Genomic DNA, 44,078 nt, shown 5'->3' on the forward strand with positions numbered 1-44,078 from the left:
GTTTCACGTGAAACGGCGCCCAGGATTTGGCGCACCAACCGCCCCATCCGTCATGATGGTCACCTGGCATTCGCCAGCTTTTCCACCCGGCTGCCGGACTTCCGCGCCGTGTGGTTTCACGTGAAACGCTCGCGGACGGAGAACATGGCCGGGGAGTTGCCCGACAACGCGAAGCTCGTCTTCGGTGAGCACGTCGACCGTGCTGCCGAGTTCGTCAGGCTCCTGGAGGAGCACGGCGTCGAGCGTGGACTGATCGGTCCTCGCGAGGTCGACAAGATTTGGGATCGTCACGTGCTCAACTCGGCCGTGATCGAGGAGCTGTTCAGTCAGAACGAGCGGGTGGTGGACGTCGGGTCCGGCGCCGGGTTGCCGGGGGTACCCCTCGCCATCGCTCGGCCGGATCTTCGCATCACTCTTCTCGAACCCATGGCGCGTCGTGTCGCCTGGCTCGAGGAGGTGACGGAGCGGCTCGACCTCGCCAACGTGACCGTCCTGCGTGGGCGTGCGGAGGAGGGGCCGATCCGGGCTCAGCTGAAGAACTGCGACTCGGTGACGGCGCGGGCGGTGGCTCCGCTGGAGAAGCTGACGAAGTGGTGCCTGCCGCTCCTCAAGGGTGGCGGGCGGATGGTGGCGCTCAAGGGTGAGCGTGCGCAGGAAGAGCTCGACCGCGATGGCGAGGCGGTGCGGAAGGCCGGGGGCGGCAACGCTCAGGTCGTCGTGGTCGGGGCCGATGTCCTCGAAGTTCCCACGACGGTGCTCATCGTCGAACGCCAGACGCGGAGGGATCGGTGAGCGTGTACCCGGAGTTCCAGTCCGCGGATGTTCCACGTGAAACGGCGCCGCCCAGGCACGCGACCCCCGACCATCCAACTCAGAACCGCCCAGCCCAGCACCCGCCCCAGAACCACCAGACCCAGAACCACCAGACCCAGAACCAGGCGGCCCGGAACCAGGTACCTCCGAGGCACGCGACCCCGAACCACGCACCCCCGAAGCGTGCGTCCCAACCCCAAGCCAAGCCGACCAACAACGGAGATGACAGCGCCGTGGTGTGGACCCCGATTGCAGAAGAGGCGGCTCGAGCGGCAAGCGTGCTGCACCCCGACGAGTCGCTCCTCCCCCGCCCTGCCCACCGCCGGGTGATCACCGTCGCCAACCAGAAGGGTGGCGTCGGCAAGACGACGAGCACGGTGAACCTCGCCGCGGCGCTCGCGATCCACGGGCTCAAGGTGCTCGTGATCGACCTCGACCCGCAGGGCAACGCCAGCACGGCGCTCGCGGTCGAGCACCGGAGTGGGACGCCGTCCGTCTACGAGGTGCTGATCGGTGAGATGTCCATCGCCGAGGCGGCTCAGGTCAGCCCGACGTCGCCGAACCTCTACTGCGTGCCCGCGACGATCGACCTCGCCGGCGCCGAGATCGAGCTGGTGTCGATGGTGGCGCGCGAGTCGCGGCTGAAGGAGGCGCTCTCCCCCGAGGCGCTCGACCAGCTGCAGCCCGACTACGTCTTCATCGACTGCCCGCCGAGCCTCGGGCTGCTGACCGTCAACGCGATGGTCGCCGCGCTGGAGGTGCTGATCCCCATCCAGTGCGAGTACTACGCGCTGGAGGGTCTGAGCCAGCTGCTGCGCAACATCGAGCTGGTGCAGCAGCACCTCAACCCGGACCTCTCGATCTCCACGATCCTCCTCACGATGTACGACGGCCGCACGAAGCTCGCGGACCAGGTGACGAGTGAGGTGCGCGGTCACTTCGGCGACGTGGCGCTGAGGACCGTGATCCCGCGCAGCGTGAAGGTCTCCGAGGCGCCGGGCTTCGGGCAGACGGTCTTGACCTACGATCCGGGTTCGAGGGGATCGATGAGCTACCTCGACGCAGCCAAGGAGATCGCGGTGCGCGGGGCGCGGAGGGAAGGCGCATGACGGAACAGCGCAAGGGTGGGCTCGGGCGCGGTCTCGCCGCACTCATCCCCCAGGGGCCGCCTGCCGGTGCGCCCGCTGCCGTCCGCACGGCCGCGGTGCCCGCCAGGTCGGCGGTGGCCCAGGCGGCCCAGGTGACGCAGCCGATGAACGAGGTCGCGGGAGCTGTCTACCGGGAGATCCCGGTGACCGCGATCAAGACGAACCCGAAGCAGCCGCGTCAGGTGTTCGACCCGGATGCGATCAACGAGCTCTCGTTCTCCATCAAGGAGTTCGGGCTCATGCAGCCGATCGTGGTGCGCGAGCTGACCGCCGACACCTACGAGCTCGTCATGGGCGAGCGGCGGTGGCGGGCCACGCAGCAGGCCGGGCTCAAGACGATCCCGGCGATCGTGCGGCAGACCGCGGACGACGTGATGCTGCGGGACGCGCTGCTGGAGAACATCCACCGCGTCCAGCTGAACCCGCTCGAAGAGGCGGCGGCCTACCAGCAGCTGCTGGAGGAGTTCGGTGTCACGCACGAGGAGCTGGCGGACCGCATCGGTCGCAGCCGGCCGGTCGTCACGAACACCATCCGGCTGCTGAAGCTCCCCCTCCCCGTCCAGCGCCGGGTCGCCGCGGGCGTGCTGAGCGCCGGGCACGCGCGGGCGCTCCTCGGGTTGGACGACGCCGGGACGCAGGAGGATCTCGCGGCACGGATCGTCGCGGAGGGCATGTCGGTCCGCGCGACCGAAGAGGCCGTCACGATCGCGAAGAACGAGAAGCCGAAAAAGGAGAAGACCGCCCCGCGCAAGCAGATCCACGCGCCGGGTCTGCAGGAGCTCGCCGAGCGCCTCTCCGACAACTTCGACACCCGCGTGAAGGTCGAGCTCGGGCAGCGGAAGGGCCGGATCGTGGTCGAGTTCGGGTCGGTTGACGATCTTGAACGCATCGTCGGCATGATCAGCCCGAACACGACAATTCGGACATCGGAGTAGGCCCATAGGATCACCCACGGGCCTTATGTCACGGTGACGATGACGCCCCGCAGCTGAAAAGCTACGGGGCGTCACCTATTTTCACGATCCGTTGGAGTGGTCGAAAACCGCTCAGCGAGCGACGGCGCGCTCGACCAAGCCGGCGTAGATCTCGCCCAGCGACTGCCCCGCCGCCTCGACGGCCATCGGCAGGAGCGACGTCTCGGTCAGCCCCGGCGACACGTTCACTTCGAGGAAGTAGACGGTGCCGTCGTCGGCCACCACCGCGTCGGTCCGCGACACGTCCCGCAGCCCGAGCAGCCGGTGCGCCGCCACCGCCAGCTCCCCGACCGCCTTGGCCGCGGTGGCGTCGAGCCGCGCCGGTGCGTGGAAGTCGGTCAGTCCGGCGGTGTACCGGGCGGTGTAGTCGTACACGCCGCTCTCCGGAACGATCTCGACAGCGGGCAGCGCCGTCGGACCGTCGGGTCCGTCGATCACCGTGACCGCCACCTCCACCCCGGAGATGAACTGCTCGGCCAGGACGGTGTCGCCGTACGCCAGGCACCCGACCATCGCCGGGGGCAGCTCCGCGGCGTCACGGACGACCTGGGCGCCCAGCGCCGACCCACCCTGGTCCGGCTTGAGCATCAACGGCAGCCCGAGCGTCGACACCATCGCGTCGAGCACGGGCCGCGCGCCCAGCTCCCGGAACGTCGCGTGCGGCAGTACGACCCACTCCGGCGTCGCGAGCCCGGCACGGGCCAGCTCGGCCTTGGCGGTCGGCTTGTCCCACGCCCGGCGGCACGCCCGCGAGTCGGTGCCGACGTACGGGACGCCGAACATCTCCAGGATCGCCTGCACCGACCCGTTCTCGCCCTCGCCGCCGTGCAGCGCGACGACGACGGCGTCCGGCCGGCTCTCCCGGAGCCGCGTCAGCAACGACGCGTCCGCGTCCCACTCCTCCACCGTGAGGCCGGCCGACCGCAGGGCGGCGGACAGCCGGCGACCCGAGCGGATCGAGACCTCGCGTTCGTGGGAGAGCCCACCGGACAGCACAGCGACCATGCGGTCAGCCACAGCACAACTCCAAGGATCAGGCGGTGTCAGGCGACGGGGTCTGCGGACCGGACAGCTGACGGCCCGGCGTCGCCCCGAACGTCTCGGCCAGCTGCATCTCTTCCTCGATGACGTTCGCCAGCCGGCGCACGCCCTCGCGGATTCGCTCCGGGGTCGGGTAGCAGTACGAGATGCGCAACTGCCGCGAACCGAACCCGTCCGCGTAGAACCCGGTGCCGGACGCGTAGGCCACGCGGGCCGTCACGGCACGGGGAAGCATCGCCTTCGTGTCGATGCCCTCCGGCACCGTCACCCAGACGTAGAAACCGCCGTCGGGGATGTTCCACGTGGAACCTTGCGGCATGTGCTGCTCCAGCGCCGAGATGGCGGCGTCACGCCGTTCCCGGTACGCCTCCCGGTACGTCTTGATCTGTCCCTTCCAGTCCTGGGTCGACAGGTACCGGGACACGACCATCTGGTTCAGCGTCGGCGGGCACAGCGTGGCCGACTCGGCGGCCAGCACCAGCTTCTCGCGGACCGCGTGCGGCGCGAGCACCCAGCCGACCCGCAGACCGGCGGCGAACGTCTTGGAGAACGACCCGAGGTACACGACGTTGTCCGGGTCCATCGACCGCAGCGCCGGGTAGGTCTGGCCGTCGAACCCGAGCAGCCCGTACGGGTTGTCCTCCACGACCAGCACCCCGTAGGTGCGGCAGATCTCCAGGATCTCGGCCCGCCGGGACACCGCCAGCGTCACACCGGCCGGGTTGTGGAAGTTCGGGATCGTGTAGAGGAACTTGACCCGCTGACCAGCGCGTTTGCAGGCTTCCAGCGCCTCGCGCAGCAGCGAGGGCACGAGCCCTTCCGCGTCCATGGCGACGTGGACGACCTGCGCCTGGTAGGCGGTGAACGACCCGAGGGCCCCCACGTACGACGGTCCCTCGGCGATCACCACGTCACCGGGGTCGCAGAAGATCCGGGTGACCATGTCGAGGCCCATCTGCGAGCCCACGGTCACGACGACGTCGTCCGGGTGGCCGTTGATGCCCTCCAGCGCCATCACGTCGCAGATCTGCTCGCGCAGCAGCGGAACGCCGTGCGCCGAGCCGTACTGCAAGGCCACCAGGCCCTCGGTGGCGACGAGCTGGCCGATCTCCGCGGACAGCGACTCCAGCGGCAGCGCGGCCAGGTGCGGCATGCCGCCGGCCAGCGAGACGACCTCGGGACGGGATGCCACCGCGAAGAGTGCCCGGATCTCCGATGCCGTCATCCCTGCCGTGCGCGCTGCGTAGCGGCGGAGGTGGGGGTCGAGGCTTCTGGGGCCCTGCTTGGCGGGCTGTCCGGGCACAGTCATGGGGACTCCTGAATGGGAATTGTCCCGAGCGAGTGTAACCGTCGTCCCGTTCAGGGCACGCGCCTTCCGGCTTCCGTCACATTCGCTTACCCTCGTATGGGTTCACTGTGTGTGTTGAGGGGTGGAGGTCGGGGTGTCCCGTCGCGTCGTGGGCGTCACGCTGGACAACCTGGAGCATCTCTCCAAGCACAGCAGGACGTGCGTTTTCTGGGAGCTGGCCCCTCACCTGCGCGAACAGGCCGAGGAGTACGGGGACACGGAGTTCGAGAAGGAAGCCTGGGTCTCCAGCGTCCTGCTCGAGTGGGGTTCCTGTGGCCGCATCATCTACTGCGACGGCATCCCCGCCGGTTCGGTCTTCTACGCACCACCGGCCGCCGTGCCGCGCAGTGCCGCCTTCCCCACCTCGCCGGTGAGCCCGGACGCGGTCCTGATGACGTCGCTCGACGTCCTCCCGGAGTTCCGCGGCGGCGGGCTGGCCCGTGTGCTCGTCCAGGCCGTGGCGAAGGACCTGACGCGTCGCGGTGTGAAGGCCATCGAGGCGTTCGGCGACATGCGCCCGGACGACGAGGGCGCGAGCTGCGTCACGCCCGCCGAGTTCCTCACGAGCGTCGGCTTCAAGACCGTGCGGCCGCACCCCCGCTGGCCCCGGTTGCGCATGGAGCTGCGCAGCTCCATCACGTGGAAGGAAGACGTCGAGGCCGCGCTGGAGCGCCTCCTCAACAGCGTCACCGTCTCCACCGCGGAACCGAGCTTCCGCCCCGTCTGACCCGCACGTCTCCCGCGTCCTTCCGGAAACGCGGGGCCCTACATTTCCTGTGAGGAAACGTAGGGCCCCGCGTTGCTTGAAAAGAGCCGGGGCGTCAGCCCTTGGACATCTCGTACCGCAGCAGGTCGTTGAACGTGAACGTGCCCGTCGGCTGGTCGTCCTTGCCGAGCAGGTACAGGCGCTTCACGGCCACGAGGATGCCCTCGGCCACGATGTCGCGGAAACCGGGCGTCGCCAGGCGGGCGCGGTCCTCGGCGTTGGTCAGGTAGCCGACCTCGACGCGGACGGCCGTGCAACGGGTGAGCCGCAGCAGGTCCCACGTCTTCGGGTGCGACCCGCAGTTCGACATCGTCGTGCGGGCGGTGACCTCGCGCTGGATGAACCCCGCGAGCGCCTCGCCGACCGTCGACGACGTGCCGTTGCCCGTGCCGTAGTGGAACGTCGCCACGCCCTGCGCGTGCGGCGACGAGTTGCCGTCGCTGTGCAGGGACAGGATCAGGTCGGCACCGGCCTCGTTCGCGAACCGGGCGCGCTCCGCCTCGTCCGGGCAGTTGTCCGGACCGCGGGTGAGCAGCGCCTCCATGCCGGTGGCGGCCATCTTGCCCTCGAGCCTGCGCGCGAGGTCCAGCATCAGGTCGGCCTCGGACAGGCCGTTGACCACGACACCGCGGTCCTGGCCGCCGTGACCGGGGTCGATGACGATGCGCTTGCCGGACAGCCTCGACCCGGCACCGCGCAGCCGCTCCTGCTCGCGCAGCAGCTGCGGACGGCCACCGCGCACCTTCGGCTGGAGCTGGCGCAACGCGCGCACCGTGTCCGGTCCGCACATGCCGTCGACGATGAGGCCGTAGTCGCGCTGGAAGTTCCTCAGCGCCTGCTCGGTCTGCTGGCCGAACACGCCGTTGGCGCGGCCGGCGTCGTACCCGAGCTCCAGCAGGCGTTCCTGCAACATCAGCACGTCGTCGCCGGTCGTCGGCTGCGACATCAGGAACGCGAGCGGGCGGTCCCCCAGCCGGAACGTCGCGTCGCGCAGCGCGCGGTAGGTCGCCGGGCCGACGATGCCGTCGATGATCAGCCCCCGCTGCTGCTGGAACGCGCGCACGGCGTGCTCGACCTGCTGGTCGAACACCGGCGGCGCCTGGGGGTCGGCCGACGGAAGGAGTCCGAGTTTGGTCAGGGTCGACCGGATCTCGGCAACATCACTTCCGACGTCCCCGCGGCGGAGCAGCTGCATGCACCCTCGCTCGACTAGGGCGCCGAACCTGGTCGGCGCGTCAGTTGGGAAGTCCTCATTGTGCCCTGCCGCTCTCAGTGATCGATGCAGGGCTACTCGCTGTCGTACCGGGATCACCCGCCCGGCATCTCGGACGAACGTGACCCGCCCGTCTTATCGATAGACGGGCGGGTCACGTTGCGCGTTGCACCCGACTTCTTCGCCGGGGTGACTTCTTTCGTCAGGCCAGGACGTCCTGCAGGTCCTTCAGCAGCGCGGCCTTGGGCTTCGCGCCGACGATCTGCTTCACCGGACGGCCGCCCTGGAACAGGATCAGCGTCGGCACGGACATGATCTGGTAGTCGCGGGCGATCGACGGGTTGGCGTCGATGTCGACCTTCGCGACCGTCAGCTTCTCGCTGTGCTCGGCCGCGATCTCCTCCAGCACCGGCGCGACCATCTTGCACGGGCCGCACCAGGTCGCCCAGAAGTCGACCAGGACGGGCTTCTCGCTGGTCAGCACGTCGTCCGCGAACGACTTGTCGGTCACCGTGACGGTGGGGCCTGCCATGTTGATCTCCCTAGAAGAGTCTCGCAGAAGGAACTTCAGTTGCTCTTGCCGTAGCCGCCACCGACGGCCTCGGCGGCGATCTCGGCCTGCTCGGTGCCGTGCTCGGCCAGCCACCGCTCCGCGTCGATCGCCGCGCTGCAGCCGGACCCGGCGGCGGTGATGGCCTGACGGTATTCGTGGTCCACGAGGTCGCCGGCGGCGAAGACGCCGTCGAGGTTCGTGTAGGAGGTCTTGCCCTTCGTCAGGACGTACCCGTTCTCGTCCAGGTCGACCTGGCCCTTCACCAGCGCCGAGCGCGGGTCGTGGCCGATCGCGAGGAAGAAACCGGTGACGGGCAGCTCGGACTCGGCGCCGGTCTGCGTGTCCTTGACCTTGATGGACGACACCGTGCCGTCACCGAGCACGTCGGTGACCTGGGTGTTCAGCTGCCACTTGATCTTGTCGTTGGAGCGGGCGCGCTCCAGCATGACCTTCGAGGCGCGGAACTCCTCGCGGCGGTGGATGATCGTCACCGACTTGGCGAAGCGGGTGAGGAACGTCGCCTCCTCCATCGCCGTGTCGCCGCCGCCGACCACCGCGATGTCGTGGTCGCGGAAGAAGAAGCCGTCGCACGTCGCGCAGGCCGACACACCGCGGCCGAGCAGCTCCTGCTCACCGGGGATGTTCAGGTAGCGGGCAGCGGCGCCCATCGCGAGGATGACCGCGCGCGCGGTGTACTCGACGCCGTTCGCGACGACCTTCTTGACCTCGCCGGTCAGGTCGACGGAGTCGACGTCCTCCGCGCGCAGCTCGGCGCCGAAGCGCTGGGCCTGCTCGCGCATCTGCTCCATGAGCTCGGGGCCCATGATGCCCTCGCGGAAGCCGGGGTAGTTCTCCACCTCGGTCGTCGTCATCAGGGCGCCGCCGTACTGCGAACCCTCGAAGACCAGGGGCTCCAGCTGCGCACGCGCGGCGTACACCGCCGCGGTGTAGCCCGCAGGCCCCGATCCGATGATGATCACGTTGCGCACGCTCACGGCCCCAGCAACTCCTCGATCTCGTCGTCTGACTGGCTCAACGGATCGTAGGTGCAGCTAATTCCGTGACATGAGCGACTACCTCGGCTTGATGGTCTCGTCCTCCAGGACGCCTTCCGGCTTGTCCGGCCCGCAGGTGTTCGGGTCCAGCACGACCAGCCGGTACTGACCCAGACCGGCGGGCAGGATCGCCATCACCGCGTCCCTGCCCTCGAGGTTGATCGGGCTGATGCCGAGCGGCTTGCCGGAGCTCGTGATGCCGCCGCCCTGCAGACAGCCGGCCAGGCGGTCGGGCGTCTCGAGCGGGCCGTAGTTCTGCGCCTTGAGCACCTCGCCGACCGCGGCGCCCAGCTCGGACTCCTTGACGGCGAGCGGTGGCTCGGCCTGAGCCGCCGAGGTGGGCTTGGGGCTGTCCTGCGCGGCGGGCGGGGTCGACTGGTCGGAACCACCGGGCGCGACGGCGAACACGATGCCGAACGCGGCGGCCGCCGCGACCAGCACGCCGCTGCCGAGGCCGAGCCTGCGGTTGCGGCGCTTGCGGGCCTCGTCGAGCGACACGACCGGCGCCACCGGCCGTGCCTCCGCGGCCAGCGCGGCGTCGATCCTGGCCGCCACGTCGGCGGGCATCGGGATCGGCGGCAGGGCGTGCAGGTCCTCCAGCGTCGCGTCCAGCGCCCACAGGATCTCGGCTGCCTCCGCGTCCGCCTCCACCCTCGGACGCAGCTGTGCGGCGACCTCAGGGGGCAGCACGCCCGCGTGCAGGTCCGCGATGAGGTCGACAGACCAAGGCGGACCCATCGGCACGCGCTCCATGCCGGTCATCGACCCTCCCACTGACGTTGCTCTTGCACATTCACACCGTCAGCTGGGACGTTCGCATCTGCGATTCGGTTCCTGAGGTGCCCGAGAACTTTGGCGAGCTTGGCGCGACCTCGCGCACACCGGCTCTTCACCGTGCCCTCCGCGATGCCGAGCAGCTTCGCCGTCTCCGCGACGGAGTAGCCCTCCACGTCGACCAGCACGATGGGCGCCCGCTGCTCCTCGGGCAGCTCCATCAGCGCCTGCTGCACCATGAGGCTGGTCTCGCGGTCGCTCATCGCGTCCCGGGGTGCGACGGGCTCGCCGGGACCTGCCTCGGGCAAGGGCACTGTCGGTCTTGTTTGTCGTCGTCTCATCCGGTCGAGGCACGCGTTCACCACGATCCGGTGAAGCCAGGTGGTGACCTGCGACTCCGCGCGGAACGAGGCCGCCGCCCGGAAGGCCGAGATGAACGCCTCCTGGAGCGCGTCCGCGGCCTCCTCGGGGTCGCGCAGCGTGCGCAGCGCCACGGCCCACATCCGGTCGCGGTGCCGTTTGACCAGCTCCGCGAACGCGTAGGGGTCACCTGCGGCGTGGGCCGAGATGAGGTCGGCGTCCGAGCTGGCTGCGGCGGTCACGGAACGCACTTTAGCGAGCGTGATCACAGTGCTTGTCGGCCGCTCCTGCGGAGCGGCGGCGAGGTCGTCGGGAAGTCGGTCATCCGGCCGAATCGCTCGCGCCGAAATGGGCTCCGCCGATTTCGGCGCGAGCGGTTGACCGGACGACCGACACGACCTCGCGTCTCCCCTCGCGGACCGACGAGACGTGCCGGGAGAAGCGAGGGCGGATGAGGGCGTGCCACGCTGCGGGCGGGTCGATGAGGCGTTCCAGCGGCCGAAGTCACTGCGCGCGGGTGTAGAGGACCTCTCGGATCTCCGACTGGTTCTTGCCGCCGCCCGAGCTCGTCAGCTGCGTGATCCAGATCAGGACGTGCCCGGTCGGCTCGTGCTCGTTCAGCTGGATCTGCGTCTGCCCGTCGGACAGGTCCGCGACCCCGACGACCTTGGTCTCCTCGATCGGCGCGTCCTGCGCGGACGCCACCCTGATCTCGACGTGCGTGCCCGCGCTGGGCGAGGTGATGGTGATCGACGCGAGCTTCACCGGCTCGGCGAACGACGCCATCAGGCCGATGCCGGGCTTGAGGGCCGGGAACTGCTGGAAGTAGTTGTCGGTCCGCCAGAACGTGGTCGCGTTCGAGTCGACCGCGCGGCTCGCCTGGTTCGCGTTGTCCGGCTGGTTCGTGACGTCGTAGACGCCGATCTGGCCCGGCTGCACCGGTCCCGCCGCCACCGGGGCCTGGACGTTCTGGCCCTCCGAGGTCGGCTGGTTGATCACCACGGTCGGGCCGCCGCCCTTGGACGGCTCGTCGCTGAAGAACCCGACGATCTGCACGCTCAGCCACACGATCACGCTCAGCGTCGCCAGTGCCAGCACGCCGACGCTGATCCACAGCTTCTTCTTCTGCTGCTTGTCCTCGCGCGGGCGCTGGGTCGTCCAGACGACCTGGTCTTCTTCCTTGTCCGGGTCGACCGGGGCGATCAGCGCCGTCTGCGCCTCCTCGGCCGCGATCTGGTCGAGGACCTGGAGGATCGCCGCGGACGTGCGGATGCCGCCCACCGACGTGTCCTCCAGCGACCGGACGGCGACCGACGACAGGTCGTGCGGCAGGTACGGGTGCAACGCGTTCGGTGCGACGACGGTGCCGTCCGGGCCCGTCGGTGCCGGCGGCACGCCCTGGGGGCCGCCCGGCAGTGCCCACCGGCCGGTGAGCAGCAGGTACAGGATGGCGCCGAGGCCCTTGACGTCGTCGCGGGCGATCGCGTCCGGGCGCGGGCCGGGGAACGCGAGCCGCAGCCTGCCGTCGGAGGTGACGCGGATGCGTTGCGGGTGGTCGGCGCCCAGCACGAGACCGGCGTGGTGCGCGCCCTCGATGGCGGCGCCGAGCGGTTCGAGCAGGCGGGTCGCGGCGCCCGCTGGCAGCGGGCCCTCCGCGATGAGGTCCATCAGGTCGGTGCCCTGGGTCCACTCGGCGACGACCATGCCGAGGATGCCCTCGTCCGGCCGGATGCCGGTGCCGGGCGTCAGCACGTCGATCACCCTGGACACGCCGGGGTGCGTGAACGACGACGCGTGCATCGCCCGTTCGACCGTCCGGCGGGCCCGCGCGGCGGCCTGGTTGTCCGCGAGGTCGCCCAGCAGCACGGTCAGCGCGACGTCGCGGTTGAGCTGGCCGTCGCGGGCGCGCCACAGCTCCGCGTTCGACCTGCCGTCGGCTCCGGACTTCGCGAGCAGCCGGTAGCGGCCATTGCCGATGACACCGCCGGGGACCAGGGCGGCGTGGACTCCGCTACTCACGGAAACCAGGTTACGGGAAGACCGTCACCGCGCGGAGTCATCGGCGCCGCACCAAACGGTTGATCTTGGCGATCGCGGGCTTCATCTCGGGTACGCGGAACGCCGCCAGAAGGCCGAACGCGAGCGGCAGACCGACCAAAGTCACCAGAACGACCTCGACCCAAGCGGCTACGACCGGGTTCGAGAAGCCGATCACGCCGAGGAGCAGCACGGCGGCACCCTTGGCGACGGCGAACGCCACCGCGGAGGCCACCACGGTCAGGCAGATGGTCCACACGGTGAAACCGGTGCGCAGCCTGCCGAGTCGGAAGCGCAGCCAGACCTGGCCGACGACGGCGCCGAACACGAAGCTCAGCGACATGGCGAGCGAGACGCCGACCGCGAGCTGCTCCGGCTCGGCGACGGCGAGGAAGAAGTAGAGCAGGCCGATCCGGACCGCCACGATGAGCGCCTGGATCAACGTCGGCGTGCGGGCGTCCTTCATCGCGTAGAACACGCGCAGCTGCAACAGCGTGATCGCGTAGGGCACCAGGCCGAACGCCGACAGCGAGAGGGCCAGGCCGACCGCCGTGCCGCCCTCCTCACCCGACCGGCCGAAGCCGAAGGCGGCGAGGCCGATGGCGACACCGGAGACCGTCATGAGCACGCTGAACGGCATCAGCAGGATGGACGACATCCGGTTGCCGAACAGCAGGTCGCGCACGATCGCGTCGTTGTCGTTGTTCGCGGCGGCACGGCTCATCTTCGGCATGAGCGCGGTCAGCAGCGAGACGCCGAGCACGCCGTAGGGCACCTGGGCGATGAGCCACTGGAAGTTGAACGCCGTCAGCGCGCCGTCGCCGTGGGTCGCGACGTTGGTCAGCACCGTCATGCTGGCGAAGCCGAGTCCGACGTAGAGCAGCACCCAGAACGCGAGGCCGCCGAACTCGGCGAGCCGCGAGTCCCAGCCGAACCGCCACTTGAACCGGAAGCCGGTCTTGCGCAGCGCCGGGATCAGCACCATCGCCTGCACGGCGACGCCGAGGGCGGTGCCCAGGCCGAGCACCAGCACGTGGGTGTCGGTCATCGAGACCGGGTTGAGCGTGATCTCGCCGGGCAGCAGCCAGTAGACGCCGAGGACCAGCATCACGACGACGTTGTTCAGCACGGGAGCCCAGGTGGGCAGGCCGAACACGTGCCGCGCGTTGAGCACGGCGCTGATCAGCGCCGTCAGGCCGTAGAACACGATGCCCGGCAGCACCAGGTAGGCGAACGCCGTGACCAGGTCCCGGTTCGCGTTCGGCGAGTCGGCGATGAACAGCGCGGTGAGCAGCGGCGCGCAGGCCACCGCGAGCACCGTGCCGACGCCGAGGATCGCCGTGCCCATGCTGATCAGCCACTGGGCGTAGGACTCGCCCCCGTCGCCGTCCTCCTTCTCGGCGCGGACCAGCAGCGGGATCGCGACGCTGGTCAGGATGCCGCCGAGGAGCAGCTCGTTGATCATCGTCGGCAGCGTCGAGGCCGCCTGGTACGAGTCGTTGAGCGTCCCGATGCCCAGTGCGGCCACCAGCAGCACCTTGGAGAGCAGGCCGGTGACGCGGCTGACGATGGTCGCGATGGCCATCGAGCCGCTGGCCCTGGCTACTGAGGGGCCTTGTTGCTGCGGCGTCCCTGGTTCGGTGGTCGTGGCTGTCTCGCTCACGCGCTCGACTTCTCCGGTGTCACGTTCTCGATGGGCGGTGCGCCGTCGTTCTCCCCGTTGCGAGCGCGGACCCGCTTGTAGATGCGCCGTCCGGAAAGCAGGACGAGCGCGATCCCGGCGAACACGGTGACGAGCACCGTGATCGTGCCGTAAGCGGACGACGACACCTCCAGCTTGACACTGTCACCCAGAGCGACGCCCTCGGGAGTGGTCAGCCGGACGTTGACCGGGAACCGGCCGGAGCGCAGCACCTCGACCGGTACCCGCACGACGCGTTCGCCGCGGGCGGGAAGCACCTGGTCGGCGAGGTCGAGCTTGCGGATGCCGGGGGTGTCGGCGAGTGCGATCCGCACGGTCACGCGCACGTCGAGCTTGTTCGTGATCGTGACGGGGATGGGGCTGTCGCCGGAGCCGAGCAGGATGGGGCTGCTGGGCGGCGTCACGCCGACCATGCCGGTGAGCGCGTTGATCTCGCGCTGGCTGATGTCCGCGGCGGAGCGGGCGCCCTGCTCGTTCGACCGCCACGCGCCCGACGTCGCGCGCAGCAGGCCGAGCCACAGCGGGTCGGCGAGGTCGGCGGGTGAGGCGTGCTCGCTGTCCTCCTGCTGCATGGCGGCGACGAGGCCGTTGAGCTGCACGCTCTGCTCGCTGACCGAGTCGGTGACGAGCGGCGAGATCTCCCGCGCGCCGGCCTCCGGCGGGTAGGTGATCTTGGCGGTCGTGACGTCCGGGGTGGCCTTGGTGAGCTCTTCCAGACCGGTCTGGGCCGCGTAGCCGCCGCCGATCAGCTTCTGGGCGGCGGAGAGGAACTCGGTCATCTCCGTCAGCGGGGCGTTCCACCGGCGCGGCGGCGTGACCAGCACGTTGCGGCCGTCGCCCTGCCAGCCGGCGCGGTAGACCAGCACCGACAGCGCGTTCTGCACGGACACCGGCTGGCTCTCGACCGGCGACGTCACGCCGGACAGCGTCCGCGGCCGGGACTCGCTGCCCTGCAGCGCGTCGGAGACCATCGAGTCGATCTTCACGGCGGTCACCGGGTGCTCGCCGCCGATGACGACGGGCGCGGTGCCGGGGGCGTCCGCGATGCCGGTCGGGTCGAGCAGCAGCGACTTCACGCCGTTGTAGCGCTGGTCCGGCTGCGGGGTGACCAGCTCGTCGAACGTCGGCTGGTCGAGCACGCCGTCCTCGGGCCACACCAGGTCGGGCACCGCCTGCACGCCCAGGACCTCCTGGATGAGCGCGGGGCCGTCGGTGACCGCGAGCGTCCGCATGGTGCCGAGCTTCGCCCTGTTCAACGCCACGAGGTCGGCGTCGGCGTACGGCAGCGACACGACGCAGCGGCCGGTGACGGCGAGCTTGAGCCGGTCGAGCCACAGCTTGGCCTCGACCTCGCCCTTGCCCTGCGCGCCGCCGCGGACGGTGTAGCCGGTGCTCATGGCCTGGACGGTGCGCAGCAGGTCGGGGTCGATGGCGAGGCACATGGCCGTGCTCATCGACCCGATGGCCTGCTCGTACGCCTGCAGCAGCCCGTACAGCCTGCCGTTGACCGAGAGGGACGCGGTGAGCTCGTCGTCGACCAGCTGCGACTGGCCCTTGCCGCCGAGGCGGACCAGGCGCGGGCGGTCGGCGACCGGCCACAGGACGGTGAGCTTCGCGGGGGCGCCGGGCTTGCCCTTGGTCTCGCCGCCGGGCACGCCGAGCACGGGCAGCAGCGTCGACAGCGCCGCGAGGCGCGCCTGGCCGCCGTAGTCCGGCCTGCCGTTGACGTTGGCGAGGATCGGGTAGATGCCGGGCTCGTCGATCCTGATCGACGTCGGGTCGGTGCCGCGCAACGGCACCTCCAGCGTGAAGTCCTGCTGCTGGCCGGGCTCGAGCGCGTCGGTGACCTGGGTGAACCTGGGCTGCACGGCCTCGGCCGCCGCCGGTTCGCGCAGCGCCTTGCGCAGGTCGTCCTCGGAGTCGAGGGACTCGCCGCGCTCCAGGCGCAGCACGATGTCGGAGACCTTGCGGTCGCCGATGTTGACGATCGACCCGCTGATCGTGACGGTGGCGGGTGAGTCGCTCGTCACGAACCGGGGGGTGAGCCGGGCTATGTCGAGCCGCAGGAACTGCGGCTGCTGCTGTCCCGGCTGGGCAGAGAGCGGCCTGGTCGCCCACACCTGGGTGGCGGGGGCGGGCAGGAACGGCATCGCGTCGATCCCGTCCGGCTGCGCCTGCTCGACGGCGCCGGCGGGCGGCGCGGTCATCACCAGGAACGCGGTGACGGCTGCTGTGCAGAAGAGCTTCCTGAGACTCACGCCGACTCCGCCCCGTTCCGGCAGCGGCCGGCGATCAGTTCGGCTGCTCGGCGGACCAGGCGGCGCTCGTCGGCATACGCGAGTCGCTCGTCCAGTTCGCCGAGTGGCACCCACGCCACCTCGGTGACCTCCACGTCTTCGTCGGAAAGCTCTCCCCCCGTCGCTTCGAGGAGGAAGTGGTGAACAGTCTTGTGCACCCGGCGGTCGTCAGCGACGAACCAGTAGTCGATCGACCCCAGCGGGCGCAGCACCCTGCTATGAATACCGGTCTCCTCGGCGACCTCGCGCACCGCGGTCTGTTCCGCGGTCTCACCGGCCTCGATGTGACCCTTCGGCAAAGACCACAGCAACCGGCCGCGCCGGTCAAGCCGGCCGATCACCGCTGCCCGCTGCTCGCCGTCGAGCACCAGGCCGCCCGCCGACGTCTCGTCGACGGTCCTGAGCCTTCGACCCCGCCGCTTCTTCCGGCGTCCCGGCTTGGGACTCCCGGATCGAGCGGCTGACGGGGACATACGGCCGATCGTACTTACGTGCGTTAAGTACGCTGGTTTCTCGTGTCTCGATCGCTCCAGGAGAATGCTGTGGTGGACCAGCCCACCATCACACCTGCCGTCGCTGAGCTCGCCGCTCGGTTCTCCGCCGCGGGCAAGCGCCTCTACCTCGTCGGTGGCAGCGTGCGCGACGCCGTGCTGGGGCGGCCGACGAACGACTTCGACCTCACCACGGACGCGCGTCCGGCCGAGATCCAGCGCCTGCTGGGCGGCTGGGCGGAGGCGCAGTGGGACACCGGCATCGCCTTCGGCACGGTCGGCGCGTCGAAGAACGGCGAGATCCTCGAGATCACGACCTTCCGCGCGGACGTCTACGACGGCGTCACCCGCAACCCCGAGGTGACCTTCGGCGACTCGATCGACGGCGACCTGGTGCGGCGCGACTTCACGGTCAACGCGATGGCGTTCGACGTGGCCGCCCGCGAGCTCGTCGACCCGACCGGGGGCCTCCAGGCGCTGCACGACGGCGTGCTGGACACGCCGGCGACCCCGCAGGAGTCGTTCGGCGACGACCCGCTGCGGATGCTGCGGGCCGCCCGGTTCGTGTCGCAGCTCGGCTTCACGGCGGCGCCGCGGGTGGTCGAGGCGATGCGGTCGATGGCGGGCGAGCTCACCCGCATCACGCCGGAGCGCGTGCAGGTCGAGCTCTCCAAGCTCCTGTGCGGCGCGCACCCGCGCCGCGGCATCGAGCTCATGGTGGAGACCGGGCTGGCCGACGTCGTGCTGCCCGAGCTCACCGCCATGAAGCTGGAAATCGACGAACACCATCAGCACAAGGACGTCTTCGACCACTCCCTGGTTGTGCTGGAGCAGGCGATCGATCTGGAGGACCCGGAACGGTCACCCGATCTGGTGCTCCGGATCGCCGCGCTCCTGCACGACGTCGGCAAGCCGGCCACGAGGCGGTTCGAGCCGGGTGGCGGCGTCTCGTTCCACCACCACGAGGTGGTCGGCGCGAAGATGGTCCGCAAGCGCTTGCGGGCGTTGCGGTTCTCGAAGGAGATCACCGAGGACGTCGCCAAGCTCGTGTACCTCCACCTGCGGTTCCACGGCTACGGCAACGGCGAGTGGACCGACTCGGCGGTGCGCCGGTACGTGACGGACGCGGGCGATCTCCTGACGCGGTTGCACAAGCTCGTCCGCGCCGACTGCACGACGAGGAACAAGCGCAAGGCGAACCTGCTGCGCCGCACGTACGACTCCCTGGAGGAGCGCATCGCGCGCATCGCGGCCGAGGAGGACCTCGCGCGCGTCCGCCCCGACCTCGACGGCAACGAGATCATGAAGCTGCTCGGCCTGCCGCCCGGTCCGCAGGTCGGCGCCGCCTGGAAGTTCCTCAAGGAGCTCCGGCTTGACAAGGGGCCGATGGAACGCGACGAGGCCGAGGCCGCGCTGTTCGAGTGGGCGCGCGAGCAGGGCATCACTCCCCCGTCTCAGTGACGCCCGGTGATGGCGTGACATCGCCGCGTTAGCGAAATGTCAGCGCCGCCGGGCACCATGAGCACGGGCTCAAGGGGGGTGGTGCAGATGTTCAGCTGGGGACTTTCCGCCGGTCCTGTCGTGCAGGGCCTGGACGTGCTCACGGACGGGCAGCGGGCCGTGCTCAGGTGCCTGGCCCGCGGTCACGAGGACCACGAGATCGCGCGCGTGCTCGGCCTCGGTCTGCAGGAGGTGGCCGACGAGGTCACCGACATCCTGCGCAGGCTGGAGCTACCCGACCGGGTGGCCGCGGTCGTCTTCGCCCACGAGGCCGGGATGCTGCACCTGCCGTTTCCGCGCTGACGCGACCAGGTAGGCGGCGAGACCGGCTAGGTAGAGACCCGCGGCGGTGAGCAGGAGACCGGGCGAGCGCCCGTCCAGGGGGACCATCGTCGCGGTGATGGACACCGCGGTGACCTGCGTGACGTTGAAGAGCGTGTCGTAGAGCGAGAACACCCGCCCGCGCACCTCGTCGCCGACGTCGTGCTGCACCGCGGTGTCCACGCACAGCTTGATGACCTGACCGGCGAAGATGACGAAGAACCCGGCGGCGAGCACGGTCGGCAGCGTCATCGGCAGCCCGAGCCCGACCTGCGCGGCGGCGGTGAGCAGCAGGGCGCCGCAGATCGTGCGCTTCGTGCCGAACCTGTCGACGAGGCGGTCGGTGAGCACGCCCGCGAGAAGGATGCCCGCGCCGCCCGCGACGGCGATCTCGCCGAGCCCGGCGATGCCCGCCTTGAGGAAGCCGAAGTCCTCCAGGCTGTAGCGCATCAGCAGCAACGTGATCATCAGGCTGACGGCGAACCCGGCCCGGTGCGCGAGCAGCGCCGCGAGCCCGGCCGTGACGCTCGGCGTCCTGGCGGTGGCCTTGGCGCCGTCGAGCAGGCCGCGGGCGACGGCCTTCACCGCGTTGTCCGGCTCGTCGACCGCGTCCGGGCCGAGGACGCCCGCCTTGAACCGGCCGGCGATGAACGCGCCCAGGAACAGGCCGAGCACGGCGAAGCTGGTGGTCCAGCCCGACCCGCCGTCCCCGGCGCCGAGCAGCGCGCGGAGCCCGATCGCGCAGCCGGCACCGACCACGGCCGTGATCGCCCCTGCCGTCGTGGCCAGCGCGTTCGCCTCGACCAGGTGGTCCTCCGGCACGACGTGCGGCAGCGACGCGGACAGCCCGGACCCGACGAACCGGCCGATGCCCATGACGACGAGCGCGAACACGTACAGCGGCAGCCCGCTCAGCCCCGCTCCGACGGCGGCCGCGGTGCCCAGCACGAACACGCCGCGCAGGAGGTTGGCGACGACGATGACCTTCTTGCGGTCCCACCGGTCGAGCAACGCGCCCGCGAACGGGCCGACCAGCGAGTACGGCAGCAGGAGGACGGCGAACCCCGCCGCGATGGCCGCCGGGGCGGCGTGACGTTCCGGGTTGAAGAGGACGGCGCCGGCGAGCCCCGCCTGGAAGAGCCCGTCGCCCCACTGCGAGGCGAGCCGGGTCGCGAGGAGCCTGCGGTACTCGGGGATGCCGAGGAACCGGCGCGATCCCCAGTGGTGGGTCTGCGCCGCGAGCGTCGTCACCGTTGCACCATAGGCGCGGCTTCGTGAAAACCACGAAAGCCGGACCTCGCGGTCCGGCTCCCGTGGATCGGATGCCAGGTCGCCTCACGGCGCGTTGCGCTTCGCGGCTCCAGCCGGACGGTATTCCGCGAAGGCGGTTGTCTGTTGAGCCCGGGGGACACAAAGACATCCGACAGTTAAGTCTAACGGGGCGCGGCCCTGAGTTGTTCCGGCGATCACGAGTGATTTCATGGTGACGTGCGTCCCGATGCCGAAGTCGAGCCAGGCTCCCTGTTGGTTGCCGCTCCGAGCCTGAACGACCCGAACTTCACGCGCACCGTCGTGTACGTCATCGACCAACGTCCGGAGGGGACGCTCGGCGTCGTGCTGAACCGCCCCTCCGAGGTGGCGGTGCACGACGTGCTGCCGCCGTGGGGCCCGCACGTCAGCAAGCCGCAGTGCGTCCACATCGGCGGCCCGGTCGAGCAGAAGACGGCGCTGTGCCTCGCCGCGCTGAAGGCGGGCACCGACCCGTCCGTCGTGGAGGGTCTGGTCGGCGTGCAGGGCCCGGTGGCGCTGATCGACCTCGACGCGGAGCCGGAGGACCTGGTGCCGCTGGTGCGAGGGCTGCGGGTGTTCGCGGGCTACAGCGGCTGGGGCGAGGGCCAGCTCGCGGGTGAGATCGAGCGCGGTGACTGGATCGTCGTCACCGGTCTCGCCGACGACGTGCTGGCGGAGGCGAACGTCGACCTGTGGGGCCGGGTGCTGCGCAGGCAGGGGATGCCGCTGGCGCTGCTGTCGACCTACCCGACCGACGTCCGCAACAACTGATTCACGTGAAACGTCGGGCGCTCAGAGCCCGGCGAGCGGGGAGCAGCCACCGCCGCCGCAGGCGCAGCCGCCGCAGCCCTTGGGCTTGACGGGCTCCGGCAGCGCCTCGGCCGCGCGGCTGCCGACGATCCCGCCGGCGAACGCGATGGCCAGCGCGCCGACGAGCCCGATGATCCCGGCGGTCACGGCCAGGTCGGCCATGACGAACGCCATCGCGCCCGACACGACCGCCACGGCACCGGCGGCGATGTTCGGCACCCCGGCGACCCGGTTGGCCAGCACGAACGTCTCCTCGTCGCGCAGCGCCGCCGCGGTGCGCACCCCGAAGAACCGGTTACGCCGCAGCTTGCCCTGCAGACCCAGCAGACCGACCGCGCCGAGAGCGACGCCGAGCAGACCCAGGACGACCGACAGCACGATGTTCACCCCATGAGGGTAGGACGCAACGGCGGTGCCGGTCGCGGGAGCCCCGGTCTGGTGTGCCGCAGGCCACCGCCCGGTTAGTCGCGCTTGCGCTGCGCTGATACCGTTGACGTCATGAGCACGGCCCGCCTGCTCCTTATCTAGCCGCGACGACCTGATCGCAAGACGGTCGGCGCGGCCACCCTCCATGCCCGTCTGGGCTGGGGGGTTTCGTCATGTCAGGGGCAGGTTCGATGTGAGAGGGACGTTGAGATGAGCACGGACGCGGCGGAGATCCCCGCCTACCGCTACACCGCCGAACTGGCGAACCAGATCGAGGAGCGGTGGCAGCGGTACTGGGAGGAGCACGGCACCTACCACGCCCCCAACCCAGTCGGGGCGCTCCAGGGTGACGTGCCCGCGGACAAGCTGTTCGTGCAGGACATGTTCCCGTACCCGAGCGGCGCAGGTCTGCACGTCGGCCACCCGCTGGGCTTCATCGGCACGGACGTCTTCGCGCGGTACCACCGCATGAACGGCCGCAACGTGCTGCACACGATGGGCTTCGACGCGTTCGGCCTGCCCGCCGAGCAGTACGCGGTGCAGACCGGCCAGCACCCGCGCAAGACCACCGAGGACAACATCAACACCTACCTGCGGCAGATCCGCAGGCTGGGCCTGGGCCACGACGAGCGCCGCCGCATCTCGACGATCGACCCCGAGTACTACCGGTGGACGCAGTGGATCTTCCTGAAGATCTTCAACTCCTGGTACGACACCGACGCGGGCAAGGCCCGCCCCATCGCCGAGCTGATCTCCCAGTTCGAGTCCGGCGAGCGGGACGTGCCGGACGGTCGCAAGTGGTCTGAGCTGTCTTTTGCCGACCAGCAAAGGATCTTGGGCGATTTCCGGCTGGCCTACCTGTCGGAGGCGCCCGTCAACTGGTGTCCGGGACTGGGTACTGTGCTGGCGAACGAAGAGGTCACCGCGGACGGTCGCAGTGAACGTGGCAACTTCCCCGTGTTCAGGAAAAACCTGCGCCAGTGGATGATGCGCATCACCGCGTACTCGGACCGGCTGATCGACGACTTGGACCGGCTGGACTGGCCGGACAAGGTCAAGGCCATGCAGCGCAACTGGATCGGGCGCTCGCACGGCGCCCGTGTCCGATTTGCGGTGGGAGACGAAAACATTGAGGTCTTCACGACCCGTCCGGACACGCTGTTCGGCGCGACCTACATGGTCTTGGCACCGGAACACGAGCTGGTGGACAAGATTGCGTCGCCCGATCGCGTGGCAGACATCGCCGCGTACCGGCGCGCGGCGTCCCTGAAGTCCGAGCTGGACCGTCAGGAGAACAAGGAGAAGACCGGCGTCTTCATCGGCGCTCACGCCACGAACCCGGTGAACGGCGAGGAGATCCCGGTCTACATCGCCGACTACGTGCTGATGGGCTACGGCACGGGCGCGATCATGGCCGTGCCCGGCCAGGACCAGCGCGACTGGGACTTCGCGACGAAGTTCGACCTGCCGATCCGCCGCACCGTCCAGCCCTCGGAGGGCTTCGACGGCGAGGCGTACACCGGCGACGGGCCAGCCATCAACAGTCGCCAGGAAAATGGGCTCAGCCTGGACGGGATGTCCATCGCGGACGCCAAGAAGACGATCATCGGCTGGCTGGAGGAGCACGGCCACGGCCACGGCACCGTCCAGTTCAAGCTGCGCGACTGGCTGTTCAGCCGCCAGCGCTACTGGGGCGAGCCGTTCCCGATCGTCTACGACGAGAACGGCACGCCGATCGCGCTGCCCGAGTCGATGCTGCCGATCGAGCTGCCCGACGTCGACGACTACTCGCCGCGCACCTTCGCCCCGGAGGACGCGGACACCGAGCCGTCGCCGCCGCTGTCGCGCGCCGAGGAGTGGACGACCGTCGAGCTGGACCTGGGCGACGGGCTGAAGACCTACCGCCGCGACACGAACACCATGCCGAACTGGGCGGGGTCGTGCTGGTACCAGCTGCGCTACGTCGACCCGGTCGAGAGCGAGCGGTTCGTCAACCCGGAGAACGAGAAGTACTGGCTGGGCCCGCGCACCGCCGAGCACGGCTCGACCGACCCCGGCGGCGTCGACCTGTACATCGGCGGCGTCGAGCACGCGGTGCTGCACCTGCTGTACTCGCGCTTCTGGCAGAAGGTCCTGTTCGACCTGGGCGAGGTCAGCAGCGACGAGCCGTACCGCCGCCTGTTCAACCAGGGCTACATCCAGGCGTACGCCTACGTCGACCCGCGCGGTGTGTACGTGCCGGCCGACGAGGTCGTCGAGGAGGACGGCCGGTACTTCCACAACGGCGAGGAAGTGCGCCGTGAGTACGGCAAGATGGGCAAGAGCCTGAAGAACGTCGTCACGCCGGACCAGATGTGCGAGACGTACGGCGCCGACACCTTCCGGTTCTACGAGATGTCGATGGGCCCGATGGACGTGTCGCGTCCGTGGGCGACCAAGGACGTCGTCGGCGCGCAGCGGTTCCTGCAGCGCCTGTGGCGCAACCTGGTCGACGAGACCGACGGTTCGCTGCGCGTCACGGACGAGGAGCCGTCCGCCGAGGCGCTGCGGCTGCTGCACAAGACGATCGCGGGCGTCCACGACGACTACGCGAACCTGCGCTACAACACGGCGGGCGCGAAGCTGATCGAGCTGAACAACTACGTCACCAAGCACTACTCCGCCGGCACGCCCCGCGCGCTGGCCGAGCCGATGGTGCTGATGCTGGCTCCGCAGGCCCCGCACGTGGCCGAGGAGCTGTGGGCGAAGCTGGGCGGGACCGACTCGCTGGCGCACGGCCCGTTCCCGGTCGCCGACGAGCAGTACCTGGTCGAGGACACCGTCGAGTACCCGATCCAGGTCAACGGCAAGGTCCGCGCGCGGGTCGTCGTGGCGGCGTCCGCGTCGCAGGACGAGATCAAGGCGGCGGCGCTGGCCGAGGAGAAGATCGCCGAGCTGGTCGCCGGTGGCGAGCCGCGCAAGGTGATCGTCGTTCCCGGTCGCCTGGTGAACGTCGTCCTGTAGTTCGTGTCGTGAGGAGGCGGCGTGGCCCACGGGCCGCGCCGCCTTCGCGCGTTCAGCGGACGTGCGTGTCGTCGTCCAAGCCGATGTCCATGAGCATCTGGTCCAGCATGTTGTCGAACATCGGCTCCGGGTTGCTCACCACGAACGGGAACCGCCCGAACACCTCCAGCGCCACGTGCCCGTAGAGCCGCACCCACGACTGGATCACGTGGTAGACCTTGGCCAGCGGCAGCATGTCCGCGCACGCCGTGACGCCGTGCTCCGCGACCGCGCGGACCAGCGTCTGCTGGAACCGGACGAGGTCGTCGTGCAGCACCTCGGGCACCTCTTCGTCGCGGTGCTCCCCCGACGGGCCCGCCGCGATCGCGGGGCCCGCGAGCCGCAGGAACACCGAGCCGAACTGGTCGGCGCCGAGCGGGTCCCTGGGTGAGGCGAAGACCAGCGCGAACTCCTGCGGGTGCCCGAGAGCCCAGCGGCGGAAGGCGTGGCACACCGCTCTGACCTTGCACCCCGGCTCGCCGGACGTCTCCGCGGCGAGGTCGGCGTGCAGGCTCGCCGCCATGTCGTCGCAGATGTCGTCGCACAGCTGGCGCAGCAGGGCGTCGTGCGAGTCGTAGTAGCGGTACAGCGCCGGCGCGGTGATGCCGAGTTTGCGGGCGATGGCACGCAGGGTAACCGCGTCGCGTCCGCTTTCCACCAAAAGGGCGCGGGCCGCCTGCCGAATCTCGCGCTCGGTCTCGGCGCGGAGTCGTTCTCGGCGAGTGGCCTCGGTCATATGTCACTCCATCGGGTTGTAGACCCTGTCCACGGCCCCGTACCGTTTCAGTGAACGGTGTTTACGCAGTTCACGGGATGTGCGCAGAACGGTAACTCAGGAGGCCGTCGCCGATGTTCGCGAAGTGGGGCTCGATCGCATATCACCGCCGGTGGGTGGTGCTGATCGCGACAGTGGTCCTCGCCGTTCTCGGTGGTGTCTGGGGCCTGGGCGTCTTCGACAAGCTCAGCCAGGGCGGCTACGAGGCCCCCTCCAGCGAGGCCGCGCGGGCCGACAAGGTGGCCGAGGAGGCGTTCGGCCGGCAGAACGGCGACGTCATCGTCATCTACCGCGGCGACTTCACCAACCCGCTGGAGCTCAAGAAGGTCGCGGACCACGTCGCGGGCCTGCCGAAGGACGCCGTGCTCAAGACCGTCGGGCCGGTGCCGTCCGACGACCAGCAGCAGGCGCTCGTCGCCATCACGCTCTCCAGCGGTGACTCGAACGAGCAGATCAAGCAGTTCCAGAGCGTCCAGGAACGGCTGCCGATCGACGGCTTCACCCAGCAGGTCGGCGGGCTCGTGCCCACCCAGAAGGCCATCAACGACATGTCGCAGGACGACCTGACGCGCGCGGAGATGTTCTCGCTGCCGCTGGTCCTGCTCCTGCTCGTGATCATCTTCGGCGGTCTGGTCGCGGCCAGCCTGCCGGTCGTCGTCGGTGGCCTCGCGATCATGGGCGCGCTCGGCGTGCTGCACGCCGTCGCCATCTTCACCGAGGTCAACTCGTTCGCCGTCAACGTCGCGTCGCTGCTCGGCCTCGGCATGGCGATCGACTACGGACTGTTCATGGTCGGCCGGTTCCGCGAGGAGCTCGCGCAGGGCCGCACCACCGAACAGGCCGTCGGCCGCACCGTCGCCTCGGCCGGTCGCACCGTCGTGTTCAGCGCGACGCTGCTGGTCATCGCCCTCGCCTGCCTGATGCTCTTCCCGCACGGCTTCCTCAAGTCCCTCGCCTACGGCGGTGTCGCCTCGGTCGCCATCGCGGCGCTGGTGTCGATCACGCTGCTGCCCGCGCTGCTGGGCGTGCTCGGCAAGCGCGTCGACAAGCTCGCCATGCCGTGGCGGAAGAAGGAGCCGAGCGAACGCGGCTGGCGCAAGCTCAGCGGTGCCGTCATGAAGCGGCCCGTGCTGATCGCGCTGCCGATCGTCGGTGTGCTCGTCGCGCTCGGCTCGCCGTTCCTCGGCGTCCAGTTCGGCCAGGTCACCGAGAAGGTGCTGCCGGAGGGCAACGCCGTGCGCGTGGCCACCGAGAACATCAACGAGAACTTCTCCGCGCTGTCCAGCACCGGCTTCCGGATCGTCGTCAAGGGCGGCGACGAGGCGGCCGTCCAGGAGTTCTTCGCCAAGGTCGCCGACGTGCCCGGTGTCGGCGAGGTCCAGCCGACCGGTGCGGGCAACGGCGTGATCTCCGCGTCCGCCGGGCTCGAGCAGGACGCGCTGAGCGACGAGTCGAAGCAGGCGCTGAAGGACGTCCGCGCGCTCACCCCGCCCGCCGGGGCCGAGGTGCTGGTCGGCGGCAACACCGCGACGGTCAGCGACTCGCTCGACGCCATCGCCGACGGCCTGCCGTTGATGATCGTGCTGCTCGTCGGCGCCACGCTCGTGCTGATGTTCCTCGCGTTCGGCTCGGTCGTGCTGCCGATCAAGGCCGTGCTGATGAGCGTGCTGTCGCTGTCGGCGACGTTCGGTGTGCTCGTGTGGGTCTTCCAGGAGGGCCACGGCGCGGACTGGCTCGGCGTCACGCCGGGGCCGCTGGAGTCCGGCATCGTCGTGCTGATGGCGGCGATCGTGTTCGGCCTGTCGACCGACTACGAGGTCTTCCTGCTGTCCCGCATGGTCGAGGCCCGCGGCCAGGGCGCGACGACCGAGGAGGCGGTGACCACCGGTCTCGCCAAGACCGGCCGGGTCATCACCTCGGCCGCGCTGCTGCTGATCGTCGTCACCGGCGCGTTCGCGTTCTCGCAGGTCGCGATGATGCGGTTCGTCGGCGTCGGCATGATCCTCGCGCTCGCGCTCGACGCCACCGTGGTCCGGATGCTGCTCGTGCCCGCCGTGCTCAAGCTGCTCGGCAACGCCTCGTGGTGGTCACCCGGCCCGCTCAAGCGGATCCAGGAACGCCTCGCGCTTCACGACGAGCCCGCGGACGACCTCGACGACCCGTTCGACGACGAGGTCCGCAAGCCCGTCGCGGTCGGCTGAGACGAGGGGAAGGCGATCATGGCCGCGTCGAACGGGCGCGGCCTCGCCTCCCCCAGCTCCGCCGCCCCCATCCGGAAGGTGGCGAGCACCGTGTTGGAGCTGTCCAGCACCGTCGTCGTGGACCCGGTCGCGAGGAAGACCCGCGAGTCGCCCGGTGCGATGGCGACGCCCGGCGAGTGGATGGGCAGCCGTTCGCGCACCGTCATCGTGGCCGCGTCGACCACCAGGACCTCGCGTTCCTTCGGCAGCGCCAGGTAGACCGTGGCACCGTCCGGCGTGACCGCGACGCTGCCCGCTCCCCTGCCGACCTCCACCGAGCCGGCGACCTGGTTCGTCGTCGTGTCGATCACCGACAGCGCCCCCGGCGTGCCGTCGCCGAGGCGCTGGCCGCTCACGTACAGGCGCTTGCCGTCCGGGGAGAGCGCCAGGAACCGCGGCATCCCCCCGACCCGCACCGTCGAGACCTGGAACGCGGACGCCGTGTCGACCAGGCTGACCGTGCCGTCCTGGGCGTTCGCGACGTAGAGGACCTTGCCGTCCGGGTGGACGGCGAGCCCCTGCGGCTGCCCGCCCGCCTTGATCACGGCGACCACCCGGAGCGGGTCCGGCTCCACCACCGCGACCCCGCCGTCGCTCGACACGTAGAGCCGCTGCCCGTCCGGCCGCATCGCCGCCTGCGCGAGCTGGATCTGGGTGAAGACGCGGTCGAGGACCGCGCCGCTGAGCGGGTCGACCGCGGTGATCGCGCCGGTCCAGCCGTTGACCACGTAGAGCCGGTGGCCGTCCGGGGACACGGCGACCCCCGTCGCACGGGCCCCGGTGTCGGCCTTCACCAGCACGGCGCCGCTGCTGGTGTCCACGACCTGCACGAGACCGGTCCTGCCCACCACGTACGCGAACGGCGCCACCGCCGCGGACGAGGTGGTCGTGTACTCGTGACGCTGTTGAGCACCCATCGCCGCGAAGGCCGCGGAGACCGCCAGAACCGCGGCCACGAGGCGTGGCTTTGCCATGCGGCGATGGGATCACCTCCGGGTGCCGTCGATCCACTTCGGTCACCCGGTCGAGCGAGATCTTCGCCTTCTCGTTGGAGGGATCAGGGCGTCTTGGTGGCGGTGGCCACGAGCTTCGCGTACCGGGTGCCCGCGGTGAGCAGCACCAGACCGGCACCGAGGAACGCCAGCACGCGGGCGACGCCGTCGAGCGCGGACAGGTCGAACAGCACCAGCTTCAGCACCGCGGCGCCGACGAGGACCAGGCCGCTGATCCGCAGCGCCTTGTTGCCGATGCCCTTGACCAGCAGGAACAACGCGGCGATCGTCCACGACACGGTCACCACCGTGTGGCCGAACAGGAAGCCGGTCTCGTCCGGCGACACGAGCAGCGCGGCGCTCAGCACCGCACCCGCGGCGCCGTAGAGCGCCACCAGGCCCGAGACGACCCACGGGAACGGGTGCTTCGCCGGCTCGCTCAGGACCCGCAGCTTCAGCGCGGCCCACGGCGCGACGACCGCGAAGATGCCCAGCACCACGGCGGTCACGAGACCGGCCGCGTAGTCGCCGGGCGAGGCGCCGGTGGCGTAGCGCGGCTCTTCGAGCAGCCAGCGGATCGGCACGGCGGTGCTGATCGCCATCAGGAACCCGACCAGGCCGAACGCGAGGGAGCCCGCCAGCGCGCTCTTCTTGCCGAGCCGTGCCGCGAGGACCGCGAGCAGGATCGCCTCGGCCAGCACGATCGCCGTGCGGGCGTTGCCGTCGAGCGCGATGACCGTGGTCTGCAGCAGCGCGAGCATGCCGGTCGCACCGGCCGCCGTCGTGAAGCCGCGCGGCAGGTCGGGGATCATCCAGATCGCGAGCAGCACGGCGGCCACGCCACCGGCGAGGATCGACGCCGACGTGCGGTCCATCAGCGTGGTCGCGAACAGCGCGGGCAGTGCCGAGCCCGCGACCAGCGCGACGGTCACGGCGTCCTCCGGCCGCTTCCGGACGGTCAGCAGGGCCACGATGATGCCGACGGCGGTGGTCGTCGCGGCGATCACGCCGACGCTGGCCTCGAAGTCGCGCGGGATGGTGTTCAGGGTCGCGGTCAGCGAACCGAGGATCGCGGGCAGGCTGCCCGCGATCGCGAGGCCCGGCCAGTTGCGGTGGAGGTGCACCGGCGTGCTGGCCGCCATCAGAACCAGCAGGAACGCGGCGAGCAGGACGTTGAAGCCCTGGGTCACGGCGGGGGCGCAGACGGCGCAGGCGGTCACGACGGTGACGGCGAGCGCCTGCGAGTTCCAGCGCATCGCGAGCACGACACCGGCCGCGGCGACGGCCAGGCCGAGGCCGAGCCCGACGCCCTCGGGGAAGTACTCGTAGAGGCTGGTGGCGGCGATGACGTCCAGGTACAGACCGGCGAAACCGGTGAAGACCAGGGCGAACGCGCCCACCCGGTTCGCCGGGTTGCGGTGCAGCCAGGCGCCGATGCCGATGAGGGCGCCGCTGAACACGGCACCGCCGAGGACGCGCGGCAGCGGGCCGAGCCAGCCGCGCTGGACGGCGAGGACCAGCAGCAGCACGACGCCGAGCACGGTGATCGCGCCACCGACCCAGGCCAGCAGCTTCGCGCCGGCGCCGTCCTTGCCGAGCTTCTCGAACAGCGTCTCGCGCGGCTGCGGCGCGGGCCACGGCTGCTGCTGCGGGAACTGCGCGGGCTGCTGCGGGAACTGCCGCTGCACCCACAGGTTGGGCGGCTGCCCGGCCGGCTGGGCGGGCGGCGGCACCGGCTGGGGCGCGGCCTGAGCGGGAGGTGGTGCCTGGACCGGCACCGACACCGGTGCCGCGGGAGCGGGCGGGGGCGTGACGACCTCGGCGACGGCGGTGGCCGCGGCCGCCACCGAACCCGAGTGCTCCCGCATCTCCGTGCTGATCGTCGTCAGCCGCTGCCCGATGGCCGCGAGCTCCAGCGCGAGGCGCTGCTCGTATCCGAGGCGGTCCTGTCCGTCCATGTGACCAGGGTGAGGCAGAGCACGTCCGGAGAACATCCGTACACCTACTCATCCACGGGTCCCGGCTTGACTACATAGATGTGTAATCGATTAACTAGCGCACCGTGACGACCATGAAGGACGTCGCGCAGCACGCGGGCGTCTCCACGGCCACCGTGTCGCGCGTGCTCAACGGCCACGCGGCGCCGACGCCGGAGACCCGTCAGCGGGTGCTCGCCGCGATCGAGGAGCTCGGGTACCGGCCCAACGCGCTGGCGAGGTCCCTGCGGACCACCAGCACCCAGACCCTCGGACTGGTCATCAGCGACCTGCTGAACCCCTTCTTCGCCGAGATCGCGCGAGCGGTCGAGGACGAGGCCCGGTCGCACGGCTACTGCGTCGTGATCGGGAACGCCGACGAGAACGCCGAGCAGGAGGCCACCTACGTGCGCACCCTGCTCGACCGCCGGGTGGACGGCCTCCTGCTGTGTCCCGCGAACGACGACCCCGCACTGGTCCGCGAGGTGAGCGCGGGCGGAGTTCCGCTCGTCCTGCTCGACCGGACGGTCAGGGAAGCGACCTGCCCCGTCGTCCGCGCGGACGGCAGCGAGGCGTTGACCTCGCTCGCCCGGCGGCTCGTCGGCGCCGGCCACACCCGCATCGGGGTGATAGCCGGACCGCAGAACACCTCCACCGGCAGGGAGCGGACCGCCGTGCTCACGGGCGCGCTCGGCGGGCTGGCCCAGGTCGTGCACGGCGACTTCCGGCAGGAGAGCGGCAGCCAGGCCGCGGCCAGGCTGATCGACGACGGCGCCACCGCGCTCGTCGCGATGGACAACCTGATGGGCCTCGGCGCGCTCGGCGAGATCCGGGCCCGCGGCCTGCGGGTCCCCCACGACGTGGCGCTCGCCGTGTTCGACGACCAGCCGTGGTTCTCGCTGCTCGACCCGCCGATCACGGTGGTCGCGCAGCCGACCGTGGAGATGGGCAGGGCCGCCGCGCGCAGCCTGCTCGCCCTGATCGACGGCCGTCAGCCCGACGACGTCCGCCTCACCGCGAAGCTCGTGCTGCGCGGCTCCCTGGGGGAGGCCGAGCTGTGAACGCCCTGATCACCGCCCGCGGCATCACCAAGCACTTCGGCGCCACCAAGGCGTTGGACGGCGTGGACCTCGACGTCTTCGCGGGCGAGGTGCACGTCCTGCTCGGCGAGAACGGCGCGGGCAAGTCGACGCTGGTCAAGGTCCTGGCGGGCATCCACGACCCCGACGACGGCACGATCGAGCGGAACGCCCGGCTCGCCGTGATCCACCAGGAGCTGGCGCTCGTCCCCGAGCTCAGCGTCGCGGAGAACCTGTTCCTCAACCGCCTCCCGCGCCGGTTCGGCCTCGTCGACCGCGCCGCGATGCGCCGCCGCGCCCCCGAGCTGCTCGACCGCGTCGGCCTGCGCGTCCACCCGGACGCGAAGGTCCGCGACCTCGGCATCGCCCAGCAGCAGATGGTCGAGATCGCCCGCGCGCTCGACCAGGACGCGGGCGTGCTGATCCTCGACGAACCGACCGCCGTGCTCACCGGCACCGAGACCGACCGGCTGCTGGAGATCATGGCCCAGCTGCGGGACAACGGCGTCGGCCTCGTCTTCATCACCCACCACCTCGACGAGATCCAGCGCGTCGCCGACCGCATCACCGTCCTGCGCGACGGCCGCAGCGTCGGCGTCCTCGGACCCCGCGCCACCACCCGGCACATGATCGAGCTGATGGTCGGCCGCCCGATCGACGAGCAGTACCCGCGCGAACAGCAGGAGGCCGGTGAGCCGCTGCTGCGCATCTCGGGCCTCACCAGGAGCGGCGCCTTCGAGGACGTGACCATCGAGGTGCACGCGGGCGAGGTCGTCGGCGTCGCCGGACTGGTCGGCGCCGGCCGCACCGAGGTCGCGCGGGCGGCGTTCGGCGTGGACGACTACGACCGCGGCACCGTCGAGGTCGACGGGAAGCCGGTGCGCCGCCACGACGTCCAGGCCGCCATCCGGGCAGGTCTCGGCCTCGTGCCGGAGGACCGCAAGGGCCAGGGCCTCGTCCTGACCGGCACCGTCGGCCAGAACCTCGAACTGGCGACGCTCGCGAACCGCGACCCGCGACGGCTGCGAGAGATCGCCGACCGGCTCCGCGTCAAGGGCCACGTCGACCAGCCGGTCCGCGAGCTCTCCGGCGGCAACCAGCAGAAGGTCGTCATCGGCAAGTGGCTGCTGGCCGACCCGAAGGTGCTGATCCTCGACGAACCGACCAGGGGCGTCGACGTCGGCGCCAAGGTCGAGATCTACGAGCTCGTCAACCGCATGACCGCGCAGGGACGGGCCGTGCTGCTCGTCTCCAGCGACCTGCCGGAGGTGATCGGGATGAGCGACCGCGTCGTCGTCATGGCCCACGGTCGCGTGGCGGGAGAGCTGCCCAAGGGCGCGACCCAGGACCAGGTGATGGCACTCGCCGTGCAGGAGAGCACCGCATGACCACGATCGGCACCCGCAAGCACTCGGTGAAGAGATTCCTGGCGGAGAACGGTGCCCTGGCGGGGCTCCTGGTCCTCGCCCTGGTGCTCGCGATCTCGAACCCGGCGTTCCTCACCGCGCAGAACCTCGTCAACGTCGGCGTGCAGGCCGCGGCCATCGCGATCCTGGCGTTCGGCATGACGTTCGTCGTGGTGGCGGGCGGCATCGACCTGTCGGTGGGCAGCGTCGCCGCGCTGGCCGCGATGGTCGGCGCCCTCACCGCGGGCCCGGTCGGCCTGGTCGTCGGCGCGCTGTGCGGCCTCGTCAACGGCGCGCTGGTCAGCTACGGCAAGCTGCCGCCGTTCATCGCGACGCTGGCCATGCTGAGCGTCGCCCGCGGCCTCACCCTCGTCATCTCGGGAGGCCAGCCGCACGAGACCGACGAGCTGGTGACGTTCCTCGGCTCGAACCTCACGCCGATGCTCCCCTTGCCGCTGCTGCTGATGCTCGCGCTCTTCGGCGTCACCGGCCTGGTCCTCACGCGCACCAACCTCGGCCGCCGCATGTACGCGATCGGCGGCAACGAGGAGGCCGCGAAGCTCAGCGGCATCGACGTGCGCAGGCAGAAGCTGTGGATCTACGCCCTGTCCGGCCTGTTCGCCGCCGCCGCGGGCCTCGTGCTCGCCGGACGACTCTCCTCCGCCGGTCCGCAGGCCGCGGTCGGCTACGAGCTCGACGCCATCGCCGCCGTCGTCATCGGCGGCGCGTCCCTGTCCGGCGGCGTCGGCCGCGCCACCGGCACGCTGGTCGGCGCGCTCGTGCTCGCCGTCCTGCGCAACGGCCTGAACCTGCTGCAGGTCCACCCGTTCTGGCAGCAGGTCGTCATCGGCGCGGTGATCGCTCTCGCCGCGCTGCTCGACTCACTTCGCCGTCGCTGAGTACAACCCGCAACAGGTAAGGAAGACACCAATGAAGGTGACCCGACGGATCGCGCTCGTCCTCGGTGCCGCGGCATTGCTCGCGACCGGGTGCGGCGGCACCGGGGCGTCCGGAGGAAACGACCTGACCATCGGGCTCGCGGTGTCCACGGTGAACAACCCGTTCTTCGTGGAGCTGCAGCAGGGTGCGCAGGAGATGGCCGACCAGCTCGGCGCCAAGCTCACCGTCGTCGACGCGCAGAACGACTCGACGAACCAGGTCAACCAGGTGCAGACGCTGGTCACCCAGGGCGTGCGGGCGATCATCCTCAACCCGGTGGACTCCGAGCAGTCCGCGCCCGCGGCGAAGGCCGCCGAGATGGCGGGCATCCCGCTGATCGCGGTCGACCGCGCGGTCGAGGGCAAGGTCGCCGCCGAGGTCACGTCGAACAACGTGCAGGGCGGCAGCCTCGCGGCCATCGAGCTCGGCCGCGCCACGTCCGGCGAGGTCGCGCACCTCAAGGGCATCCAGGGCGCGTCGGCCTCCCGCGACCGCGGCCAGGGCTTCGAACAGGGCCTGAACAGCGGCAACATCAAGGTCACCGCCACCGCGGTCGCCGACTTCGACCGCGCCAAGGGCCTCAACGAGACGACGAACCTGCTGCAGGGCCACCCGGAGCTGAAGGGCGTCTTCGCCGAGAACGACGAGATGGCGCTCGGCGCGATCAAGGCGCTCGGCGCCCGTGCCGGCAAGGACGTCTTCGTCGTCGGCTTCGACGGCACGCCCGACGGCCTGAAGGCGATCCAGGACGGCACGCTCGCCGCGACCATCGCGCAGCAGCCGAAGCTGCTCGGCTCCAAGGCCGTCGAGCAGGCCGTGAAGGCCGCGAAGGGCGAGGCGGTTCAGCAGGTCGTGGACGTCGAGGTCAAGGTCGTCACGAAGCAGAACGTGGCAGAGTTCGTCAGGTGACGACGCCTCTGCTTGTACTCGGGTCCGCCAACGCCGACCTCGTCGTCGAGGTCGGCAGGCGGCCCGCCGGTGGTGAGACGGTCCTCGGCGGTGACACCGTCGTGCTGCCCGGCGGGAAGGGCGCGAACACCGCCGTCGCCGCGGCCAAGGTCGGCGCGTCGGTCGCGCTCGTCGGCGCGGTCGGCGACGACGGGTACGGCGCGCTGCTGCGCGAGTCGCTGGAGTCGTCCGGTGTCGGCACATCGCTGGTGAAGACGTCCGCGCGGCCGACCGGGATCGCCTACATCACCGTGACGCCCGACGGCGAGAACTCGATCGTCGTCTCCCCCGGCGCCAACGCCGACGTGTCGCCGTCCGATGTGGACGGACTGTCGTTCGCCGGTGTCCGGGTGCTGGCGTGCTCGCTGGAGGTGCCGCTGGAGACGGTGGTCCACGCGATCGACGTCGCCGCACAGGCCGGTGTCCGCACCGTGCTGAACCTGTCGCCGGTGGCCGAGCTGCCGCCGTCCACACTGGCCGGTCTGTCCGTGCTGGTCGTGAACGAGCACGAGGCCGCGCAGCTCGCCTCCGAGTGGAGCGGCCTGCTCGCGCTCGGGCCGGAGTCGGCGATCGTCACCCTCGGCTCGCGCGGTGCCGCCGTGGTGCGCGAGTCCGGGGTCGTCGAGGTGCCCGCGGTCGAGGTGGCCGAGGTCGTCGACACGACCGGCGCCGGTGACGCGTTCGCCGGTGCGTTGTCCGCGCGGCTGGCCGAGGGAGACGACCTGGTCGAAGCCGCCCGGTACGCGGCGAAGGTCGCCGCCCTGTCCGTCACGAAGGCGGGCGCCCAGCCGTCCTACCCGACCGCCGCGGAAGTCGGCTGACGACTTTCGTGTTACGCCGTCGTGACGAGCTTTGTCGCGAACGGCCCAACGGCAGTTCTTTGGTCACACTGAGCTGTCGTCGGTTCCCGGTTGAAGGGTATGGTCTAGACCATGTCGAGCGCGCGGCTGAGCGGTGTCGGTGTCAGCAGCGGCCGGGCAACCGGCCCCGTGGTGAGGGTCGCCGAAGCCCTGCCAGAGCCCCCCGCGGGCCCCAGGCCCGCGGACCCGTCCGCCGAGGCTGCCCGGATCAGGCCCGCCACCGAGGTCGTGGCGCAGCGCCTGATGGAGCGCGCGAAGACCGTCGAGGGCGACGCCAGGGCCGTCCTGGAGACCACAGCGACGATGGCGGGCGACCCGTCGCTCATCAAGTCGGCTGAAAAGCTCGTCTCCGCCGAGGGACTGCCCGCCGCCCGCGCCGTGCACCAGGCGGCGCAGAAGTTCATCGCCGCGTTGCAGGCCGCCGGTGGCTACATGGCCGAACGCGCGCGTGACGTTCAGGACGTCCGCGACCGCGTGGTGGCCGAGCTGCTCGGCCTGGCCGCACCCGGCGTCCCCGACCTCGCCTCCCCGTCCGTGCTGGTGGCACGCGACCTCGCCCCCGCCGACACGGCGGGCCTCGACCCGTCGAAGGTCCTCGCCCTGGTCACGGAGGAGGGCGGCCCCACCTCCCACACGGCGATCCTCGCCCGTTCGCTCGGAATCCCGGCCGTCGTCGCGTGCCGCGGCATCCTCGCGTTCGAGGGCACCGCCCTCGACGTGGACGGCGACACCGGCCAGGTCCGCGAGTCCGACGGCAAGGTCCGCGCGGCGGGCGGCGGCAAGAAGGCCGTGTGGAACGGCGTCGGTGTGCTGAAGGACGGCCACCGCGTGAAGGTCCTGGGCAACGTCGGCTCACCGGCCGACGCCGCGGCAGCTGCCGCGGCGGGCGCGGAGGGCGTAGGTCTCTTCCGCACCGAGTTCTGCTTCCTCGACGCAGCGGAGGAACCGACAGTTGCTGAGCAGACTGCTGCATACGAGGCCGTACTGGCGCCGTTTGCGGGCAAGCCGGTTGTGGTGCGCACCCTCGACGCGGGTGCGGACAAGCCGCTGGCGTTTCTGAGCCCCGACCCCGAGCCCAACCCGGCACTGGGCGTCCGCGGCCTGCGCGTCGCGTTCGACCGCCCCGAGGTCCTGGACCGCCAGCTCGAAGCCATCGCCGCGGCTGCCAAGTCGTCCGGCGCCGACGTCTCCGTCATGGCCCCGATGGTCGCGACCGCCGCCGAAGCCGCCTGGTTCGTCGAACGCGCCCGCGCCGCCGGCATCGCCCGCGCGGGCGTGATGGTCGAGATCCCGGCCGCCGCCCTCGCCGCCCGCGAGATCCTCCAGGTCGTCGACTTCGTCTCCATCGGCACCAACGACCTGGCCCAGTACGTCTTCGCCGCGGACCGCCAGCTCGGCGGCGTCGCCGCGCTGAACGACCCGTGGCAGCCCGCGCTGCTGCGGCTGATCGCCCTGGTCGGCGAGGCCGCCACCACCACCGGCAAGCCCGTCGGCGTCTGCGGCGAGGCGGCGGCCGACCCGCTGCTGGCCTGCGTGCTCATCGGCCTCGGCGTCACCTCGCTGTCGATGAACCACACGGCCCTGGCCGGTGTCGGCGCCCGCCTGGCGACGTCCAGCATGGACATCTGCCAGCTCGCGGCCCGCGGCGCCCTCGCGGCGGCCGACCCGGCGTCGGCCAAGCTCGCCGCCCGCGCCCCGCACTAGCCCACCGCGGTCACGCGGATCTCGACGCGCATCTTCGGGTGACCGAGGGCGGTGACCCCGCTCTCGGTCCAGATGGGCGCACGGTCACCCATGCGCTCGCGGAACTGCTCGACCATCACCCGGTTGTGGTCGTCGAACGAGTCGTCGCCGAGCACGTGGTACGAGTTGACGTGCACGACGTCCGCCCAGCTCGTCCCGGCCTCCCGCAACGTCCGCTCGACGTTGTCGAAGGCCCGCACGATCTCGGCCTCCAACGACTCGGGGAACTCGAAGTCGTCGTCCCAGCCGCCCTGCCCGGACGTCTCGACCCGGTCGCCGATCCGCACGGCCTGGCTGTAGTGCAGGTTCTTCAGCTGCGTCTCGCCGTAGCCCGGCGTCACGAAGAACTGGCTCATCATCGCCTCCAATGACTTCACGCGTGAAGTCAACCTAGCACGACTTCACGCGTGAAGTACGATTCCGGCCGTGGAGTGGCTGAACGCGGAGGAGAAGGAAGCCTGGACCGGGCTGATCTCACTGGTCCTGCTGCTCCCCGGCAGGCTGGAGGCGCCGCTGCAGCAGGACGCGGGCCTGAGCCTCTTCGACTACCTCGTCCTGAGCCACGTCTCGGAGGCACCGGACCGCCGGATGCGCATGAGCGAGCTCGCCCACCTCGCGAACGGCTCGCTGTCCCGCCTGTCCAACGTCGTCAAACGCTTCGAACAACGCGGCTGGGTCGTCCGCTTCCCCGACCCCGACGACGGCCGGTACACCATCGCCTCGCTCACCGACGAGGGCTTCGAGGTGGTCAAGGCCGCTGCCCCGACTCACCTCCGCACCGTCCGGCAGTTCGTCCTCGACCCGCTCACGGCGACGGACCGGCAAGCCCTGACCCGCATCGCCGCGAAGCTGAAGGTGACGATCCCACCGGCGTAGCCGTGTGACCAACGCGCGGCTAACGCGCCACCCGCAGCTCGTCCAGCACGGCCCTGATCAGCGGATGCTCCTCCGACCCGCGCCGCACCGCCGCCACCACCCGCCGCAACGGCGCGACCCCCGACACCGGCACGCCGCGCACGGCGTTGCGCGGCGCCAGCGCCACCCCCGCACCCGCCGCGACCAGCGCCTCGATCGCCCGGAAGTCGTCGGACGTGTGCCTGATCCGCGGCGTGAACCCCGCCTGCGCACACGCCATCTCCACCACGTCCCGCAACGGGTTGCCGGGCAGCGTCACCACCCAGTCCTCGTCGGCCAGCGCCGCCAGGTCCACCGGCCCGGTCAGCCGGTGCCCCGGCGGCAGCACCACGTCGAACGGCTCCGTGTAGAGCGGGAACCTGGTCAGCCGCTCGGTGGTGCGGTGTTCCTCGGTGATCGCCACGTCGATCTCGCCGTCCAGCAACAACCGCACACTCTCGTGCCCCTCCGCGTCACGGACGGACAGCTCGACCGACCGCCGCCGCAACGCCGCCAGCGCGGGCGCCACCACCTGCGTGATCGCCGACGCGAACGCCGCCACCCCCACCCGCCCGGCCGTGCCGGAGGCGAGCGCGTCCAAAGTGGCCTGCGCGCGTTCCAGCTCCGCCGCGACGGCGTGCGCGTGCGCCACCAGCAACGACCCGGCGGGCGTCAGCGACACCCGCCGTCCCTTGCGCAGCAGCAACGGATGCCCGGCCTCGGACTCCAGCGCCGCCAGCTGCTGCGACACCGCCGACGGCGTGAGGTGCAGTGCCCCGGCCGCCGCCGTCACGGTGCCGTGGTCGGCGAGTGCCCGCAGCACGCGGAGCCGTCGTGGATCGATCACCGCTCAATGATGGGGGAGTCCATCGGACCGTTCACGGGGACGTCCTTCGGCAGGATCGGCTCGAAACGTACCTCTTCCAGCAGCATGTACTGCTCCACCGAGATGGGATCGCCGGGACTGAAGCCGTACTGGGGTGTGGTCACGACCTCGCGCTTGTACACGGGCAGGCCGGTGCTCTTGTTGATGAGCAGCTGGACCTCCAGCCCGGTGAACTGGAAGCTCGGCGGCGCGGGGATCGCCACCCCGACGCCCCACCGGTCCTGCTCGAACTCCACCTCGCCCAACCGCCGCGCCCCGTCCAGGCTCGCGATCATCTCGAAAGCGGCGCTGCGCTGGTCAGGACGGATGTTGGAGACCATCATCTCCATCGCGAGCATCGCGATCCGGTACGTGTCGTTCCGGACGAACTTCCCCAGCGCGCTCTTCAGCTTCACCGGGTCGGCGGGCAACGAGTCCAGCGACTCGAACCGTACGTCGGCGTGGGCGGACATCTGGAACCCGGAAACCGCGGTCTTCTGCAACATGGGCTGCACCGGCCCGAATCGCACCGACCGGCTCCCGCCGACCTGCGGCGCCGTCGCCGGCTTGCCCGCCGCCGTCCACCCGTCGTAGCCGTCCCCCAGCACCGAGGGCCCGGCGTGCGCCTGCTGGACCACCGTGATCTGGGTGTCGGCACTGACCCACCGCTCGTTCGTCGACGTGAACAGCGCGGCATACGGCCTCGCCGGGTCACCGACGACCATCAGCGACCAGTTGGCGCTCATCAGGTGCCACCACCGCGGCTTGGCAGGCTGCACAGGCTGCGCGGGTTCGGGCCGCGCGGGTTCGGGCGGCGAAGGCAACAGGACGACGACAAGCACGATCACCGCGCCCATGACCAGCAACGGCGCGAGCTTCCGCAGGCCCCGCCACCGAGGCGCGCGTTCCCGCGGCAGCGCGAGGATCTGCGCGAGGTCGCGTTCCATCCGCTCGCGGTCAGCCTCCGGCACAGGCGGCTTCGCCCGGGCCAGGGCCTTCATGAGGTCTTCCATGACTCCCTCGCACGGTCGGTGGTGGGCGTCGAGAGAGCGGCCTGCAACCGCCGCCGGGCACGGTGCAACCGCACGGAGAACGTCGCCGTAGTGCACCCGAGCACCTGAGCGGCCTCAGCCGAGGTCAAGCCGTGCCACGCGATGAGCGTCAGCACCTCCTGGTCGGACTCCGCCAGGCTCGTCAACGCCGCCCCCAGCTCGATCACCGCGAGGTCATCGGCGGCAGGGACGTCCATCAGCTCGTAGTGCGTGGCCTGCCTGCGCGCCGCGCGCACCAGGTTGCGCGCGATCCCGAGCAACCACGGCAGAGCGTTCGACGGCATCTGGTCGAGCTTGCGCCAGGCGATCGTGAAGGTCTCGCTGGTGATGTCCTCCGCGAGCCGCGCCCCCGCATGACTTGCGGCATACGCGAGCACCCGCGGGTAGCACTCGCGGTAGACGGCCGGAAAGTCCTCCACGATCGCCCCCTCCCTCTTCACGAGGTAGTGCGCCGATCGCGCGGGTTCTTACTGTTGAGTGACGCGCGTCACATCACGAAGGAATGCCGACCACGCTTCGCCCGACACCGGCAGGTGGGTGGCGGGCGCCTTGCTGTCCCGGATGCCGACGCCACGTCCGACCTCGACGCAGTCGCTGGAGTCCTCGCTGTAGGAGCTCTTGCGCCAGTTCGCCATACGGAACGCCTTACCGCTGCGCATCGCGCGTCACATCGCGGAGGAACGCCGACCACGCCTCCGCCGACACCTGCAGATGGGTGGCCGGTGCCTTGCTGTCGCGGATGCCGACCCCGTGCCCTACCTCGACGCAGTCGCTGGAGTCTGCGCTGTAGGAACTCTTGCGCCAGTTCGCCATGCGGAACGCCCTCCTCAGGTCAGTCCTTGGTCCTTACCGCCTTGCGTCACGTCTCGAAGGAATGCCGACCACGCTTCGCCCGACACCGGCAGGTGGGTGACGGGCGCCTTGCTGTCCCGGATGCCGATGCCGTGTCCGACCTCGATGCAGTCGCTGGCGTCGGGGCTGTAGGAGCTCTTGCGCCAGGTTGACATGCGGAACGCCTCCTCAGGCCGGCCTCTGGTCCTTACCGCTGCGCGTCGCGCGTCAAGCCGCGGAGGAACGCCGACCACGCCTCCGGTGACACCGGCAGGTGGATGGCCGGAGCCTTGCTGTCCCGGATGCCGACGCCGTGTCCGACCTCGACGCAGTCGCTGGAGTTCGCGCTGTGGGAGCTCTTGCGCCAGTTCGACATGTGGAACGCCTCCTCAGGTCAGCAGGCTGGTGATCAGCCTCCTGGATTGTTCCGGATCCAAAGCCTGAGCGTCGAGCCGCTTCAGCACTGTGGAGTAGACGGTGAGCGACTTCTTGTTCTCGATGAAGAGACCTGAGGTCTCGCCTTCGAGGAAGACGACCGGTTCGTACTTCTCGTAGCCGAGCCGGAGGAACGAACCGGAGCTTCCGGCGTTCGGCCCCGCCGAGAACGGGACCACCCGCAGGGTTATGTACGAGCGTTGCGACATCGCCAGCAGGTGGAGGTACTGGTCGTTCATCATGTCCGGCGCTCCGGCCGGTACGCGCAACGCCGGTTCGTAGATGTAGAACACGAACGTGCGGCTCCAGTGGAAGAGCTTGCGGCGTTCGAGCTTCGCTTCGATGACCTTTTCGTAGTCGACCTCCTTGCTGTGGACAGCGCCTTCGACAACGGCACGCATGTAGTCCGCAGTCTGGAGATGTCCCGGAATGAGAATGGTCGACCAGACAGTGATCTCGTTGGCCAGGCGCTCTTGGGTGAGCAAAACCGGAATCTGATCGGGTGGCCCCTCTTCCGGAAACTCGAGGTAGCCGTTCTCGCGCGTCTCGTGGAACAGGGCGGTCAGGTACTTGATCTCAGCTGGTGTGGCGCGGCAGTAGCCGAGCAGCAGCATCACGTCGACCTCGGTCACGCCGCCCTTGCCGCGCACCAGGTCGGAGAGCTTGGACTCGTCCCAGTCGAGATCCTGAGCGATCTTGCGCTGAGTGAGCCCGGTCCGTGCGATGACGTTGCGGACGCCATCGCCGAACTCGCGGCCCACCACGCTGGACTTCCGCAGTGGCATGGCGGAGAAACTAGAATAAATACGAGTACCGGCTCCATCTCTCACTTCCAAATAGCCCTGAAGGAAGTACTTTTTGGAGCCGGTCCAAGCGACCCTACGGCTACATTTTCGCGCGTGCAGCGACAAATGCGTCAACGGCGCGATAGACGTCATCGGTCGTATGCGCTGCCGACATCTGCGTACGGATGCGTGCCTTGCCGTGGGGCACCACGGGGTACGAGAACCCGATGACGTAGATGCCCTGTTCCAGCAGCAGGTCGGCGAGACGGCCCGCCTTCGCCGCGTCACCGATCATCACCGGGATGATCGGGTGCTCGCCGGGCAGCAGGTCGAAGCCCTCCTCCGTCATGCGGCGGCGGAACAGCTCCGTGTTCTCCCGCAAGCGCGTGAGCAGCTCGGACGAGTTCGACAGCAGGTCCAGCGCGGCGATCGCGGCGGCGGTGATCGACGGTGCCAGCGAGTTGGAGAACAGGTACGGGCGGGAGCGCTGGCGCAGCAGTTCGATGATCTCCGCGCGGCCGGACGTGTAGCCGCCCGACGCGCCGCCGAGCGCCTTGCCGAGGGTGCCCGTGACGATGTCGACGCGGTCCTGCACGCCGAACAGCTCCGGAGTGCCGCGGCCGGTCGGTCCGGTGAAGCCGACGGCGTGCGAGTCGTCGACCATGACCAGCGCGTTGTAGCGCTCGGCCAGGTCGCAGATCTCGTCCAGCGGCGCCAGGTAGCCGTCCATCGAGAACACGCCGTCGGTCGCGATGAGGCGGTAGCGCGCGTCGGCCGCGTCCTTGAGCTGGCGCTCCAGGTCGTCCATGTCGCGGTTCTTGTAGCGGAACCGCCGAGCCTTGGACAGCCGCACGCCGTCGATGATCGACGCGTGGTTCAGCTCGTCGGAGATGATCGCGTCCTCCGCGCCGAGCAGCGTCTCGAACAGGCCGCCGTTCGCGTCGAAGCACGAGCTGTACAGGATCGTGTCGTCGGTGCCGAGGAACTCGCTGAGCTTGCGCTCCAGTTCCTTGTGCGGTTCCTGCGTTCCGCAGATGAACCGCACCGACGCCATGCCGAAGCCCCACTCGTCGAGCGCCTTCTTCGCGGCCTCGATGAGCGTCGGGTGGTCGGCGAGGCCGAGGTAGTTGTTGGCGCAGAAGTTCAGGACCTCGTCGCCGGAACCGACGCGGACGGCGGCGTTCTGCGGGGTGCCGATCACGCGCTCGGACTTGTAGAGCCCGGCCTCCCGGATCTCCCCGATCGTCTTGACCAGGTCGTTCTTCAGCTCGCCGTACATCAGGCTCCCGTCCAGTCGAGGATGACCTTGCCGCACTTGCCCTCGCGCGCGGTCGCGAACGCTTCCGCGTGCTGCGTGTGGTCGTACCGGTGCGTGATCACCGGTGCGAGGTCGAGGCCGCGCTGCAGCAGCACGGTCATCGAGTACCAGGTCTCGAACATCTCGCGGCCGTAGATGCCCTTGATGTGCAGCATCTTCAGCACGACGCTGCTCCAGTCGACGGCGAACTCGTCCGCGGGCAGGCCCAGCATCGCGATGCGGCCGCCGTGGGCCATGTTCGCGATCATGTCCCGCATCGCGACGGGCTTGCCGGACATCTCCATGCCGACGTCGAAGCCCTCCGCCATGCCCAGCTCGGCCTGCGCGTCCGCGATCGTCTTCTCGGCGACGTTCAGCGCGAGGTCGACGCCGACCTTGCGGGCCAGTTCGAGGCGGTGCTCGGAGATGTCGGTGATCACGACGTTGCGCGCGCCCGCGTGCTTCGCGACGGCGGCGGCCATGATGCCGATCGGACCGGCGCCGGTGATGATCACGTCCTCGCCGATGACCGGGAAGCTCAGCGCCGTGTGCACGGCGTTGCCGAACGGGTCGAAGATCGCGGCGACGTCCAGGTCGACCTCGGTGCGGTGCACCCACGCGTTCTGCTCGGGCAGCACCACGTACTGCGCGAACGCGCCGTCGGAGTGCACGCCGAGGCCGCGCGTGTTCGCGCACAGGTGGCGGCGGCCTGCCTTGCAGTTGCGGCACGTCCCGCACACCAGGTGGCCCTCGCCGCTGACCAGGTCGCCGACCTTCACGCCGCTCACGGACGCGCCGACCTCGACGACCTCGCCGACGAACTCGTGCCCGATCACGAGCGGCGCCTTGATGTTGGCGGCAGCCCAGTCGTCCCACGAGTCGATGTGCAGGTCGGTGCCGCAGATCCCCGTCCGCAGCACTCTGACCAGCACGTCCGTCGGTCCGGGGGTGGGGTCCGGGACGTCGGTCAGTTCCAGGCCAGGCCCGGCGGCGACCTTGA

The 44,078-nt window shown here is 70.3% G+C and carries 43 protein-coding genes; 16 read left to right on the top strand and 27 right to left on the bottom strand.

The window, feature by feature from the left end:
• Positions 1-144: 144 nt before the first annotated feature.
• From rsmG to BLT23_RS38440, 3 genes are all read left to right on the top strand, one after another.
• Positions 145-792 carry a 16S rRNA (guanine(527)-N(7))-methyltransferase RsmG gene (rsmG, locus tag BLT23_RS38430; protein ID WP_090060179.1) on the top strand — a complete coding sequence of 216 codons (648 nt, stop codon included), beginning with the start codon at positions 145-147 and terminating at the stop codon, positions 790-792.
• Between the two features lie 254 nt (positions 793-1,046).
• Complete coding sequence (locus tag BLT23_RS38435) at positions 1,047-1,922, top strand: ParA family protein (RefSeq protein ID WP_090060090.1); 876 nt, start codon at positions 1,047-1,049, stop codon at positions 1,920-1,922.
• Positions 1,919-2,896, top strand: a complete 978-nt coding sequence (locus BLT23_RS38440) for a ParB/RepB/Spo0J family partition protein (protein ID WP_090060093.1) — start codon at positions 1,919-1,921, stop codon at positions 2,894-2,896. Before BLT23_RS38435 ends, BLT23_RS38440 begins: the two co-directional genes overlap by 4 nt.
• Before the next feature lie 111 nt (positions 2,897-3,007).
• Here BLT23_RS38440 and BLT23_RS38445 read toward each other — a convergent pair whose 3' ends face one another.
• Entirely contained in the window at positions 3,008-3,952 is a 945-nt protein-coding gene (locus BLT23_RS38445) for a D-alanine--D-alanine ligase family protein (RefSeq protein WP_090060095.1), read from the bottom strand.
• A 16-nt stretch (positions 3,953-3,968) separates the two neighbouring features.
• Positions 3,969-5,285, bottom strand: a complete 1,317-nt coding sequence (locus tag BLT23_RS38450; protein ID WP_090060098.1) for an aminotransferase-like domain-containing protein — start codon at positions 5,283-5,285, stop codon at positions 3,969-3,971.
• Between the two features lie 133 nt (positions 5,286-5,418).
• Here BLT23_RS38450 and BLT23_RS38455 point away from each other — a divergent pair, with 133 nt between their 5' ends.
• Positions 5,419-6,051, top strand: a complete 633-nt coding sequence (locus BLT23_RS38455) for a GNAT family N-acetyltransferase (protein ID WP_090060181.1) — start codon at positions 5,419-5,421, stop codon at positions 6,049-6,051.
• A gap of 94 nt (positions 6,052-6,145) precedes the next feature.
• Here BLT23_RS38455 and BLT23_RS38460 read toward each other — a convergent pair whose 3' ends face one another.
• The 9 genes from BLT23_RS38460 to BLT23_RS38500 form a co-directional block, all read right to left on the bottom strand.
• Positions 6,146-7,285 (bottom strand): N-acetylmuramoyl-L-alanine amidase, encoded by a 1,140-nt coding sequence (locus tag BLT23_RS38460; protein ID WP_090060100.1) that lies wholly within the window; start codon positions 7,283-7,285, stop codon positions 6,146-6,148.
• Positions 7,286-7,505: 220 nt separating this feature from the next.
• Complete coding sequence (trxA, locus tag BLT23_RS38465; protein ID WP_090060103.1) at positions 7,506-7,835, bottom strand: thioredoxin; 330 nt, start codon at positions 7,833-7,835, stop codon at positions 7,506-7,508.
• 35 nt (positions 7,836-7,870) lie between these two features.
• Complete coding sequence (gene trxB, locus BLT23_RS38470) at positions 7,871-8,851, bottom strand: thioredoxin-disulfide reductase (protein ID WP_090060106.1); 981 nt, start codon at positions 8,849-8,851, stop codon at positions 7,871-7,873.
• Positions 8,852-8,929: 78 nt separating this feature from the next.
• Positions 8,930-9,673: a hypothetical protein gene (locus tag BLT23_RS38475; RefSeq protein ID WP_090060109.1), complete on the bottom strand. Its 744-nt coding sequence runs from the start codon at positions 9,671-9,673 to the stop codon at positions 8,930-8,932.
• Complete coding sequence (sigM, locus tag BLT23_RS38480) at positions 9,670-10,287, bottom strand: RNA polymerase sigma factor SigM (RefSeq protein ID WP_090060183.1); 618 nt, start codon at positions 10,285-10,287, stop codon at positions 9,670-9,672. The genes BLT23_RS38475 and sigM overlap by 4 nt, the downstream gene beginning before the upstream one ends.
• A gap of 262 nt (positions 10,288-10,549) precedes the next feature.
• Complete coding sequence (locus BLT23_RS38485; RefSeq protein ID WP_090060111.1) at positions 10,550-12,064, bottom strand: protein kinase family protein; 1,515 nt, start codon at positions 12,062-12,064, stop codon at positions 10,550-10,552.
• Positions 12,065-12,101: 37 nt separating this feature from the next.
• Complete coding sequence (gene murJ, locus BLT23_RS38490; RefSeq protein WP_245744580.1) at positions 12,102-13,745, bottom strand: murein biosynthesis integral membrane protein MurJ; 1,644 nt, start codon at positions 13,743-13,745, stop codon at positions 12,102-12,104.
• A complete protein-coding gene (locus tag BLT23_RS38495) occupies positions 13,742-16,042 on the bottom strand; it encodes a DUF6049 family protein (RefSeq protein ID WP_090060117.1) in 2,301 nt (766 codons plus the stop codon). Before BLT23_RS38495 ends, murJ begins: the two co-directional genes overlap by 4 nt.
• Positions 16,039-16,554 (bottom strand): NUDIX hydrolase, encoded by a 516-nt coding sequence (locus tag BLT23_RS38500; RefSeq protein ID WP_090060119.1) that lies wholly within the window; start codon positions 16,552-16,554, stop codon positions 16,039-16,041. The genes BLT23_RS38495 and BLT23_RS38500 overlap by 4 nt, the downstream gene beginning before the upstream one ends.
• A 42-nt stretch (positions 16,555-16,596) precedes the next feature.
• Here BLT23_RS38500 and BLT23_RS38505 point away from each other — a divergent pair, with 42 nt between their 5' ends.
• Together BLT23_RS38505 and BLT23_RS38510 are read left to right on the top strand one after the other, a co-directional pair.
• Positions 16,597-18,033 carry a CCA tRNA nucleotidyltransferase gene (locus tag BLT23_RS38505; RefSeq protein WP_090060121.1) on the top strand — a complete coding sequence of 479 codons (1,437 nt, stop codon included), beginning with the start codon at positions 16,597-16,599 and terminating at the stop codon, positions 18,031-18,033.
• 87 nt (positions 18,034-18,120) lie between these two features.
• The gene (locus tag BLT23_RS38510; RefSeq protein ID WP_176947146.1) at positions 18,121-18,375 is read left to right on the top strand and encodes a response regulator transcription factor; all 255 of its coding nucleotides are present in this window, start codon (positions 18,121-18,123) and stop codon (positions 18,373-18,375) included.
• Here the strand turns inward: BLT23_RS38510 and BLT23_RS38515 are convergent.
• A complete protein-coding gene (locus BLT23_RS38515; RefSeq protein WP_090060126.1) occupies positions 18,304-19,644 on the bottom strand; it encodes an MFS transporter in 1,341 nt (446 codons plus the stop codon). The genes BLT23_RS38510 and BLT23_RS38515 overlap by 72 nt on opposite strands.
• A gap of 237 nt (positions 19,645-19,881) precedes the next feature.
• On the opposite strand from BLT23_RS38515, the gene BLT23_RS38520 reads away from it, so the two are divergent.
• Positions 19,882-20,454: a YqgE/AlgH family protein gene (locus tag BLT23_RS38520; RefSeq protein WP_090060128.1), complete on the top strand. Its 573-nt coding sequence runs from the start codon at positions 19,882-19,884 to the stop codon at positions 20,452-20,454.
• Positions 20,455-20,475: 21 nt separating this feature from the next.
• On the opposite strand, the gene BLT23_RS38525 is transcribed toward BLT23_RS38520, so the two are convergent.
• Positions 20,476-20,880, bottom strand: coding sequence for an SdpI family protein (locus BLT23_RS38525; protein ID WP_245744581.1), 405 nt, complete (start codon positions 20,878-20,880; stop codon positions 20,476-20,478).
• A gap of 249 nt (positions 20,881-21,129) precedes the next feature.
• On the opposite strand from BLT23_RS38525, the gene leuS reads away from it, so the two are divergent.
• On the top strand, positions 21,130-23,922 hold the full coding sequence (gene leuS, locus BLT23_RS38530) for a leucine--tRNA ligase (RefSeq protein WP_090060134.1): 2,793 nt from the start codon (positions 21,130-21,132) through the stop codon (positions 23,920-23,922).
• 52 nt (positions 23,923-23,974) lie between these two features.
• On the opposite strand, the gene BLT23_RS38535 is transcribed toward leuS, so the two are convergent.
• Entirely contained in the window at positions 23,975-24,697 is a 723-nt protein-coding gene (locus BLT23_RS38535) for a TetR/AcrR family transcriptional regulator (RefSeq protein WP_090060136.1), read from the bottom strand.
• Between the two features lie 113 nt (positions 24,698-24,810).
• On the opposite strand from BLT23_RS38535, the gene BLT23_RS38540 reads away from it, so the two are divergent.
• Complete coding sequence (locus tag BLT23_RS38540) at positions 24,811-26,937, top strand: MMPL family transporter (protein WP_090060139.1); 2,127 nt, start codon at positions 24,811-24,813, stop codon at positions 26,935-26,937.
• On the opposite strand, the gene BLT23_RS38545 is transcribed toward BLT23_RS38540, so the two are convergent.
• On the bottom strand, positions 26,865-27,950 hold the full coding sequence (locus BLT23_RS38545; protein WP_090060143.1) for a YVTN family beta-propeller repeat protein: 1,086 nt from the start codon (positions 27,948-27,950) through the stop codon (positions 26,865-26,867). The genes BLT23_RS38540 and BLT23_RS38545 overlap by 73 nt on opposite strands.
• An 83-nt stretch (positions 27,951-28,033) precedes the next feature.
• Positions 28,034-29,926, bottom strand: coding sequence for a DUF2339 domain-containing protein (locus BLT23_RS38550; RefSeq protein ID WP_090060145.1), 1,893 nt, complete (start codon positions 29,924-29,926; stop codon positions 28,034-28,036).
• Positions 29,927-30,039: 113 nt separating this feature from the next.
• Between BLT23_RS38550 and BLT23_RS38555 the strand changes: the two genes are divergently transcribed.
• The 6 genes from BLT23_RS38555 (at position 30,040) to ptsP (ending at position 36,880) form a co-directional block, all read left to right on the top strand.
• Positions 30,040-31,005, top strand: a complete 966-nt coding sequence (locus BLT23_RS38555; protein WP_245744582.1) for a LacI family DNA-binding transcriptional regulator — start codon at positions 30,040-30,042, stop codon at positions 31,003-31,005.
• Positions 31,002-32,411 carry a sugar ABC transporter ATP-binding protein gene (locus BLT23_RS38560; protein WP_176947147.1) on the top strand — a complete coding sequence of 470 codons (1,410 nt, stop codon included), beginning with the start codon at positions 31,002-31,004 and terminating at the stop codon, positions 32,409-32,411. The genes BLT23_RS38555 and BLT23_RS38560 overlap by 4 nt, the downstream gene beginning before the upstream one ends.
• Positions 32,408-33,328 carry an ABC transporter permease gene (locus BLT23_RS41210; protein WP_176947148.1) on the top strand — a complete coding sequence of 307 codons (921 nt, stop codon included), beginning with the start codon at positions 32,408-32,410 and terminating at the stop codon, positions 33,326-33,328. The genes BLT23_RS38560 and BLT23_RS41210 overlap by 4 nt, the downstream gene beginning before the upstream one ends.
• 31 nt (positions 33,329-33,359) lie before the next feature.
• Positions 33,360-34,277: a substrate-binding domain-containing protein gene (locus BLT23_RS41215; protein ID WP_176947149.1), complete on the top strand. Its 918-nt coding sequence runs from the start codon at positions 33,360-33,362 to the stop codon at positions 34,275-34,277.
• Positions 34,274-35,137 (top strand): ribokinase, encoded by an 864-nt coding sequence (locus tag BLT23_RS38570; RefSeq protein WP_090060148.1) that lies wholly within the window; start codon positions 34,274-34,276, stop codon positions 35,135-35,137. Before BLT23_RS41215 ends, BLT23_RS38570 begins: the two co-directional genes overlap by 4 nt.
• A gap of 111 nt (positions 35,138-35,248) precedes the next feature.
• Positions 35,249-36,880 carry a phosphoenolpyruvate--protein phosphotransferase gene (gene ptsP, locus BLT23_RS38575; RefSeq protein WP_090060151.1) on the top strand — a complete coding sequence of 544 codons (1,632 nt, stop codon included), beginning with the start codon at positions 35,249-35,251 and terminating at the stop codon, positions 36,878-36,880.
• Here the strand turns inward: ptsP and BLT23_RS38580 are convergent.
• Entirely contained in the window at positions 36,877-37,296 is a 420-nt protein-coding gene (locus BLT23_RS38580; RefSeq protein WP_425434453.1) for a RidA family protein, read from the bottom strand. The genes ptsP and BLT23_RS38580 overlap by 4 nt on opposite strands.
• A gap of 49 nt (positions 37,297-37,345) precedes the next feature.
• Here BLT23_RS38580 and BLT23_RS38585 point away from each other — a divergent pair, with 49 nt between their 5' ends.
• Positions 37,346-37,795 (top strand): MarR family winged helix-turn-helix transcriptional regulator, encoded by a 450-nt coding sequence (locus BLT23_RS38585; RefSeq protein ID WP_245744583.1) that lies wholly within the window; start codon positions 37,346-37,348, stop codon positions 37,793-37,795.
• A gap of 19 nt (positions 37,796-37,814) precedes the next feature.
• Here BLT23_RS38585 and BLT23_RS38590 read toward each other — a convergent pair whose 3' ends face one another.
• The 10 genes from BLT23_RS38590 to tdh all read right to left on the bottom strand — a co-directional run.
• Positions 37,815-38,660 (bottom strand): LysR family transcriptional regulator, encoded by an 846-nt coding sequence (locus BLT23_RS38590; RefSeq protein WP_090060156.1) that lies wholly within the window; start codon positions 38,658-38,660, stop codon positions 37,815-37,817.
• Positions 38,657-39,691: a hypothetical protein gene (locus BLT23_RS38595; RefSeq protein WP_143036200.1), complete on the bottom strand. Its 1,035-nt coding sequence runs from the start codon at positions 39,689-39,691 to the stop codon at positions 38,657-38,659. Before BLT23_RS38595 ends, BLT23_RS38590 begins: the two co-directional genes overlap by 4 nt.
• Positions 39,676-40,149, bottom strand: coding sequence for an RNA polymerase sigma factor (locus BLT23_RS38600; protein WP_218134014.1), 474 nt, complete (start codon positions 40,147-40,149; stop codon positions 39,676-39,678). The genes BLT23_RS38595 and BLT23_RS38600 overlap by 16 nt, the downstream gene beginning before the upstream one ends.
• A 48-nt stretch (positions 40,150-40,197) precedes the next feature.
• Positions 40,198-40,389 carry a DUF397 domain-containing protein gene (locus BLT23_RS38605; RefSeq protein WP_245744584.1) on the bottom strand — a complete coding sequence of 64 codons (192 nt, stop codon included), beginning with the start codon at positions 40,387-40,389 and terminating at the stop codon, positions 40,198-40,200.
• Entirely contained in the window at positions 40,376-40,543 is a 168-nt protein-coding gene (locus BLT23_RS38610; protein ID WP_090060165.1) for a DUF397 domain-containing protein, read from the bottom strand. The genes BLT23_RS38605 and BLT23_RS38610 overlap by 14 nt, the downstream gene beginning before the upstream one ends.
• A gap of 14 nt (positions 40,544-40,557) precedes the next feature.
• Positions 40,558-40,737, bottom strand: a complete 180-nt coding sequence (locus tag BLT23_RS38615; RefSeq protein WP_090060167.1) for a DUF397 domain-containing protein — start codon at positions 40,735-40,737, stop codon at positions 40,558-40,560.
• A 32-nt stretch (positions 40,738-40,769) separates the two neighbouring features.
• Positions 40,770-40,937 carry a DUF397 domain-containing protein gene (locus tag BLT23_RS38620; RefSeq protein WP_090060170.1) on the bottom strand — a complete coding sequence of 56 codons (168 nt, stop codon included), beginning with the start codon at positions 40,935-40,937 and terminating at the stop codon, positions 40,770-40,772.
• Positions 40,938-40,950: 13 nt separating this feature from the next.
• Entirely contained in the window at positions 40,951-41,781 is an 831-nt protein-coding gene (locus tag BLT23_RS38625; RefSeq protein WP_090060172.1) for a helix-turn-helix domain-containing protein, read from the bottom strand.
• A gap of 100 nt (positions 41,782-41,881) precedes the next feature.
• Positions 41,882-43,060: a glycine C-acetyltransferase gene (locus BLT23_RS38630; RefSeq protein WP_090060174.1), complete on the bottom strand. Its 1,179-nt coding sequence runs from the start codon at positions 43,058-43,060 to the stop codon at positions 41,882-41,884.
• Positions 43,060-44,078, bottom strand: a 1,019-nt coding sequence (gene tdh, locus BLT23_RS38635) for an L-threonine 3-dehydrogenase (protein ID WP_090060177.1), incomplete at its 5' end; no start/stop codon positions are given. The genes BLT23_RS38630 and tdh, both read right to left, overlap by 1 nt.

It is taken from the genome of Lentzea fradiae (genome assembly GCF_900100955.1).
In the GTDB taxonomy this organism is placed as follows: Bacteria; Actinomycetota; Actinomycetes; order Mycobacteriales; family Pseudonocardiaceae; genus Lentzea; species Lentzea fradiae.

Bases quoted from the DNA above. Each gene is read 5' to 3' on its own strand.
- rsmG (WP_090060179.1), top strand. From the start codon at position 145: ATGGCCGGGGAGTTGCCCGACAACGCGAAGCTCGTCTTCGGTGAGCAC.
- BLT23_RS38440 (WP_090060093.1), top strand. From the start codon at position 1,919: ATGACGGAACAGCGCAAGGGTGGGCTCGGGCGCGGTCTCGCCGCACTC.
- BLT23_RS38450 (WP_090060098.1), bottom strand. From the start codon at position 5,285: ATGACTGTGCCCGGACAGCCCGCCAAGCAGGGCCCCAGAAGCCTCGAC.
- BLT23_RS38460 (WP_090060100.1), bottom strand. From the start codon at position 7,285: ATGCAGCTGCTCCGCCGCGGGGACGTCGGAAGTGATGTTGCCGAGATC.
- trxA (WP_090060103.1), bottom strand. From the start codon at position 7,835: ATGGCAGGCCCCACCGTCACGGTGACCGACAAGTCGTTCGCGGACGAC.
- BLT23_RS38475 (WP_090060109.1), bottom strand. From the start codon at position 9,673: ATGACCGGCATGGAGCGCGTGCCGATGGGTCCGCCTTGGTCTGTCGAC.
- BLT23_RS38500 (WP_090060119.1), bottom strand. From the start codon at position 16,554: ATGTCCCCGTCAGCCGCTCGATCCGGGAGTCCCAAGCCGGGACGCCGG.
- BLT23_RS38510 (WP_176947146.1), top strand. From the start codon at position 18,121: ATGTTCAGCTGGGGACTTTCCGCCGGTCCTGTCGTGCAGGGCCTGGAC.
- leuS (WP_090060134.1), top strand. From the start codon at position 21,130: ATGAGCACGGACGCGGCGGAGATCCCCGCCTACCGCTACACCGCCGAA.
- BLT23_RS38535 (WP_090060136.1), bottom strand. From the start codon at position 24,697: ATGACCGAGGCCACTCGCCGAGAACGACTCCGCGCCGAGACCGAGCGC.
- BLT23_RS38540 (WP_090060139.1), top strand. From the start codon at position 24,811: ATGTTCGCGAAGTGGGGCTCGATCGCATATCACCGCCGGTGGGTGGTG.
- BLT23_RS38545 (WP_090060143.1), bottom strand. From the start codon at position 27,950: ATGGCAAAGCCACGCCTCGTGGCCGCGGTTCTGGCGGTCTCCGCGGCC.
- BLT23_RS38550 (WP_090060145.1), bottom strand. From the start codon at position 29,926: ATGGACGGACAGGACCGCCTCGGATACGAGCAGCGCCTCGCGCTGGAG.
- BLT23_RS38555 (WP_245744582.1), top strand. From the start codon at position 30,040: ATGAAGGACGTCGCGCAGCACGCGGGCGTCTCCACGGCCACCGTGTCG.
- BLT23_RS41210 (WP_176947148.1), top strand. From the start codon at position 32,408: ATGACCACGATCGGCACCCGCAAGCACTCGGTGAAGAGATTCCTGGCG.
- BLT23_RS41215 (WP_176947149.1), top strand. From the start codon at position 33,360: ATGAAGGTGACCCGACGGATCGCGCTCGTCCTCGGTGCCGCGGCATTG.
- ptsP (WP_090060151.1), top strand. From the start codon at position 35,249: ATGTCGAGCGCGCGGCTGAGCGGTGTCGGTGTCAGCAGCGGCCGGGCA.
- BLT23_RS38595 (WP_143036200.1), bottom strand. From the start codon at position 39,691: ATGGAAGACCTCATGAAGGCCCTGGCCCGGGCGAAGCCGCCTGTGCCG.
- BLT23_RS38605 (WP_245744584.1), bottom strand. From the start codon at position 40,389: ATGCGCAGCGGTAAGGCGTTCCGTATGGCGAACTGGCGCAAGAGCTCC.
- BLT23_RS38610 (WP_090060165.1), bottom strand. From the start codon at position 40,543: ATGGCGAACTGGCGCAAGAGTTCCTACAGCGCAGACTCCAGCGACTGC.
- BLT23_RS38615 (WP_090060167.1), bottom strand. From the start codon at position 40,737: ATGTCAACCTGGCGCAAGAGCTCCTACAGCCCCGACGCCAGCGACTGC.
- BLT23_RS38620 (WP_090060170.1), bottom strand. From the start codon at position 40,937: ATGTCGAACTGGCGCAAGAGCTCCCACAGCGCGAACTCCAGCGACTGC.
- BLT23_RS38625 (WP_090060172.1), bottom strand. From the start codon at position 41,781: ATGCCACTGCGGAAGTCCAGCGTGGTGGGCCGCGAGTTCGGCGATGGC.
- BLT23_RS38630 (WP_090060174.1), bottom strand. From the start codon at position 43,060: ATGTACGGCGAGCTGAAGAACGACCTGGTCAAGACGATCGGGGAGATC.